The sequence below is a fragment of the Providencia sp. 6390 genome (assembly GCF_058148425.1).
This window is the reverse complement of record NZ_JBYVYL010000011.1, coordinates 1-57,671: the sequence shown is the minus strand read 5'-3', so window position 1 is coordinate 57,671 and position 57,671 is coordinate 1. Positions and strand designations below refer to the sequence as shown.

At 41.2% G+C, this 57,671-nt stretch carries 53 protein-coding genes and 1 tRNA gene; 26 read left to right on the top strand and 28 right to left on the bottom strand.

The genetic code is table 11. The features are described 5' to 3' along the window. Positions 1-95: 95 nt before the first annotated feature. The 6 genes from AC3Z9T_RS19230 to AC3Z9T_RS19205 are packed head-to-tail and all read right to left on the bottom strand — an operon-like array spanning position 96 to position 5,838. The gene (locus AC3Z9T_RS19230; RefSeq protein WP_490127793.1) at positions 96-866 is read right to left on the bottom strand and encodes a 3-hydroxybutyrate dehydrogenase; all 771 of its coding nucleotides are present in this window, start codon (positions 864-866) and stop codon (positions 96-98) included. Positions 867-902: 36 nt separating this feature from the next. Continuing rightward, complete coding sequence (locus tag AC3Z9T_RS19225) at positions 903-2,297, bottom strand: GntP family permease (protein WP_490127792.1); 1,395 nt, start codon at positions 2,295-2,297, stop codon at positions 903-905. Positions 2,298-2,335: 38 nt separating this feature from the next. Continuing rightward, entirely contained in the window at positions 2,336-3,259 is a 924-nt protein-coding gene (locus AC3Z9T_RS19220; protein ID WP_490127700.1) for a 3-hydroxyacyl-CoA dehydrogenase family protein, read from the bottom strand. Then, positions 3,246-4,454, bottom strand: a complete 1,209-nt coding sequence (locus AC3Z9T_RS19215; RefSeq protein ID WP_490127699.1) for an acetyl-CoA C-acetyltransferase — start codon at positions 4,452-4,454, stop codon at positions 3,246-3,248. Before AC3Z9T_RS19215 ends, AC3Z9T_RS19220 begins: the two co-directional genes overlap by 14 nt. An 11-nt stretch (positions 4,455-4,465) precedes the next feature. Then, positions 4,466-5,125: a 3-oxoacid CoA-transferase subunit B gene (locus tag AC3Z9T_RS19210; protein WP_490127698.1), complete on the bottom strand. Its 660-nt coding sequence runs from the start codon at positions 5,123-5,125 to the stop codon at positions 4,466-4,468. Positions 5,126-5,127: 2 nt separating this feature from the next. Then, positions 5,128-5,838 carry a CoA transferase subunit A gene (locus tag AC3Z9T_RS19205; protein ID WP_490127697.1) on the bottom strand — a complete coding sequence of 237 codons (711 nt, stop codon included), beginning with the start codon at positions 5,836-5,838 and terminating at the stop codon, positions 5,128-5,130. Positions 5,839-5,980: 142 nt separating this feature from the next. Between AC3Z9T_RS19205 and AC3Z9T_RS19200 the strand changes: the two genes are divergently transcribed. The 3 genes from AC3Z9T_RS19200 (at position 5,981) to AC3Z9T_RS19190 (ending at position 8,650) form a co-directional block, all read left to right on the top strand. After that, positions 5,981-6,877, top strand: a complete 897-nt coding sequence (locus AC3Z9T_RS19200) for a LysR family transcriptional regulator (RefSeq protein WP_490127696.1) — start codon at positions 5,981-5,983, stop codon at positions 6,875-6,877. A gap of 101 nt (positions 6,878-6,978) precedes the next feature. Continuing rightward, positions 6,979-7,845, top strand: coding sequence for an SDR family oxidoreductase (locus AC3Z9T_RS19195; RefSeq protein WP_490127695.1), 867 nt, complete (start codon positions 6,979-6,981; stop codon positions 7,843-7,845). A 25-nt stretch (positions 7,846-7,870) separates the two neighbouring features. Beyond that, on the top strand, positions 7,871-8,650 hold the full coding sequence (locus tag AC3Z9T_RS19190; RefSeq protein ID WP_490127694.1) for a class I SAM-dependent methyltransferase: 780 nt from the start codon (positions 7,871-7,873) through the stop codon (positions 8,648-8,650). A 61-nt stretch (positions 8,651-8,711) separates the two neighbouring features. On the opposite strand, the gene AC3Z9T_RS19185 is transcribed toward AC3Z9T_RS19190, so the two are convergent. Continuing rightward, positions 8,712-9,032 carry a hypothetical protein gene (locus tag AC3Z9T_RS19185; RefSeq protein WP_490127693.1) on the bottom strand — a complete coding sequence of 107 codons (321 nt, stop codon included), beginning with the start codon at positions 9,030-9,032 and terminating at the stop codon, positions 8,712-8,714. Between the two features lie 76 nt (positions 9,033-9,108). On the opposite strand from AC3Z9T_RS19185, the gene AC3Z9T_RS19180 reads away from it, so the two are divergent. Further along, a complete protein-coding gene (locus tag AC3Z9T_RS19180) occupies positions 9,109-9,471 on the top strand; it encodes a YibL family ribosome-associated protein (protein WP_490127692.1) in 363 nt (120 codons plus the stop codon). 638 nt (positions 9,472-10,109) lie between these two features. Here AC3Z9T_RS19180 and AC3Z9T_RS19175 read toward each other — a convergent pair. The 3 genes from AC3Z9T_RS19175 to AC3Z9T_RS19165 form a co-directional block, all read right to left on the bottom strand. Continuing rightward, complete coding sequence (locus tag AC3Z9T_RS19175) at positions 10,110-10,781, bottom strand: hypothetical protein (RefSeq protein WP_490127691.1); 672 nt, start codon at positions 10,779-10,781, stop codon at positions 10,110-10,112. A 248-nt stretch (positions 10,782-11,029) separates the two neighbouring features. After that, a complete protein-coding gene (locus AC3Z9T_RS19170) occupies positions 11,030-12,064 on the bottom strand; it encodes a virulence RhuM family protein (RefSeq protein ID WP_490127690.1) in 1,035 nt (344 codons plus the stop codon). Between the two features lie 294 nt (positions 12,065-12,358). Beyond that, a tRNA-Sec gene (locus AC3Z9T_RS19165) sits at positions 12,359-12,453 on the bottom strand. A gap of 254 nt (positions 12,454-12,707) precedes the next feature. On the opposite strand from AC3Z9T_RS19165, the gene prlC reads away from it, so the two are divergent. Both prlC and rsmJ read left to right on the top strand, forming a co-directional pair. Then, positions 12,708-14,750, top strand: coding sequence for an oligopeptidase A (gene prlC / locus AC3Z9T_RS19160; RefSeq protein ID WP_490127689.1), 2,043 nt, complete (start codon positions 12,708-12,710; stop codon positions 14,748-14,750). Then, positions 14,743-15,507: a 16S rRNA (guanine(1516)-N(2))-methyltransferase RsmJ gene (gene rsmJ / locus AC3Z9T_RS19155; RefSeq protein ID WP_490127688.1), complete on the top strand. Its 765-nt coding sequence runs from the start codon at positions 14,743-14,745 to the stop codon at positions 15,505-15,507. The genes prlC and rsmJ overlap by 8 nt, the downstream gene beginning before the upstream one ends. A 77-nt stretch (positions 15,508-15,584) precedes the next feature. On the opposite strand, the gene gdhA is transcribed toward rsmJ, so the two are convergent. Further along, a complete protein-coding gene (gene gdhA, locus AC3Z9T_RS19150; protein ID WP_490127687.1) occupies positions 15,585-16,916 on the bottom strand; it encodes an NADP-specific glutamate dehydrogenase in 1,332 nt (443 codons plus the stop codon). 269 nt (positions 16,917-17,185) lie between these two features. Beyond that, entirely contained in the window at positions 17,186-17,620 is a 435-nt protein-coding gene (uspA, locus tag AC3Z9T_RS19145) for a universal stress protein UspA (protein WP_070927539.1), read from the bottom strand. Between the two features lie 538 nt (positions 17,621-18,158). Here uspA and uspB point away from each other — a divergent pair. Then, positions 18,159-18,494, top strand: a complete 336-nt coding sequence (gene uspB / locus AC3Z9T_RS19140) for a universal stress protein UspB (RefSeq protein ID WP_490127686.1) — start codon at positions 18,159-18,161, stop codon at positions 18,492-18,494. Between the two features lie 113 nt (positions 18,495-18,607). On the opposite strand, the gene pitA is transcribed toward uspB, so the two are convergent. Beyond that, complete coding sequence (gene pitA / locus AC3Z9T_RS19135; protein ID WP_490127685.1) at positions 18,608-20,095, bottom strand: inorganic phosphate transporter PitA; 1,488 nt, start codon at positions 20,093-20,095, stop codon at positions 18,608-18,610. 466 nt (positions 20,096-20,561) lie between these two features. Here pitA and AC3Z9T_RS19130 point away from each other — a divergent pair, with 466 nt between their 5' ends. Beyond that, the gene (locus tag AC3Z9T_RS19130; protein WP_490127684.1) at positions 20,562-21,761 is read left to right on the top strand and encodes a BaiN/RdsA family NAD(P)/FAD-dependent oxidoreductase; all 1,200 of its coding nucleotides are present in this window, start codon (positions 20,562-20,564) and stop codon (positions 21,759-21,761) included. 229 nt (positions 21,762-21,990) lie between these two features. Then, on the top strand, positions 21,991-22,470 hold the full coding sequence (locus tag AC3Z9T_RS19125; RefSeq protein ID WP_490127683.1) for an Hcp family type VI secretion system effector: 480 nt from the start codon (positions 21,991-21,993) through the stop codon (positions 22,468-22,470). Positions 22,471-22,491: 21 nt separating this feature from the next. On the opposite strand, the gene AC3Z9T_RS19120 is transcribed toward AC3Z9T_RS19125, so the two are convergent. Both AC3Z9T_RS19120 and AC3Z9T_RS19115 read right to left on the bottom strand, forming a co-directional pair. Further along, the gene (locus AC3Z9T_RS19120; RefSeq protein ID WP_490127682.1) at positions 22,492-22,893 is read right to left on the bottom strand and encodes a DUF1240 domain-containing protein; all 402 of its coding nucleotides are present in this window, start codon (positions 22,891-22,893) and stop codon (positions 22,492-22,494) included. Further along, positions 22,886-23,767: a hypothetical protein gene (locus tag AC3Z9T_RS19115; protein ID WP_490127681.1), complete on the bottom strand. Its 882-nt coding sequence runs from the start codon at positions 23,765-23,767 to the stop codon at positions 22,886-22,888. The genes AC3Z9T_RS19120 and AC3Z9T_RS19115 overlap by 8 nt, the downstream gene beginning before the upstream one ends. A gap of 531 nt (positions 23,768-24,298) precedes the next feature. Here AC3Z9T_RS19115 and AC3Z9T_RS19110 point away from each other — a divergent pair. After that, a complete protein-coding gene (locus tag AC3Z9T_RS19110) occupies positions 24,299-24,997 on the top strand; it encodes a pirin family protein (protein ID WP_490127680.1) in 699 nt (232 codons plus the stop codon). A 62-nt stretch (positions 24,998-25,059) separates the two neighbouring features. Here the strand turns inward: AC3Z9T_RS19110 and pckA are convergent, their stop codons facing one another. The 4 genes from pckA to AC3Z9T_RS19090 all read right to left on the bottom strand — a co-directional run bounded on the left by pckA (position 25,060) and on the right by AC3Z9T_RS19090 (position 30,336). After that, positions 25,060-26,679: a phosphoenolpyruvate carboxykinase (ATP) gene (pckA, locus tag AC3Z9T_RS19105; RefSeq protein WP_490127679.1), complete on the bottom strand. Its 1,620-nt coding sequence runs from the start codon at positions 26,677-26,679 to the stop codon at positions 25,060-25,062. A 204-nt stretch (positions 26,680-26,883) separates the two neighbouring features. After that, positions 26,884-27,756, bottom strand: a complete 873-nt coding sequence (hslO, locus tag AC3Z9T_RS19100; protein ID WP_490127678.1) for an Hsp33 family molecular chaperone HslO — start codon at positions 27,754-27,756, stop codon at positions 26,884-26,886. 25 nt (positions 27,757-27,781) lie between these two features. Continuing rightward, positions 27,782-28,192: a ribosome-associated heat shock protein Hsp15 gene (hslR, locus tag AC3Z9T_RS19095; RefSeq protein WP_490127677.1), complete on the bottom strand. Its 411-nt coding sequence runs from the start codon at positions 28,190-28,192 to the stop codon at positions 27,782-27,784. Positions 28,193-28,242: 50 nt separating this feature from the next. Then, positions 28,243-30,336 (bottom strand): IgaA/UmoB family intracellular growth attenuator, encoded by a 2,094-nt coding sequence (locus tag AC3Z9T_RS19090; RefSeq protein ID WP_490127676.1) that lies wholly within the window; start codon positions 30,334-30,336, stop codon positions 28,243-28,245. Positions 30,337-30,855: 519 nt separating this feature from the next. Here AC3Z9T_RS19090 and nudE point away from each other — a divergent pair. After that, entirely contained in the window at positions 30,856-31,407 is a 552-nt protein-coding gene (gene nudE / locus AC3Z9T_RS19085; RefSeq protein ID WP_490127675.1) for an ADP compounds hydrolase NudE, read from the top strand. Positions 31,408-31,494: 87 nt separating this feature from the next. On the opposite strand, the gene mrcA is transcribed toward nudE, so the two are convergent. After that, positions 31,495-34,023: a peptidoglycan glycosyltransferase/peptidoglycan DD-transpeptidase MrcA gene (gene mrcA, locus AC3Z9T_RS19080; RefSeq protein ID WP_490127674.1), complete on the bottom strand. Its 2,529-nt coding sequence runs from the start codon at positions 34,021-34,023 to the stop codon at positions 31,495-31,497. A gap of 116 nt (positions 34,024-34,139) precedes the next feature. On the opposite strand from mrcA, the gene pilM reads away from it, so the two are divergent. From pilM to trpS, 11 genes are all read left to right on the top strand, one after another. Next, entirely contained in the window at positions 34,140-34,991 is an 852-nt protein-coding gene (gene pilM, locus AC3Z9T_RS19075) for a pilus assembly protein PilM (RefSeq protein ID WP_490127673.1), read from the top strand. Continuing rightward, positions 34,978-35,517, top strand: a complete 540-nt coding sequence (locus AC3Z9T_RS19070) for a PilN domain-containing protein (protein WP_490127672.1) — start codon at positions 34,978-34,980, stop codon at positions 35,515-35,517. The genes pilM and AC3Z9T_RS19070 overlap by 14 nt, the downstream gene beginning before the upstream one ends. Continuing rightward, positions 35,510-36,061, top strand: coding sequence for a hypothetical protein (locus AC3Z9T_RS19065; RefSeq protein WP_490127671.1), 552 nt, complete (start codon positions 35,510-35,512; stop codon positions 36,059-36,061). The genes AC3Z9T_RS19070 and AC3Z9T_RS19065 overlap by 8 nt, the downstream gene beginning before the upstream one ends. Further along, positions 36,051-37,097 carry a secretin N-terminal domain-containing protein gene (locus AC3Z9T_RS19060; protein WP_490127791.1) on the top strand — a complete coding sequence of 349 codons (1,047 nt, stop codon included), beginning with the start codon at positions 36,051-36,053 and terminating at the stop codon, positions 37,095-37,097. The genes AC3Z9T_RS19065 and AC3Z9T_RS19060 overlap by 11 nt, the downstream gene beginning before the upstream one ends. Before the next feature lie 505 nt (positions 37,098-37,602). Further along, complete coding sequence (aroK, locus tag AC3Z9T_RS19055; protein ID WP_070927511.1) at positions 37,603-38,124, top strand: shikimate kinase AroK; 522 nt, start codon at positions 37,603-37,605, stop codon at positions 38,122-38,124. Positions 38,125-38,156: 32 nt separating this feature from the next. Next, positions 38,157-39,245, top strand: a complete 1,089-nt coding sequence (gene aroB, locus AC3Z9T_RS19050; RefSeq protein WP_490127670.1) for a 3-dehydroquinate synthase — start codon at positions 38,157-38,159, stop codon at positions 39,243-39,245. A 319-nt stretch (positions 39,246-39,564) separates the two neighbouring features. After that, a complete protein-coding gene (locus AC3Z9T_RS19045; protein WP_490127669.1) occupies positions 39,565-40,467 on the top strand; it encodes an SPOR domain-containing protein in 903 nt (300 codons plus the stop codon). An 80-nt stretch (positions 40,468-40,547) separates the two neighbouring features. Further along, entirely contained in the window at positions 40,548-41,432 is an 885-nt protein-coding gene (gene dam, locus AC3Z9T_RS19040; RefSeq protein ID WP_490127668.1) for an adenine-specific DNA-methyltransferase, read from the top strand. A gap of 34 nt (positions 41,433-41,466) precedes the next feature. Continuing rightward, positions 41,467-42,141 (top strand): ribulose-phosphate 3-epimerase, encoded by a 675-nt coding sequence (rpe, locus tag AC3Z9T_RS19035; protein ID WP_490127667.1) that lies wholly within the window; start codon positions 41,467-41,469, stop codon positions 42,139-42,141. After that, positions 42,138-42,830: a phosphoglycolate phosphatase gene (locus AC3Z9T_RS19030; protein WP_490127666.1), complete on the top strand. Its 693-nt coding sequence runs from the start codon at positions 42,138-42,140 to the stop codon at positions 42,828-42,830. Before rpe ends, AC3Z9T_RS19030 begins: the two co-directional genes overlap by 4 nt. Before the next feature lie 19 nt (positions 42,831-42,849). Next, positions 42,850-43,887 (top strand): tryptophan--tRNA ligase, encoded by a 1,038-nt coding sequence (trpS, locus tag AC3Z9T_RS19025; protein ID WP_490127665.1) that lies wholly within the window; start codon positions 42,850-42,852, stop codon positions 43,885-43,887. 47 nt (positions 43,888-43,934) lie between these two features. On the opposite strand, the gene AC3Z9T_RS19020 is transcribed toward trpS, so the two are convergent. After that, positions 43,935-45,137 carry a lactate oxidase gene (locus AC3Z9T_RS19020; protein WP_490127664.1) on the bottom strand — a complete coding sequence of 401 codons (1,203 nt, stop codon included), beginning with the start codon at positions 45,135-45,137 and terminating at the stop codon, positions 43,935-43,937. Positions 45,138-45,486: 349 nt separating this feature from the next. Here AC3Z9T_RS19020 and AC3Z9T_RS19015 point away from each other — a divergent pair, with 349 nt between their 5' ends. After that, positions 45,487-46,362: a pirin family protein gene (locus AC3Z9T_RS19015; RefSeq protein WP_490127663.1), complete on the top strand. Its 876-nt coding sequence runs from the start codon at positions 45,487-45,489 to the stop codon at positions 46,360-46,362. Positions 46,363-46,433: 71 nt separating this feature from the next. Here the strand turns inward: AC3Z9T_RS19015 and AC3Z9T_RS19010 are convergent, their stop codons facing one another. From AC3Z9T_RS19010 to sodA, 6 genes are all read right to left on the bottom strand, one after another. Then, on the bottom strand, positions 46,434-46,775 hold the full coding sequence (locus AC3Z9T_RS19010) for a nuclear transport factor 2 family protein (RefSeq protein ID WP_490127662.1): 342 nt from the start codon (positions 46,773-46,775) through the stop codon (positions 46,434-46,436). A 58-nt stretch (positions 46,776-46,833) separates the two neighbouring features. After that, entirely contained in the window at positions 46,834-47,760 is a 927-nt protein-coding gene (locus AC3Z9T_RS19005; protein WP_490127661.1) for a LysR substrate-binding domain-containing protein, read from the bottom strand. 16 nt (positions 47,761-47,776) lie between these two features. After that, positions 47,777-48,457 (bottom strand): 6-hydroxyaminopurine reductase, encoded by a 681-nt coding sequence (gene yiiM, locus AC3Z9T_RS19000; protein WP_490127660.1) that lies wholly within the window; start codon positions 48,455-48,457, stop codon positions 47,777-47,779. A gap of 64 nt (positions 48,458-48,521) precedes the next feature. Next, entirely contained in the window at positions 48,522-49,940 is a 1,419-nt protein-coding gene (locus AC3Z9T_RS18995; protein ID WP_490127659.1) for a J domain-containing protein, read from the bottom strand. Then, positions 49,940-51,637: an Hsp70 family protein gene (locus AC3Z9T_RS18990; RefSeq protein WP_490127658.1), complete on the bottom strand. Its 1,698-nt coding sequence runs from the start codon at positions 51,635-51,637 to the stop codon at positions 49,940-49,942. Before AC3Z9T_RS18990 ends, AC3Z9T_RS18995 begins: the two co-directional genes overlap by 1 nt. 198 nt (positions 51,638-51,835) lie before the next feature. Then, on the bottom strand, positions 51,836-52,462 hold the full coding sequence (gene sodA, locus AC3Z9T_RS18985; RefSeq protein WP_490127657.1) for a superoxide dismutase [Mn]: 627 nt from the start codon (positions 52,460-52,462) through the stop codon (positions 51,836-51,838). A gap of 406 nt (positions 52,463-52,868) precedes the next feature. On the opposite strand from sodA, the gene acs reads away from it, so the two are divergent. From acs to actP, 3 genes are all read left to right on the top strand, one after another. Beyond that, positions 52,869-54,824 (top strand): acetate--CoA ligase, encoded by a 1,956-nt coding sequence (gene acs / locus AC3Z9T_RS18980; RefSeq protein WP_490127656.1) that lies wholly within the window; start codon positions 52,869-52,871, stop codon positions 54,822-54,824. A 68-nt stretch (positions 54,825-54,892) separates the two neighbouring features. Next, the gene (locus tag AC3Z9T_RS18975) at positions 54,893-55,204 is read left to right on the top strand and encodes a DUF485 domain-containing protein (protein WP_490127655.1); all 312 of its coding nucleotides are present in this window, start codon (positions 54,893-54,895) and stop codon (positions 55,202-55,204) included. Next, positions 55,201-56,850 (top strand): cation/acetate symporter ActP, encoded by a 1,650-nt coding sequence (gene actP / locus AC3Z9T_RS18970; RefSeq protein WP_490127654.1) that lies wholly within the window; start codon positions 55,201-55,203, stop codon positions 56,848-56,850. The genes AC3Z9T_RS18975 and actP overlap by 4 nt, the downstream gene beginning before the upstream one ends. A gap of 77 nt (positions 56,851-56,927) precedes the next feature. On the opposite strand, the gene AC3Z9T_RS18965 is transcribed toward actP, so the two are convergent. After that, a complete protein-coding gene (locus AC3Z9T_RS18965; RefSeq protein ID WP_490127653.1) occupies positions 56,928-57,356 on the bottom strand; it encodes a hypothetical protein in 429 nt (142 codons plus the stop codon). Positions 57,357-57,671 lie beyond the last annotated feature (315 nt).

The window sequence follows — 57,671 nt, the reverse complement described above, 5'->3', positions numbered from 1 at the left end:
GACAAGCGAATGAGGCGCTAGGAGCATAGAAAACTATGTGACTAGTGCGAATGAACGTAGTCAACAACGCTGCAACTTGAAGTATGACGGGTATATTATTGAGCAATCCAACCACCATCCATATTCCAAGCCACACCTCGAACTTGAGTGGCACTCTTAGAACATAGAAACAGGGCAAGCTCGCCGATTTGTTGAGGAGTAACAAATTGCGCTGATGGTTGTTTTTCTTCTAGCAGTTCTTTTACCGCCTCTTCTGGATTAGCGCCATCGGCAATGCGCTGATCAATCTGCTGTTGTACTAACGGTGTTAATACCCAGCCAGGGCAAATAGCATTACAAGTAACATTAGTGCGAGCGGTTTCTAATGCAATACTTTTGGTTAAACCAATAACGCCATGTTTAGCAGCAACATATGCTGATTTGTTTTTTGAAGCAACGAGACCATGCACAGAAGCAATATTAATAATTCTTCCCCAATTATTCTTCTGCATATGTGGTAAGGCTAAACGCGAGGTATGAAATACGGACGAAAGGTTAATAGCAATGATTGCATTCCATTTATCAACAGGAAATGACTCCACAGGAGAAACATACTGAATACCTGCATTATTAATAAGAATATCTACACCACCAAATTCTTGGTTAGCATAGTGCATCATATCCTGAATTTGCTCCTCATCACTTAAATCTGCCCCGTGATAACCCGGTATTTTATTACCCTGTGCCACTTCTGCTTTTGCTAATTCAATATCACCAAACCCATTAAGAATGATGTTAGCGCCCGTTTGAGCAAATACTTTCGCTATTCCTAGACCTATCCCACTGGTTGAGCCTGTAATAAGGGCCGTTTTTCCATTTAAGTTCATCATTATTTTCCTCAAATAAAAATACCATTAGCGTTCTTACACAATACCTGTCATATAAAAAACACCGATAATAAAGAATACCGCTAAGCTTTTAATAATTGTTATCGCAAAGATCCCACCATAAGCTTCTCTATGGCTCAAACCTGTGATCGCAAGTAATGTGATCACCGCACCGTTGTGCGGAAGCGTATCCATGCCACCACTCGCCATTGATGCGACACGGTGAAAGACTTCAAGAGGGATATTCGCTGCATGAGCTGCTGCAATAAAATTATCGGCCATCGCGGCTAAGGCAATACTCATCCCACCCGATGCTGAACCAGTTATACCCGCTAATGTTGTAATACTAATCGCTTCATTAAGTAACGGATTAGGAATGGCTGACAGTGCCTTTGAAAGCACTAAAAAACCAGGTAATGCGGCAATCACAGCACCGAAACCATACTCTGAAGCGGTATTCATTGCAGCAAGGATCGCACCGCTAACAGCACTCCGACTCCCTTCGGCCAGCCGCCCGCGAATATTACGATAACCTAAAATAATCACTAATAAGATACCGGCAAGTAAAGCCGCCTCAACCGCCCAAATAGCCGTGATCTTACTTAAATTAGTCATAATGGGCGCAGAGAGCCCTGGTAGCATTAATTCATTTTCAGCTCCGTACCATTTAGGAATAAAGTAAGTAAACACTAAATTTAAAATACCCACTAAGAACAATGGAGCAATCGCAATAATTGGATTAGGCAACGCAATATTTTCGGGGGTTTCTGGTTCATTACGTAATTCAGTACCATAACCTTCATTTTTAATTTTAGCTTTACGTCTTTGACGTTCTAAGTAAGTTAATCCAAGTACAATAATAAATACTGAACCAATCAAACCCAGCCAAGGTGCTGCCCAAGTCGTTGTACCAAAGAAACTGGTCGGTATGATATTTTGAATTTGCGGTGTACCCGGTAAAGCATCCATCGTGAAAGAAAATGCTCCTAGCGCTATTGTTGCAGGGATCAAGCGTTTGGGAATATGACTTTGTCTAAATAACTCAGCGGCAAACGGATAAATGGCAAATACCACCACAAATAAAGAGACACCACCATAGGTTAATAAAGCACACGCAATAACGATGACTGGGATAGTATGCTGTCTGCCTATAATTTTAATAACAGCAGCAACAATTGAATGAGAAAAGCCCGATAATTCCACTAATTTACCAAAAACAGCACCGAGTAAAAACACAGGGAAATAAAGCTTAACGAAACCAACCATTTTTTCCATAAATAGCCCCGTAAAAGCAGGGGCGACAGCACTCGGATCGGTCAGTAATACCGCCCCCATCGCTGCGATAGGAGCAAAGAGAATAACACTGTATCCACGATAAGCTGCCAACATTAGAAGGCACAGCGCCGCTAGTGCAATTAATACACTCATTATGACACCTCAGTTTTCTTATATAGGAAATAAAAGAGAAATTACGGCGCTAAGCCAAAACGTAACTGATGCTCTCTGCGTTTTTGAATATAATCTTTACGTGTTTCATCCCAACAATAGAAACCTTGCCCACTACGTAAACCTGTGTGCCCAGCCTCAATTTTTTCCGCCACTAATGACATCATTTCGTTACCCGATGCCAGCTCAGGCAACAAATGGCTACAAATATCCAATACGGTTGTGAGTCCTGTCATATCAGCGGCTTCCAGAGGGCCGACCATCACGTAGCGCCGCCCTAATGACGCTCTCATCACGCGATCGACGGTTTCTGCACTCGCAATACCACTGTTAACGATGTGTAGCGCTTCTCGAAGTAAAGCAAACTGTAAGCGATTACCAACAAAACCAGGGGCTGCGCGCTCTAACACAACAGCTTCTAACTGCATTTCAACTAGCCATTGCTGAACGGCGCTAAGATACTCAGGCTTGGTGACTGAACTCGGTACAATTTCCACTAAAGGAATAAAATGAGGGGGATTCCAAAAATGCGCGATGAGCAAACGTTCTGGATAATTGAGATGTGCAGCAAGATCATCGGGAAGCAGCCCACTGGTATTGCTAGCAATAATAGCGTCTGGTGCAATATATTGTTCCAGTTGCGCATACAACGTATGTTTTAGCTCTAGCCTTTCAGGGATCGCTTCAATGATTAAACTCGATGACGCAATATCTTTTAAGCAAGTCGTTCCATATAATCGTTGAATCACTTGCTGCTTATTATTTGGTGAAAACTGTTCAGCTGCGATCAGCTCATCAAGGATATGGCTCGCAACGACTTTGGCTTCCGCAATTCTTGAGTCATCAGTGTCATACAACCAAATAGCATGACCATACCTTGCAAAATGAGTTGCAATACCGACCCCCATCAACCCAGCACCAATAATACTGACATTAATATGTTGCATGATTGGCTCCTTGTGGTCGTTCTATCGCTAATGCAATGCCTTGGCCTCCTCCGATACACAGTGTCGCAAGCCCTTTCCCGACATTACGCCGTGCCATTTCATGAATTAACGTGACAAGAATGCGGCAACCTGATGCACCTATAGGGTGGCCCAATGCGATAGCGCCGCCATTCACATTCACCTTTTCACTGTCCCAACCGAGTACTTCACCAACCGCGAGCGCTTGGGCAGCAAAAGCCTCATTGGCTTCAATTAAATCCAACTCATCAATCGACCATTCGGCTTTTTCTAAACAGCATTGGACAGCGTCAACAGGGCCAATCCCCATAATAGCTGGATCGACTCCCACAACCGCATAACTGACGACCCGTGCCAGTATTGGCACACCAAGGCTGTTAGCTTTTGCTTCACTCATCAGCATCACCGCAGCAGCACCATCATTAATGGAAGAAGAATTGCCTGCTGTCACAGAACCATTAACGGAACGAAATACAGGAGAGAGCTGGGCCAATTTTTCCGCTTGAGTATTGGGTCTCGGTTGTTCATCAGTATCAACAACCCGTGAAGGTTTTGCTTTCTGTGGGATAGTGACAGGGGTGATTTCAGCGCTAAAACGCCCCATTTGTATTGCGGCTAGCGCTTTTTTCTGTGAATTCAGCGCAAATTGATCTTGTTGCTCACGAGTAATCGTATATTTTTCAGCAAGATTTTCCGCCGTGACCCCCATATGATAATCGTTAAAGGCATCCCATAGACCATCATGCACTAAGCTATCTTTTATTGTCTGATGGCCCAATCGTAGCCCTGAACGCACTCCATCAAGGTAATAAGGCGCTTGACTCATACTCTCTTGGCCACCAGCAATAATAATATCAGCATCACCACAACGAATAGCTTGTGCCGCTTGTTTCACTGCTTCCAGACCAGAGCCACACACTAAGTTGATAGTGACAGCAGGCGTCGTTACCGAAAGCCCCGCTTTTAATGCTGTTTGCCTCGCTGGATTTTGCCCGCAGCCAGTTGTTAATACTTGACCAAATATAACTTCATCGACATCGTCCTCTGAAATAGTGGTTTTATCTAATAGTGAACGAATAACAATAGCGCCAAGCTCAACGGCCGAAAGGGATGACAATGCACCTTGAAAAACCCCGATAGGCGTACGTGTTGCAGCAACAATAACAACATCTTGCATCTGTGTTCTCCTTACCCAGCGAAACTCATTTCAGGAACATGATTTGGAATAATTAATTTTCCTGCTGTTTTAACGGCTATTTCATCAATGCTGACCCCTGGTGCTCGTTCACGCAAAATGAAGGCTCCATCAGCAATATCCAACAAAGCTAGATCAGTAAGCACACGTTGAATGCAAGCGGCTCCCGTTAATGGCAAAGTACAGGCGGGCAATAATTTAGATTTCCCATCCTTCGCTGTGTGAGTCATCACAACAATGATATTTTCAGCGCCAGCGACCAAATCCATAGCCCCTCCCATACCTTTGATGATTTTTCCCGGAACCATCCATGAAGCAATATTGCCGCTCACATCAACTTCAAATGCACCTAATACGGTTAAATCGACATGGCCGCCGCGGATCATGGCAAAAGAGAGTGCGGAATCGAAAATCGCAGCGCCTTTACGTGCGGTAATGGTTTGCTTACCTGCATTAATCATATCGGGATCCAATTGCTCGATGGTCGGAAACTCACCGATACCCAATAAGCCATTTTCAGATTGCAGCATCACATCAACACCATCAGGGATATAGTTAGCCACCAACGTTGGGATACCAATGCCTAAATTGACGTAATAACCATCTTGCAACTCACGAGCGATACGGATTGCCATCTGTTCACGTGTTAGCATATTTAGATCCCTCCCACACAACGCAACGTTTGCTGTTCAATACGTTTTTCAAATTGCCCTTGTATTAAGCGATCAACAAAAATACCTGGGGTATGGATCATGGCGGGATCTAATTCACCGGGAGCAACAATCTCTTCAACTTCGACAACCGTAATACGCCCTGCCGCCGCAACCAGAGGATTAAAATTCTGTGCTGTATTGCGGTAAATAACATTGCCATACCAGTCAGCTTTCCACCCTTTTACCAGCGCGAAATCACCGGTAATCGCTTTTTCCATAATGTAGTGTTTCCCATCAAACTCACGGGTTTCTTTACCTTCTGCGACAGGCGTACCGTAGCCGGTGGCAGTGAAAAAAGCAGGGATACCAGCACCACCAGCACGTAATTGCTCCGCCAATGTTCCTTGTGGAGTCAGTACTGCTTCAAGCTCTCCCTTGAGAACCTGTTGTTCAAACAGATCGTTTTCACCCACATAAGAAGCAATAATTTTACGTATTTGAGATGCTTCAAGCAGGACACCCAAACCAAATCCATCAACGCCACAATTATTAGATACAACAGTAAGTTCTTTCACCCCTCGACGGCAAACTTCCGCAATCAGATTTTCAGGAATACCGCATAACCCAAAGCCGCCAGCTAGTACGACCATATTGTCAGTTAAACCATCAAGCGCTTCTTGATATGTCATCACACGTTTATCAAGCCCAGCCATAGATCGACTCCTTCAATTGTCTTTACGGACATGATTAATGACCAAAAATGATTTGTTAATTTTAAATTTGTGACGGATTCATTTGTTTTTCTTATTAAATAAATGTTAACTAAATGTATTCATAGAGTTACTGAGGTTGACCATGAAGATGAGTATCAAACAGTTACGCGCATTTTCAGCGGTAGCTCACACTTTGAACTTTGCCCATGCAAGCGAACGATTAAATATGTCGCAGCCAGCACTTAGCTTGACGATTAAATCATTAGAAGAAACATTAGGTGGGCCATTATTACTGAGAACAACGCGTAAAGTGATGTTAACGCCAGAAGGCGAAACCTTACTAAAAGCATCGCGCCAACTGCTTTTAGATTGGGATAACACAGAAGAAATGATGCGCCAGCATTTCACCCTTCAACGAGGTAAAGTATCTATCGCTGCGATGCCATCATTTGCTATCAATGTGCTGCCCCCAATCCTCAAAACATTTCGACAGTGCTATCCAGGCATCAATATTACCGTTCATGATGTGATTAATGAGCAAGTGATAGAAATGGTGCATGAAGGGCGAGTTGAAATAGGCATCGTTTTTGAGCCCCCTGATTCAGAGCAGGTCAACTTCACTCCGCTGGGTGTAGAACGCTTTATTGCGATTGTTCCCCCTGATTGTCATTTGGCAGATCGTGAACATGTTTCATGGCGTGAGCTACTTAACCTAGAATTTATTACCTTACAATCGCCCTCTTCAGTGCGTTTAATGATCGAAGAAGAGCTCAAACAACATGGCCTACCATTGAGGGTCTCGTTTGAAAGCCATCAATTGGTCACAGTTGGAAAGTTGGTGGCTAATGGACTCGGTGTCAGTGCCGTGCCTGCACTATGCCGCACACAAATGACAGAACTCGGAGCAGTTTGTCTTGAACTGAGCCAGCCAGTGGTTGAACGCCGTGTCGGGGTGTTATATTCCGCTCATCATCAATTCTCTACCGCAGCACAAGCCTTGGTGGATACACTGCAAAATAGCTATAACACACAGTGTTAAGTTGGATACACGGCACTCACATCTAACAACACCAGTAACAGAAATGCTAGATTAGCACTTTAAGTCACTGAACTTTCATAGAACGGCATGGTGCTAACATAATGAAAAATAAAATTTTAGTTACTGGCGCTACAGGGCAGGTTGGTCACTATTTAGTGCAATCATTGCTGGAAAAAGGTTATCAAGACGTTGTTCTTGCCGTGAGAAATCCAGCAAAATTTGCCCATTCCCCCTACCCACTTGTTGAAATGGACTACAACAAACCAGAAACCATTCGGTCTGCACTTGAAGGTATCGACTCCGTTTTTATGATGACGGGTTATACCATCGATATGTTGCAACAAAGCAAGATTTTCGTCGATATTGCCAAACAATGTGGCATACGTTATATCGTGCATTTAGGCGCTTGTGGCGATGACAACGCGCAGGTCGCCCATTGGGCATGGCATCAAATGATTGAGCGCTATATTGAATGGTCTGGTATTCACTTCACACATTTACGCCCTGAATCTTACATGCAAAACCTATTAGGTTATCAAGGGGAAAACAGTGCTGATAAAGGCGTACTGCGCTCCTACTTCGGCGATGCCATCTTAAGTTGGGTTGACTGCGCAGATGTTGCTGAACTGGCAGCGTACTGCTTGCTGTCACCAGAACAACATTATGGGCAAACTTATCGCATGGGCTATGAAAATAAAAACTACGCCCAAATTGCAACATTATTAACAGAAGATCTAGGCCTACCATTTCGCTATCAAGCGAGTGATCCGCAAGAGTTTTGGGATTTTGCACAATCAAACGCTCTTGAGCTCGCCTATATGAAAAGCATTTATGACCATTATTTAGCGTTTACCGCGGGTGAGCTGTCACGTGAAGGTATGGTGTTTGATAATTTCCAAAAAATTACAGGCAAAGCACCCACCAGTGTTAAACAGTTTTTAATTAAGCACCAAGATCGTTTTAAATAATCCACTTAATAAGGGGAACTGTTGCATGCCTATCGACTTTCATGATGAAAAAAACAAAGCTACTTATTCCACCCGTAATGCAGCACAAGAGTGGATTGATTTTATTTCCCAACAAATTAATGCCGATAATAAAGTGATTGCTGATATCGGCTGCGGTGGTGGAATTTATAGCCGCGCATGGGCTTCGATGAATGCAAAGCAAGTTATTGGCATTGATTTTTCTGAGCACATGGTTAAAACAGCGACAGAAAAATCGATCCATTATCCAAATCTGTTTTTTCAACAAGGCGATGCTGAAAATACAGGGTTAAACACCGCTAGCATAGATATCGCGTTTGAAAGAGCGTTAATTCACCACCTTAATGACTACAATAATAATTTCAAAGAAATTTATCGGATCCTTGCAGATAACGGATATTTTATTATTCAGGATAGAACTATGGAAAATATCACCTTACCCGGTGGTAAAAATCATTTGCGCGGTTATTTCTTTGAATGTTTTCCAAAATTAATTGAAGTTGAAGCACAACGTAGGCCTACTCAACAACAAGTGGAAAATGCGCTACAACAGAATGGTTTTGAATTAGTTTCTTCCCAAGTTTTTCGTGAAACACGCCGTATATACGATACCTTCGAATCACTCGCTCAAGATATTAGCGCTCGGACTGGGCGTTCGATTTTACATGAATTGAATGACACAGAAATAGAGTTACTCATCGATAAATTGCGGCTTCATTTGTCTGCACAAACGCCGATTGTTGAACAAGACTATTGGCATATTTGGGTAGCACGAAAACTAATCTGAAACTAAGTGGCCATACTAAATTATGAGTAAAATCAATTATCTATGTTGAAATATTTTACTCCTACAAATTAAAAAATTGTTTTTCATAAGCATCTAAATGATGTTGAAAAAATTTCGCATATATTTCTGCTGATTTGACAAGTACAGTGACTTCGATACATTGCTCACCCAATTCATCTGAATGGTCTTCAATGATGATGGATTCGCTGGCGATCTCTTCATCTGTCCCGTAGACATATATTTTATAATCAGTGTCATCAGTGTCTAAGGTATACCATTGAGTGGGCTCTAAAGCACCAAACACAAACCCCATAGGAGGATCACTCCTTTCTAATTCAGTGATACCGATGAGCTGGTCTTTATTTGTAATCGCATATTTCATCTCATGTCCCTTTTCGCTCTCTGACTCAGAATTGTGTATACTTACCAACAATAAATTTATTCACGGTTAATTAATAATGAAAGAAATTGAAAAAACACAAATTAAGCTGCTGAGCGACCGCTTAGATCTTATTCGCCACCAAATGGCAAGTATGCAGCTGACGAACGAAACTGAAAAGCACGCAGAACTTGAGAAAGAAAAAGCGGCACTGGAAATTGAAATCGTTCGTCTGAAGTCAGTGCGTAGCAAGAAACTCAGCAAAGAAGCGCAGAAGCTAGTGGATATGCCATTCAAACGCGCCATTACTAAGAAAGAACAAGCTGATCTTGGCAAGCTGAAAAAATCCGTGCGGGGCCTGATAATTGTTCATCCAATGACGGCATTAGGCCGTGAAATGGAGCTGGATAATATGACCGGTTTTTCTAAGACTGATTTCTAGCTAGGCAATCTACCTGATTAAAAGAATCTTGGCATCATTAGATCCCACTGAGCTGTCAAAAGATTTATAGCAAGATATTCTAAAGATAATCAGTTATAAGCTATCAACGTTTATCTCATCTCACTAATATACAAAAAGCCTCCACTTCTATTCTGAGGCTATCCTTAAAAATCTTACTCCATCTCAGCCAACTGGATAATCAACTGTCCTGCTTGGCGAGTGTGGGTAAAGTGACCGATTACCGCAAACCCAGCTTATTCATCTGTTTAATACTAATAATCAGTTGTGGGCTAGGAGTCTATCACTGTCGATTGGGCGAATACCTCACTGTATAACATCACAATTGGGCGTTAAAATGATCAATTAAGTGGGAGGTAAAGAGCTGAATGGGATCACAAGAGTCGAACATGATGGGTAATAGTATTAACATTAAATGAATTTACTGAATTTTATAAATAGCAGTGCCCCCAAATTGGTTTTTGAGTAGGAAGTGAAGGTTAGAAAATTACGCAAGAAAAGTGCCTTGAATTTTATTGATTATGACACTAACTAATAGCATATTGGTGGGAATACCTCATTTCAAATCAAGCCTTAGATAGTAAATCTCCGCTATAAACGGACATTTACTACTAACATTTTTACTTTATTTCACATTGTAAAACTTTAAATAAATACTCATCATTGTATATTGTTGCGACAAGCACATTATCATCACTGATAAAGGCAACTTTTCCTTCTTTTATATTTACACATGGATTTTTGTCAAACATTTCAAATGTGTAAATTACCCATTGAGACTTACTATTAATGTACGAAATATAATTATCGCCTGTAATTTGTGCAAATTGAAAAATGAACCAAGAGTAAGTAGCAATTGAAAATATTTGTATTATCACCGTAGTTTTATATAAGAATTTTTTGTCATTTGGTTTATATCCAGGTGCCAAAAACTGCTTGAATTTTTCATCATATACAAAAAACCAGATCCATATTGGAGTTGTAATGAATATAATTACAAATAAAAAAATCATTCCAAGAGGGATAATCACTGGAATCATTGCAATTGAAATAAATATCAAGGAATGAGGGAAACTTGCTGGTGAAACTGAAGTAATATTATTAATGACTATCCCCGAAAGGCATAGAGCAAAATTTAAGCAAATTGCACTTCCTAGTATCACAACACCTTTACCTAGCGTTGTCTTATAAACTCTTTGATATACTTTAATTAAGCAATGAAAAACAGAAAAAGTCCAATATATTAAAAGGAGTATGAAAAATCCCTTCCATAGTTTTTCATACTGAGTCATTTTAAAAAAAAATCCTATAACAATTATAATGATAAGATTTCTTAATATCTTCTGCGATGTATCTAATTTGGAATCAAAAGCAACAATTTTATCGAAGCAGTTTTTAAATATCATTTATAACTCACATTAGTATTAATTATTAAGCATCCATATTACAAATAAATTCCTTACAGATAAAAATTATTTTACTTAAAATAAAAATCAACACTTAATAAATATTATAAAAAGTAGTGAATTCACTACTTCTTTTACTTCCCTTTTTTCAGCAAATCTTTCAGTGCCGCAATATTCGCCCTCGCCCCTTCTGCCTCTTTTAACCGACGACGTTTTTGAGCAAAAATATCAAATATCTCTTTGGCTTTTTCATCAGCCGCTTTTTTGCTGATCCCACCAGCACCTTGCAAAACTTCACGGTCGTTGAAACTTAAAAACTGATCCAGCTTAGTATCCCAATCCTGTAAGAAAACTTGCTTACGGCGCAGTGCTTGGTCTTCGGCAAAATCGAGCCACATATTGACGATATGATTTAATTCTTTGAGTTCATTCTCACGTAGATAGTTTTTTGCAGTAGTGACATCAGTTTTACGAACCTCGTCGGACTTATAGCTGGTTAAGCCCATATCCGGCTGGTTGGCATCTGCGCGACTGGCAATAAACTCAGCGGTAGTCATTCCCGTACAAGCAAAATGTAGCTTGTTTTGGATAGTTTGAAAAAAACGAGTGGTTTCTTTATTGGAAGGCTCATAATCCGCTGCCATAGTGAAGATCTCTTTCACCCGTAAATATACCCGCCGCTCACTGGCACGAATATCACGGATACGTTCGAGCATCTCATCAAAGTAATCAGGTACGACTGACTGACCGATAGGCGGATTCTTCAGACGTTCATCGTCCATCACAAACCCTTTGATCAGATACTGTTCTAGCGTTTGCGTTGCCCATTGACGAAACTGTGTTCCGCGAACAGAACGGACGCGGTAGCCAATCGCGAGGATCATTAAGAGGTTGTAATGCAGCGTGTTGCGATTAACCTGCCGATTACCTTCTTGTCGAACTTGTAAGAAAGACTTACAAGTTGAATTTTGTACAAGCTCACCCTCTTCGTAAACAGCTTTAACATGTTGAGTTATTGCCTGAGGTGTTACCTGATAAAGATTGGCAATTTCAGCCTGAGATAACCACAACGTATCCGACTCAAAGCGGCATTCGACATGAGTCTGACCATCTTCACTACGGAACAAAACAAATTCGCCCTGTGGCGCTTCAGGAAGATTGTCGCCCATCAAATTGTCTCCACTCTCTATACGTTATGCATAAACTATGAACAACAATATAGCATGTTTAACAAAAAAATAAGGCCATCAATGAATAGATAGGAAGCACATTATTTTATGTAAAAACAATGCACTGCCATTTTTAAACCCTTTCTCTGCAAGAAAAATATCCTAATTTTATTGCGCAGAACATTTTGGGTTGATGTGGGGTAACCCCAGTTGAACTGAATTGACTATGAATTGCTTTTATATTTTGAATTTAAAGGGTTTAATTGACTTCAGTGGAGGTGTATTGAACTTGAGTGGCGGAAGATCACAGGAGTCGAACCTGCCCGGGACTGCTGGCAGCCCCAACTGGATTTGAAATCCAGCCGCCTCACCGGAGACGACGATCTTCCTTTTCGGTTGAGTCCCGATTATAGCCCGAATCAATTGTTTTCCAAAGCTTACTGAATGAAATAGTCACATTTATTGATAACGATTAAGAACAAAAAGCGTTATCGTGTATTGAGGTTTCCATTTCCGCCCCCATATAATTTTCATGTTCACAGTGGCGTGCTACATTCGTTCACTCGAAGTCAGCCGTTTAACTTATTGTCAATACAGTAAGCCTTGGCCTACCCGTGCAAGCCTGCAATCACAGGATGTTTATATGACAAACCCATTATTAACCGATTCTGTACTACCCCAATTTGCTAAGATTGAGCCTGAGCATGTGTTTCCTGCGGTTCAACAAGTCCTGACAGAATACCGTCAAACTGTCGAAAATATCCTATCAGCAACTAATCAATATACTTGGGATAACCTATGCCAACCGCTTGAAGAAGCAAGTGATAAGCTGTCCCGTGTATGGTCACCTGTTGGCCACCTTCACTCAGTCAAAAATAGCCCAGAGCTGCGTGAAGCCTATGAAAAATGCCTACCATTGCTCTCTGAATTCAGCACATGGATGGGTCAACACGAACCACTATATCAAGCTTATAAATCACTCAAAGACAGCGCACAGTTTGCATCACTAAGCCAATCACAGAAAAAATCGATCGAAAATACCTTACGCGACTTTGAATTGTCAGGCATTGGTCTGCCAGCTGAAAAACAGCAACGTTATGGTGAAATTGTTGCTCGCCTGTCTGAAATTGCCTCTAAATTCAGCAATAACGTTCTCGATGCCACCATGGGTTGGACTAAGCTAATTAAAGATGAAAAAGAATTAGCTGGCATGCCAGAAAGCGCCATCGCTGCTGCCAAGGCAATGGCGGAGGCAAAAGGTGAAGAAGGCTACCTATTAACCCTAGATATGCCAAGCTACTTACCTGTAATGACCTACGCAGACAACGCAGAACTGCGCCGTGAAATGAGCCACGCGTACAGCACTCGCGCTTCTGATCAAGGGCCTAACGCAGGTAAATGGGATAACAGTGAGCTGATTGAAGAGTTGATGGCATTGCGCCACGAACTTGCTCAATTACTTGGCTTCAAAAATTTTGCCGAAAAATCTCTGGCAACGAAAATGGCAGAGTCCCCTGAGCAAGTATTAGATTTCCTGACTAATTTAGCTGATCGTGCACACCAACAAGGTAAAGGTGAACTAGCCGAGTTGACTGCTTTCGCTAAACAGCACTATGGTGTTGATAAACTTGAATCATGGGATCTGGCTTATTACAGTGAAAAACAAAAGCAGCACAAATTCTCACTCAGTGATGAGCAACTGCGCCCTTACTTCCCTGAGCAACGTGTTGTCGAAGGTTTGTTTGAAGTGGTTCATCGTATCTATGGCCTCACCGCTAAAGAGCGCAAAGACATCGAAACATGGCACCCAGATGTGCGTTTCTTTGAACTCTATGATGACACCAATACCCTACGTGGTAGCTTCTATCTTGACCTGTACGCGCGTGAGCACAAGCGTGGCGGTGCATGGATGGATGATTGTGCAGGAAGAATGGTACACAAAGATGGCTCTTTACAGAACCCTGTCGCCTATTTGACTTGTAACTTTAATAAGCCATTAGGTGATAAGCCAGCTCTGTTTACCCATGATGAAGTAATCACTTTATTCCACGAATTTGGTCATGGTCTGCATCATATGATGACCAAGATCGATGTCGCAGATGTTGCGGGTATCAATGGTGTACCGTGGGATGCCGTCGAATTGCCAAGTCAGTTTATGGAGAACTGGTGCTGGGAGCCTGAAGCACTTGAATTCATTTCCGGTCATTATGAAACTGGCGAGCCATTACCGAGTGAAATGCTTGATAGCATGTTAGCTGCCAAAAACTATCAATCCGCCATGTTTGTTTTACGTCAGCTAGAGTTTGGTCTATTTGATTTCCGCTTACATGCTGAATATGACCCAACCAAAGGCGCTCAAGTCATGCCTACCTTATATGCAGTGAAAGAAAAAGTCGCTGTTGTACCCTCTCCTGAGTGGGGTCGTTTCCCGCACGCATTTAGCCATATCTTTGCCGGTGGTTATGCAGCGGGCTATTACAGCTACTTATGGGCTGATGTATTAGCAGCTGATGCTTACTCACGCTTTGCGGAAGAAGGTATTTTTAATCGCGAAACAGGCCAATCATTCCTCGATAACATTCTCAGCCGCGGGGGTTCAGAGGAACCAATGGTGCTGTTCGAGCGTTTCCGTGGACGTAAACCTGAGTTAGATGCGATGTTGAAGAGCTATGGTATCGATGGCTGATCACATCAAGATCCAACTGATCTGTGAAGAGGGTGCCGATCACGGCACTCTTTCTCAACTTGCTGAAAAATGGCAACTCATCCATAGTCCTGATGCAGTTATGGCTCTGGTGCTCACCCCTGAAAACCTGCAATTACGTAAACTGGATGAACCCAAATTGGGCGGTATTTTTGTTGATTTCGTTTCAGGCACAATGGCACATCGCCGCAAGTTTGGTGGCGGTCGAGGGGAAGCCGTTGCAAAAGCAGTGGGTATCAAAAAGGATTATTTACCTGATGTCATCGATGCAACAGCTGGCCTTGGCCGAGATGCATTTGTGCTAGCCTCTCTGGGTTGTCGAGTACGGATGTTGGAGCGTCATCCCGTAGTAGCAGCCTTGCTTGATGATGGTCTACAACGTGGTTATCAAGATAGTGAAATCGGTGAATGGCTAAAACAACGAATGTCCTTAATTCATGCATCAAGTATTACAGCCTTAGCGGATATCACGACGCCGCCTGACGTTATTTATCTTGATCCTATGTATCCACATCGTCAAAAAAGTGCGTTAGTCAAAAAAGAAATGCGAGTCTTTCAATCGCTAGTTGGTGCTGATGATGACGCAGATGCTTTATTAGCGCCTGCTTTAGCATTAGCAAAACGCCGTGTGGTAGTGAAACGTCCTGACTATGCAGAACCCCTTGCGGGGCAAAAAGCACCTTCCGCAGTCACGACCAAAAGCCATCGTTTTGATATTTATCCATGCATTAAAACATAACAACGAAGGGCGTATGTACAGGTGAATTATCGCTATAATACAGCCGCCCTTTCGCGTATGTTCATTTAATCAGAGCATTACAAAATACCCTGTGCGAGCATTGCATCCGCGACTTTAACAAAGCCGGCAATGTTTGCGCCTTGCACATAGTTAGTTTGTTTAGCTTCACCACCAAACTCGACACAGTGGTTATGAATATCTAACATAATATGATGTAAGCGTGCGTCAACCTTCTCCGCTTTCCAACCCATACGTGCCGCATTTTGCGCCATTTCTAAGCCTGATGTTGCAACACCACCTGCGTTCGCTGCTTTACCGGGTGCAAACAAAACACCTGCTTCAAGGAAACGTTCAGTTGCAGGGATCGTCGTTGGCATATTTGCGCCTTCAGCAACAGCTTTAACACCATTTTTGATAAGCAACTCTGCTGCTTCCAGATCCAACTCATTTTGCGTTGCACATGGCAGTGCGATATCAACAGGAACACACCATGGTTGTTTGCCAGCCAGATAAGTTAAGCCGAACTCTTTCGCATAAGCTTCAACGCGACCATAGTTATTTTTAATCGCTTCAAGGCGAGCAAGTTTTTCTGAGGTAAAGCCATCTTCATCGACAACAGTTCCGTTAGAGTCTGATGCAGTAATCACTTTAGCACCCAGCTCCATACATTTTTCGATTGTATATTGAGCTACGTTACCTGAGCCTGATACTGCCACACGCATACCTTCGAAGCCTAAACCATGACGTTTTAGCATCGCATTAGTGAAATAGACTAAGCCGTAACCGGTTGCTTCTGGGCGAATTAAACTACCGCCAAACGAAAGACCTTTACCTGTAAACACACAAGAAGTGTCGTTAGATAATTTCTTCATCATACCCGCCATAAAACCAACTTCACGGCCGCCAACGCCAATATCACCAGCAGGGACATCAGTGTCTGCGCCTAAATGACGATACAGCTCAGTCATCAGTGATTGGCAGAAACGCATCACTTCACCGTAGCTTTTTCCTTTTGGATCAAAGTCAGAACCGCCTTTACCACCACCCATCGGTAATGTTGTCAGTGCATTTTTCAGAGTTTGTTCGAAGCCAAGGAATTTTAAAATAGAAAGGTTAACAGATGGATGGAAGCGCATACCGCCTTTGAATGGCCCGATGGCTGAACTATATTGAACGCGCCAAGCACGGTTCACTTGTACTTGGCCGTGATCATCGACCCAACAAACACGGAACTGAATCACTCTTTCAGGCTCAACAAAGCGCTCAAGCAGTGCTTGTTCACGATATTTCGGGTTATTTTCTAAGAATGGCCAAAGTGAGGTAAATACTTCGCGAACGGCCTGAAGGAATTCAGGCTGCTGAGGATCTCTTTTTTGTACAGACTCCAAGAATGAAGATAGTGAATTCATGTGTTGTGTCTTCCTTTTTTAAATTTTATGTTGTGATATTTCTCACTTTTTCTTGTGATTATTTTTTAGGAAATGTGAGGTTGATTTGCATTTGCTTATTGAATATATCACTAGTTTGTATTCAAGTTTCAAGGTTTTTTTTTATTCTAGAGTAAAAAAAATTTCTTGACCTACCAATAGCTCACTTAATTTAAATTTTTTTACCCAAAAAAAACGCCTGCATAAGCAAGCGTTTTTAGTGAATAATGTTTCAATTCTAATTGAATCGATTATTCTTCATCGTCATTCAGTGGAACAATCAACATATCAACGTGAACAGTATTAATCAACTGACGTGCTGATGACATCAATTTGCTCCAAAAGTCTTGGTGGTGACCACAAACCACTAAGTCCATGTCGTACTTTTTAATCGCATCGACTAACACTTGGCCTAAGTCACCGCTACCACTCAATGTTTCTTGGATCTCATAGCCTGCACCAGCAGAGAGATCTTTCAGCGAATTACGCGTTTCATCCGTGATACGTTGTTGCATGTCGCCCAAATTTACATCGATAAGACCGGTGTAAAGATCTGAGTAGTTCACATCAACATGGATCATGGATACTTTAGCCCCGTAAGGTTTCGCCATAGAAACCGCTTTATCCAGTAACACCTTGCTTTCAGGTGATAAATCTACCGCTACGAGAATATGTTTGTACGCCATAAAGTAAACTCCTTCCGAATGCTGATTTTATGATAAGTTAAGAGCCTATTCAGTTAGCCTCTTAACTCACCAATTATCTTATTTATTAATATACCTGCATCTTTAGGTGCCAATTGTCACCTCGATCACAACTGTACAGATTAGCTACATAACATTTTAGAAAACAATAACATCATCTACTTAATATTAATATATAAATGAGAATGATGTGTAATATTTCGCAATCGATGCTTTAAATAACTTGAGATACCGATAAACTGTACATCAACACAGCGACCATGCCTTACGCGAAGGCGCTGCGACTTGAAGTATAACGAGTATGCCATGATCACTAGCAAATCGTCCTTTCATTACATACTTTCGCCCAACATCACTTCCCAATCTACACAAATACAAACAAAAATCGTTTAAAAATGCTCCCCTTTGCACTTTTTTTAGGCAACGTATTATCCTACAATAAACAATAAGCTTGATTGTCACTGTGTTTGCTTTATTTCCTTTGTTGCAACAGCGTAGGCTGATATCTGAGGAGGTGAGTATGTTCAGTATGATTGCCTTGTTCTGGGCCTTATGCATCCTATGTATCATTAATATGATGCGCTATTTTTCTTCGATCCGCGTTTTACTCTACATCCTACGGGATACCGACCCACTGCTTTACCAATCTGTTGATGGTAATGGCTTTTTTACAACTCATGGCCAATTAAATAAACAACTAAAACTTGTTCGCTATATTAACAATAAGCAGTATTTAGACCATTTTGACCCAGAGGTCATTGCACGTTGTGAAAGGATCCGTAAACAATTTTTGCAAATTAGCCAGCTAAGTTTACTGGTTGCTGTTAGCTTAATTTACTTACTTGTTGCGGCTTAATGAGATGACAAAAACAACTTTTTTGTCGACCTTTTTCTCAAGGCAAAAAAATAGTGATGAACTTATTCAGCTCATCACTATTATTGATTTCATTCATCTTTTAGTAATAACGACTAGATCACCATCAACGCAATCCAGTACAAACCACCTGAAAGGATAATCGAGACTGGCAGAGTCAATAACCATGCTAGAGCAATGCTCTTAATGGTTTTACTCTGTACGCCACCACCATCGACAACCATCGTACCTGCAACCGCAGATGACAACACCTGAGTCGTCGAAACAGGCATACCGGTATAACTTGCTACACCGATTGATACCGCAGCGGTAACCTGAGCAGAAACGCCCTGCGCATAGGTCATACCCTTCTTACCAATCTTCTCACCAATAGTGACTGCAACACGTTTCCAGCCAAACATGGTTCCGATAGACAGTGCTAAAGCAACCGCAATAATGATCCACAGCGGCGCATACTCAACGGTATACAGCAGGTCATTACTCAGTTTTTTCAACAAGCTGGCATCTTGTGAACTGGTTTCAGGCAATTTTGCTACCGCACTAGCCGTATCAGAGATACACATTAATAAGCGGCGCATATGGTTGCGCTGGTCAGGCGTGAGCTCATCATAGCTTTGGATGCCATTTAGCATCTTTTGTGCTTGGCTCAGAACAATTGGTGTACGTGAACTATCGCAATGGAATTCTTTGCTGATCTCATCTTCATCGACGATAGCTGGCGTATTTTCAATCGCATGGTTTAGAGCTGGTTTATGTGTCTCATAGTATTGTTGCAAATGAACAACAGCATCATGTGTTCTTGCAATATCGTAGCCGCTAGAGTTCATATTAACGACGAAGCCTGCAGGAGCGACACCAATTAACACAAGCATGATAAGACCAATGCCTTTCTGGCCATCATTCGCACCATGGGAGAAACTTACGCCAACGGCAGAAAGGATCAACGCAGTACGAGTCCAGAATGGTGGCTTGCGCTTACCATCTTTTTTCTCACGCTCAGCTGGCGTCAAGTGGATGCGGCGACGTTTTTTAGTACCACTCCAATAACGGCGTAGAATAAAAATCATCAACCCAGCAATCACAAAACCGATAGCGGGAGAAAGGATAAGAGACATGAAAATACTAATCATTTTCGGTATGTTCAACGCATCAACGATGGATGAATCTGTGACTATCGCGTTAGTTAAACCAACACCGATAATCGCCCCGATCAAGGTATGAGAACTTGATGCAGGGATACCAAAATACCAAGTACCCAAGTTCCAGATGATTGCAGCCAACAATAGTGAGAACACCATTGCAAGGCCGTGAGCTGAGCTCACATTAAGCAACAGATCCGTTGGAAGTAAATGAACAATTGCATATGCAACGCTCAGCCCTCCCAGCAGGACACCAAAGAAGTTAAACACACCCGCCATCACGACCGCAAATTGCGCTCGCATCGCACGAGTATAGATAACCGTAGCTACCGCATTCGCGGTATCATGGAAGCCATTTATAGCCTCATAGAACAGCACAAATAACAGTGCCAGAACTAATAATAGGCCTGTATAAAATTCTAAACCTGTAAAAAGATGTAGCATAGACGTTAAGCCATTTTATGTTGGTCATGAACGCGGCGCATTATCAGTGACAAACGCTAGCGGTGGAAGCAAAATCTAACCTTTTTTTGATTTAACTACCGATCAAAAAAGTACAACATGATTATTATCCTATATTTATCATAGTATTACACGATTTGTTTTTATTCTGATTTTTCGAAACTTTTTTATCAGAATTTCATGCAAATCAGAGTTAATTCATCTTTTTTGGCGAATTTCTCGGAACCTACTAACCTTTTTCGATAATCATCCAAGCCGATTAACAGCACAGCGAACATTTGCCTACACTGCACAAAATCAGCTCAAAAGTTCAGCAGAACCTAATTATAATATTGTATTCAAGACTTTTCATTGTCCATGACATTACAACGGTTGAAATATAACGTAAAATAACCACTCCTATCGTGATTAGTATTTTAGAATCAAACATATATAGAGAATTTTTATTGTGAAAAATTATGACGTTATTATTCTTGGCGCAGGTGCTGCGGGACTGTTTTGTGCCTCATTAGCAGGAAAACGCGGACTCAATACACTTGTTTTGGATAACGGCAAAAAACTCGGTAGAAAAATTCTTATGTCAGGCGGTGGACGCTGCAATTTTACCAATATCTATGCTGATCACAGCAATTACCTATCTGGCAATCCACACTTTTGTAAGTCAGCACTTGCTCGCTATACACAGTGGGATTTCATCGCTTTGGTGAATAAATACAATATTCCTTATCATGAAAAAACCCTAGGCCAACTGTTTTGTGATAACAGCGCTCAAGACATTGTTGATATGTTAGAAGCAGAGTGCAATTTACCCAATATCACGATTAAATTACGTAGTGAAGTGACCTGTGTTGAGAAAATAGATAACACTTTTGTGATCACAGCAAATGGAAGTGAAGTAAGTACACACTCACTTATTGTGGCAACCGGAGGGTTATCAATGCCCGGCCTTGGAGCAACACCTTTTGGCTATCGGCTTGCAGAGCAGTTTGGTCATCACATTTTACCCACTCGTGCCGCTTTAGTGCCATTTACATTGCATAAGCCCCTGTTAGAAGCTCTACAAGTGCTTTCGGGTGTCTCTGTCGCTGCAACGGTCAGCGCAGCAGATGGCACTTTGTTTAAAGAAAACATATTATTTACCCATCGTGGCCTATCTGGTCCCGCCATTTTGCAGATTTCTAATTACTGGAACCCTGGCGAGTTTGTGAGTATTAACTTACTTCCCGAAACCTCTTTGGCGGAATATTTAGCCGAAGAAAGACAGGCACACCCCAACCAATCACTCAAAACTACACTCACTAAACTATTACCTAAGCGCTTAATTGAGGTATTACAAGAACTAGGACAGATCCCCGAGTGCACACTTAAACAACTCAATCACCCACAGATTGAAGCACTACATAACACACTCCATCAATGGCAAGTGCAACCAAACGGCACTGAAGGTTATCGTACCGCAGAGGTGACCTTAGGTGGCGTTGATACACGTGAGATCTCATCGAAAACGATGGAGTCGTTAAAAAGCAAAGGGTTATATTTTATTGGCGAAGTGGTCGATGTCACCGGCTGGCTGGGAGGTTATAACTTCCAATGGGCATGGAGCTCCGCATCCGCTTGCGCAGAAAACCTACCTTTAAAAACAAATTAAAAGAAAATTGTCGACTCCCTGCTACCAATAAACTATAGGGAGTTTTTCCTTCAAAGCGCAATCATCTCCACTTATAACTCTTCTAAAGGTTATTCAATATCAGTTTGATATTTTTATTGAACATGATTAAACCTTCCCATATTCTTACCATAAGTTAAATTAATATTTAACATTGGTTAGCATTGTTATTATTTATCGATATCAAATTTTTTTATTACATGGAGTTTTTATGGCAAATCCGATTTATTTGGTTTTAAAAGGCAAAAACCAAGGGCTCATCTCTGCAGGTTGTTCATCCCTTGACTCAATAGGAAATCGTTATCAAATTGGCCATGAAGATGAAATTCAAGTTATTGGGTTAAATAGTGGTTCTTTTAGAGAGCAGAATGCATCTTATAGGCCAGTTGTATTTACTAAGCCTATTGATAAATCATCCCCATTACTGTCTGTCGCACTGGACGGCAATGAAGTTTTAGAAGCTATCTTCGCATTTTACAGAACAAGCCAAAGTGGGCAGCTTGAAAAATATTATGAGATCAAACTAACAGGGGTTTCATTAATTGAAATTTCTGATATTTTTCCAGACTCTATAAAAGATAATGACTCTATGCCATATCAACGTATTCAAATGAAATATGAGTCAATATCAAGAAATCACTTAATGGCGAACACATCCAGCTACAGTATCAATAGTGAGATGATTAAGTAAAAACCAGTCAGGGTATGTGTATTATTTACACATATCCTTTGATATAACATATTCATTTGGTGCAAAAATAGATGATTTATAGCACGTATAGTAGCCTTTAGATGTTAAATCAATACTGACATAAATTGAAAAAAAGAAACTAAAAACTATACCGATTATACAAATAATCCCTAAGTAACCAGCCAGCTTATTATTCATCTTTTGTAGTTTTTTATTGTATCCCAAAATAAAACTATAATATGAAAAATACAGAACTAAAGGAGCTGCAAAACAAGGAAATCCAGTTTGAAATGAGAATAAAATTCTAGGTTTCATTTTGAAATAATCAATATAATATGTAGTTGATAGATAGATGCCGAAAATAGCTAAAAGTAAAAGAGCTATAGACGATAATATTAATTTTGTAGGATCTATTTTAACCACGACTGAACCTCCCCCATTGAGAGAAAAATTGGTCTGGATGATAAGGCGTTTCAGGCTTTCTTCTTCGATGATTTTTTAAACCTTTAATAATGGTAGTACTAATTTGGAACTCTTCATCTAACCAGTATAATGCTAGCCCAATTAATAACCCCACAGCAAATACACCTAAAGCAACAAGCATAACACTTGTTCCTGTCGCCAAGGCGGCTGTAGTTATGCCTCCTGTAATAGCCGCAGTTATCTGAATACTAATAGCAAGCTTTGCCATATCCATTGTGACATTCACAAAAAAATCAACTAATGAGTACTCATCTTTAAATATCAACTCAACCACTCTGTAAGCTGCCGAGAAAACAATAGCAAAGCGTGCGGCACCTACTGATACATTATTCATACCTTGAGTACCAACACCCATGTATAAAATACGAGGGTTATTGATTAAATATCGAGTTCCATTTAAATAAGCTCTAATTCCAGCATGTCCAGATAGTCGAATATAAGTATTACCATTTGCTCCTACATATTCGGTTGCAGTAATATTAATATTTCTAAACTCATTGAGAATTCTCAGTACTCTATGTGCTTCATAGACATTACCTGAAAAATTAGATATGAAATCACTAATGCCAAATAACGTTTCTTTAGGGTCTTTGAAAGGCGTAGGTGTCTCAGAATTTTTTAAAATATAATCAGCTTCTTCAACCGTAATCACAGCTGCTACATTGTCATCATCTTCTTCGTCATTAAGAACAGACTTTATCTTGAGTAAACTAGCCTGATAAGATAACTCATCGTAATTAGGTGCTTCTTGAAAACTGAATTTATCATCTGCATCGATAACCGTTTTTAATACAGGGTCATACTTATAGGCCATGTAAACCATCCTTGTTATTTAACTTAAGGTAAGCTTATGAGAATGATAGCGATTGTTCAATAAAAATATAAACTATTTTAAATTACTCTTAACATGCTAGTAATACCCTTACTATTAACAGACTTCATTCAAAAATCTCGTTTTAGCGAAAAAAATTAATCCATTGAAAAATAATGGATATTTTTAATTTTTATAGAAATCATATAATTACAATTTTTAGCATAAATTATACCTTTTTGATTAAAAAAAACGCTTTACAAACGATAGTGATAACCATTATCATCAAATCACTCCCACGACATAGCTTACTCAGCCACTGTCTTGGCAGTACGACATTGCTCACATTGCTTCCAGTGTTTAGTTTAGCCAGCCTTGTGCTGGCTATTTTTTTATCTACTTTTTTATTCAAATTTTTTGGATCCTACGGTCAATCCTATCTACTTCTCTCTTTAGGCAAATTCGCTAAACTATTATCAACAAGTTTAGAGCTGACCCACACTGATTCGGGCATGCTTTTAAGGAGATGACACAATGATCTATTTACGCAAAGCAAATGACCGTGGCCACGCTAATCATGGTTGGCTAGACAGCTGGCATACTTTTTCATTTGCCAATTACTATGATGAACAATTTATGGGGTTCTCAGCGCTGCGTGTCATCAATGAAGACTTTATCGATGCAGGGCAAGGTTTTGGTACTCACCCCCATAAAGATATGGAAATTTTAACTTATGTTCTTGAAGGCACAGTGGAACATAAAGATAGCATGGGTAACATGGAGCAGATCCCTGCGGGTGAATTTCAAATCATGAGCGCGGGTACAGGTATACGTCACTCAGAGTACAACCCTGATGACAAAAACCGTTTGCACCTGTATCAAATTTGGATTTTACCTGAAAAAACAGGTATCGAGCCTCGCTATGCGCAGAAACGTTTTGATTCAGCGGGTGGCAAGCAATTAGTCCTCTCTCCTGATGCAAGAGAAGGCTCACTGAAAGTCTATCAGGATATGACATTATGGCGTTGGGCATTACCACAAGGCGACACACAAACTTATACCATTGCCGATAAGCGGGTTGTTTGGATCCAAGTCGTCAAAGGCACTGTTGAAGTGAATGATCAAACTGCAACTACTAGCGATGGGTTAGCGATTTGGCAAGAAAATCAACTAACAATCAAAGCAAGTGAAGGTAGCGAAATCTTACTGTTCGATTTACCTGCCGCTGAATAACGCTTCAATACCAAAAAGGCCCTCAATTGAGGGCCTCATCTATTTAATAACTTACAAACTAATTACAGTTTAGGGCCTGCTTTAACCAGAGCCTCACCCGCAGGAGTATCTGTATACTTATCAAAGTTTTTCACGAAACGATCAGCCAAATCTTTTGCTTTCTCATCCCATTGTGATTTATCTGCATAAGTATTGCGTGGATCAAGAATGTTAGTATCAACACCTGGTAGTGCTGTCGGTACTTCCAGATCGAAAATTGGCAGCTCAATGGTATCTGCTTTCTCAATATCGCCACTTAGGATTGCATCGATGATTGCACGCGTATCTTTGATTGAAATACGTTTACCTGTTCCGTTCCAGCCAGTATTGACTAAATAAGCCTTCGCACCAGCTGCTTCCATACGCTTCACTAAAACTTCTGCGTATTGTGTTGGGTGCAATGAAAGGAATGCAGCACCAAAGCAAGCAGAGAACGTTGGCGTTGGTTCAGTCACACCACGTTCTGTACCCGCCAATTTCGCGGTAAAACCAGATAGGAAGTGATATTGCGTTTGTTCTGGCGTTAAGCGAGAAACTGGAGGCAGCACTCCAAATGCATCAGCCGTTAAGAAAATAACTTTTGTTGCATGACCCGCTTTAGAAATAGGCTTAACAATATTGTCGATATGATAGATAGGGTAAGAAACACGCGTATTTTCTGTTTTTGAGCCATCATCAAAATCAACACTGCCATCTGCCAATACCATGACGTTTTCTAACAATGCATCACGTTTGATAGCACCATAGATATCTGGCTCAGCTTCTTTAGAGAGGTGGATGGTTTTTGCATAGCAGCCACCTTCAAAGTTAAACACACCATCATCATCCCAGCCGTGCTCATCATCACCGATCAGCTTACGTTTTGGATCAGTCGACAGTGTTGTTTTACCCGTACCCGATAGGCCGAAGAAAATAGCAACATCGCCTTTTTCACCCACGTTAGCAGAACAGTGCATAGAAGCAATGCCTTTCAGTGGCAGCAGGTAGTTCATCATTGAGAACATACCTTTCTTCATTTCACCGCCGTACCATGAGCCACCAATTAACTGCATACGTTCAGTCAGGTTGAAGGCCACAAAGTTTTCTGAATTCAGACCTTGCTCTTTCCAATTTGGGTTAGTACATTTTGCACCGTTCATCACAATGAAGTCTGGCTCAAAACCAACCAGTTCCGCATCTGTTGGACGAATAAACATGTTTTTAACGAAATGAGCCTGCCACGCCACTTCCGTGATAAAGCGTACTTTCAGGCGAGTGTCTGCGTTTGCGCCGCAGAATGCGTCAATAATAAATAGGCGTTTGCCTGACAGCTGTTCTGTCACTAAATGCTTTAACTCACTCCAGACTTTTTGAGTCATCGGTTTGTTATCATTTTTACCTTTGCCCTGATCAGCCCACCAGACAGTATCGCGTGTTACATCATCACGGACGATATATTTATCTTTCGGAGAACGGCCGGTAAAAATGCCAGTATCAACGGCAACAGCACCTAATGTTGTCACAGTGCCACGCTCATAGCCTTCTAATCCAGGTTTGGTTTCTTCCTTGAATAGCAGCTCATAACTTGGGTTATAAACAACTTCTGCCACATCATGAATGCCATACTGCTCGAGATCCTTCGTGGTAATACTTTTAGCGCTCATTATTATTGCTCCTGATAATCATAATTAATCTACAGATGATCATAATTCTTTACGACTAATTAACAGCGATAGCTATCAAAGAATTGAAAATGTATAATTTTTTTTAATTCATTATGAGACTTAGAGCACGTAATAAGCCTTTAAAAATATAAAAAAAGGGTGCAAAATTGCACCCTGATCACATAATTAGGTTGCTAAATCGTATCAGTGAAGTTGCTGATTTAGTTCCTTTTTTAACCCCTGAATATCAGATTCAATAAATATGTAGTGCGAGCCACAATATTCACACTCCATATCAATTTTTCCATCTTTTTGCAATATATCGGCAACATCTTCTTCTGATAAAGTGAGTAAAGTACTTTCACAACGTTCACGTGAACAAGTACAACGAAACTCAACAGATTGAGGGTCATATAAGGTCACATCTTCTTCATGATATAAACGACGTAAAACCTCTTTAACATCAAGCTCACTAAGCTCTTGGCCTTTGATCGTTGCCGTCAATTGCACTAAATGATCGAAAAATTCATGGCTAGTTTCATCAGCGGCGGGGAGCACTTGCAATAACATCCCACCTGCAACCGCTTTGCCATTCTCCTCACCAACACGAATGAATAAACGCGTTGGTAGCTGCTCTGATTGCATAAAGTAAGCATCAATACATTCTTCGACTGTATCGCCTTCAATTGCAACAATCCCTTGATAACGCTCACCCTGAGTTGGTGTGATAGTAATAACCATATAGCCGTTACCGATCATTTGTTTCAATGAACTGCCTGCCACAACAGGGCCATTGATACGGGCAACACCGCGCATTTGCTGTTGATTATTACCATTGATAACCGCCAAATTCACAGGGCCATCACCTTGAATTTGCACAGTAATATCACCATCAAATTTTAGTGTTGCCGTCAGCAAACTTGTTGCCACCAGCAATTCCCCCAATAACCCTTTAACGGCTGCAGGGTAATCGTGGTTATCTAAAATCTGTTGAAAGGTGTCATCGACAGTGATCATTTCTCCACGTACCGCGTGCTGTTCAAACAGGAAGCGATGGAGTAAGTCTTGTTTAGCCATAATGTCTCTCTATTACGTTGGATCCTCAGGAGGAGCCATGGGAATTCGTTTGTTTAAATTTTAGCAGGGTTCGGCGCTCTTTTTTATCAGGCCGCCGTTCTGGATGAGGCATGGTCAATGCATTCATCTTCCGTGCTTGTGCAACTTTGTCGCGCTGCTCTTGGCTTTCTTGAGTTTCACGATACAGTAGCTGAGCATCGGGTGCGCCTCGGCGCTGGCTACTTATCTCTAATACCTCGACAGTACGTTCATCATTTCCTTGTCTCAGCCTAATCAGCGCATTCAGCTCAACTATCTTACCTGGTTTGGTTCTCTGCCCATTGTAATGAACTTTTCCGCCATCAATCATATCGCGAGCTATCGAGCGTGTTTTGTAAAAACGCGCTGCCCACAGCCATTTATCAAGGCGAACCGGTTCTATTGAGGGTTGTTTCATGATGTGACCTCACTGTAAATCATCAAAATGAGGCTGCCACCATTCGAAAATCAATTTTGATTGGAGGGATTACCTGCCTCAAAACACTTATCATAATACTGTTGGATATTACGCAAGCGCCTTTTATTGTTTATGACACGAGATGCCACTAAAGTACCATTCAGTATCACAACGATAGCAAGAAAAAGTGCAAATAAGGAACTACTGACATATTGGGACAATACCGCATCACTCGGCTTACTGTGAAGCGTGATCTGCAATGTCCCATTTGCATCAGTGGATAAATTAGTAATAATACCTTCAACATCGAATGGTGTATTCACCAACAAACCGGCTATTCGCTTCAGTTCCAACCAACGTTGTAAGGGAGTCAAATCGTTAAATATGCTCCCTACGATAGAATCAACTAATGCTTTATTTTCATCACTAATAAATAGCACACCTCCTGGAGGAGGACTATTCAACTTAGCGGCCTCTTTTTCAACTTCACCTTTGATAAAATCATATGTGGTGGCTTCAACAAGCTTTTCCAAGGCCTCAGCACTTCCTGCACGTAATAAAACATGCGCACCACTCAATTTACCAGTAGAAGCTTTCGCAACCAACGAGCCCCAATCATCAGTACTACCTAAGTTAATTAACGCGTTTTTTAATTTAGGGCATGTCGTTTCTTCGTAGCACAATTCATTGGTTTTTAAGATAATTTCAGAGAAATCAAAAATGATATTCATACCTGATTTCATAATATCGCGTTGTAATCGAGGGTTAACACCAACACTACTTTTCTCTGGATGCAATTGGCTTTGTACTGCATTTAATAAACTTATCGCACGTTCAACAATCACCGATTCAGGATCAGGTGATAAATTCATATTATTCCAATAAATACCTGAGCAATCAAAAGGAGCGAACTGTGCTTGATTTGAGTCAGAGAAGTTAGGTGGCCGATAACACATCCCAACACCTTTTGCCGTTAGGCTATCGCCGACTTTTAATTGGCGAGTTTCCAATTCAGCGACACTGGTGACTTTAACCGTTTCAGAGCCCTCTAACCATGCAAACCCTAATTTAACGGGTAAACTCATTGATTGATAAGAAAACATTAAAATCAAAACCAATAACCCTGCTGCGAGTATCAAAAGGTTTTTTTTATATCGTCGGTATGGGTAATAACGTTCCTCTTCATGGAGTGAAAGAAATTGCCCATAACGCAAAACATGCCCTGATGGGTACATATCTATATTCGTCGCTTTATTCAATTCACGTTGAATATATGGCTCCCAATGAGGGGGATAGTTAAGGTCTATTCCTCCAATAGAAACTGTTGATGATTGCCTTTTATCCAATTCACCATACAGCTCCCAGCGCTTAGGCTGCCCAAATACACATTGCACATCTTGCAAAGATTGAGGGAATACACGAACGCGAAATAAAGCTAACAAGCCAATAATTAAACAAATGAAGGCACCGGCAAACCCCCATGACTGTAAGAAAGGGATGGCAATTAGTGCGAGATAACCCAGTAGAAAACTCAAACAAATCAAAAGAGTGCCAATCCAACTTGATGAGTGATTTAAGCGATGCTCTTCGATAGTTTCTTGACGAACACGCAACAACTGCACATGAGGTTCACCACGTTCATGAATTGCCGCTTCAGGAACGGCTCTCTCGCTGATTTCGTCAGATGACCATTCATCATTAAAATCTTTCAACGAAAAACCATTCAACGAAATAATCAATGGCAAATGATTAGTATCAACCAACTCCATGACATTTTGTTGTTGTAAATAAGGCTCAAGCTGAGAAGGGAGATTAACTTCAATAGTATCAATAAAATAACGCCAGCTATTGGCTTTCTCTTGGCGCAGGTTAAAACGTGTGACGGAATTACAAACCGTTGCGATGACAGGGTTCTTTTTCAGTTGCCATCGTGGCTGTTCAAGGCTTTGAGAAGAAGATAGACTAGAACGCAGATACTGTGAAATGGTTTGGTAGTCAGCGTCAATCATCTTGCGATAAGAAGGCTCAGCCTGAGAAGGGATCTGATAGACACCAGAATTCCGCCCCCGCCTGAAATACAGAAAGGAAGCCATTATAGTTAGGCTAATAATTAATATAGCCGTTATAATGACGTAATTAAGCATCTTTGCCCCAATGAAATAATATAAAGAAAAGCATAGCAATCACTACGCTGCCTCTAAATAAGCCAATTCCTATTCTATTTCTAATTTTTATGTTAATTTACAACACGTTGTAATTGAAAAATTTTATTTATTAATCTGTGCTATTTTTGTACATTTTAATCGCATCAAAATATTTCAAATTTTTTGCCTATTTGCTTACAAAAATCACGACTTAGCAGCAAAAATCAGGCCATATGGCCCTCTCAATACAAAAACGCTTCATGAACCAATCACATCAGTAAACCTTGTGGCTATTCAGGCATTAATCGTTTGGCGAGTATCGTACTCTCTATTTACCATACTCAACACATAACTTGAAGCACCGCGAGTATACTGTCTGTATTTTATTCCCCCTATAATCTCTATCAATTTTTTTTGAGATGGGTCATAGTGATGTGAACCATCACGAATTGCAGTATAAAAAGTGACATTTTTTTGTCTCTATTATTTTTTATTTATCCACCCTTTCCGGGGATCATTATGACAGAGCTTAAAAAGCCAAAAATCCTGAGTATTCAAGATGTTGCTCACTCAAAATTATTCAGTATTCAATCTGTTGACCTCGAGTTTAGCAACGGTGAAAAACGTATCTATGAAAGAATGCGTCCAGGGAAACGTGAGGCCGTTCTTATCGTTCCCATCATCAATGATAGTCTGATCCTAATCCGTGAATACGCGGTGGGTATTGAAGACTATGAGCTTGGGTTCCCTAAAGGTGCCATCGACCCAGGTGAAACAGCAATAGAAGCGGCACAACGCGAGCTAAAAGAGGAAATTGGTTTTGGTGCTAATCAAATCGAACAAGTGGCAAAACTCACCATGTCACCCTCTTACTTTTCTAGCAAGATGAACATTCTTATTGCCGATGATCTCTATAGTGAAAAACTGGAAGGTGATGAACCTGAACCTTTGCAACAAGTCAGATGGCCTATTGCACGTATGATGGAATTGCTTGAACACCCTGATTTTAATGAAGCACGTAATGTCAGTGCGCTATTTTATCTTGAGCGTTTTTTAAAAGATCACTGTTAACCACCTACCCTTAAAAAATAAATAGGAAAACCAATCATGGTTTTCCTATTTAACTCATCCTAACGATGTTCTCTTACCAAAAGAGCATTAAAACAGTTCTTGGCTCCCACCACCTTCTTCAAAGATGGTTGTACCCACTTCTTGAACAGCATGCTCTTTAGGCTCAGTTCCCTCAATAAAGTACTCTTTACGAGAACTGCCTAACTTACCAGTACGGCTATCGATAGAAACTGCAATCACCCCTTTAGGTGGCTTCATCATCGTTACAGGCACGCCTTCAAGGATAGATTTCATGAAATCATCCCACATTGGCTGAGCACTTTTCGCACCCGCCTCACCACCGCTAGCAGCGGTACGGCCTAACGAGCGCCTATTATCATCAAAACCAATCCAAGCTGATGCAACAACATCAGGGCCATACCCTGAGAACCATGCATCTTTTGAGCTGTTTGTCGTTCCCGTTTTACCACCGATATCGCGACGTCCACCCAAATCTCTTGCTGCACGCCACCCCGTTCCTGACCAGCCCGGCTCACCGTAAATATTGGTCATCATGGCATCTCGAATCAAGAAGGCTAGTGGCGTACCGATCACATGAGGCGCATATTTATCCTGTGATGTTACTTCTTCAGTTGCTGAGGCCATTTCCATCGTTGGTTCTTGTTGTGCCGTTTTATCGTCAGATTGGGTGACCTCTTCTGTCGACTCGTCATCAACACCTTTCAACTCAATGGTACGCTCAGTATCACCGAAAATAACAGGGATATCAGTACAATCAGGGCAAGCAACTCTAGGCTGAGCTTCAAACAGTACCTTACCATCTACATCCTCTATTTTCTGAATATAGTATGGATCAACAAGGTAACCGCCATTTACCATCACCGCGTATCCTCGCACCATCTGCATTGGTGTGAAAGATGGTGCACCTAGGGCCAACGCTTCTGTGCGATTGATGTTTTCAGCAGGGAAGCCAAAACGTGTTAAATAATCGGCAGCATAATCAACACCCATAGCGCGCATTGCACGTACCATCACGACGTTCTTCGATTGACCTAACCCTTGTCTTAAGCGGATGGGTCCATCATAACGAGGTGGAGAGTTTTTAGGGCGCCAATCTGAACCTGCCCCCGCATCCCAACGGCTAATTGGCACATCATTCAGTAATGAAGAGAGTGTCAGTCCTTTATCCATAGCGGCAGTGTATAAGAATGGTTTGATGTTTGAACCAACCTGACGTAATGACTGAGTCACTCGGTTAAACTCGCTCATATTGAAATCAAAGCCACCCACCAGAGCAATAATTGCACCATTGTTTGGGTTCAATGCCACAAAAGCACCATTTACATCAGGTACCTGCCCTAACCACCAGCTATCTTTTACCTGACGGATCCAAATTTGCTCTCCGGCTTTGATAACCCCATTCACCTTGCTTGGCGTTGCACCTTGCTGATTATCAGAGATAAATTTACGTGCCCAGCGGACACCCGCTAAAGTAATTTTTTCCGTTGAGCCATCCGCTAATTGAACGGTGGCTTCACTGTCAGTGGATGACAGCACAACAGCAGGTAATAACGGACCATAAACAGGTGATTTTTTCAGCTTTTCAATGATTTTTTCGCGAGTCCACGCCGCTTCAGGTGCACTCCATAGCACTTCTGTCGGGCCGCGATAGCCATGACGAACATCATAGTCGATCAAATTATTACGCACAGCATCAGTTGCAGCGAGCTGATCCTTACGGATCACCGTGGTGTAAACCTTATAACCATCGGTATAAGCATCTTCACCATGTTGTTCATAGAGCGTTTGACGTGCCATTTCTGCCAAATAAGGCGCAGAGAAGTCAACTTTTGGCGCGTGGTATGACGCCTCAATTTTCTCACTTTTCGCTTGCTCATATTGATCTTGAGTAATGTATTTTTCTTCTAACATTCGTCCAAGTACTACATTACGACGGCTAATTGCACGATCATAGGAATACAGTGGGTTAAATGTTGAAGGCGCTTTTGGTAAACCAGCAATCATCGCAATTTCACTGAGAGTTAACTCATTGACGGTTTTGCCAAAATAGACATAAGCGGCAGCACCCACCCCATAAGCACGGTTACCTAAGTAAATCTTATTGAGATACAACTCCATGATCTCGTCTTTGGTGAACAGTTGCTCAATTCTTACCGCTAGGAATGCCTCTTTTGCCTTACGCATCAGCGTTTTTTCTGGGCTCAAATAGAAGTTTCTTGCGAGCTGCTGGGTAATAGTACTAGCACCTTGAGATGCATGCCCTGATGACGCCATCACAGTGACCGCACGAAAAATACCAATCGGATCAATACCATGGTGCTCATAAAAGCGGCTATCTTCAGTGGCAATAAATGCCTTGATCATAATGGGTGGAATATCGGCCAAAGGCAATGGAATACGGCGCTTTTCGCCATATTGTGCAATCAGCTCCCCATCGGCACTGAAAACTTGCATTGGCGTTTGTAAGCGGATGTCTTTCATTGTCGCAACATCAGGCAACTCACCTTCGACATACTTATACATGCCAAAAATCGAAGCGGTTCCCAAAAAAATGCAACAAATAACAATAATAAAAAAATATTTTACGAACTTCACCGGATAATTCCCATGCTCAACAGACAGGAGGGTTTAGATATAGCTGGCGCGTAGTATAAAGCTTATACAGCTCAATAGAAATCGTAATTTAATTGTTAATGATAAGGATATTATCTATGTATTCACAACCATGGCACATTGGAATTGACCTTTGCCAAACAACAATACAGCTTGTAGCTGCACGGCAGAACCGCAAACAATGGCATCTGTGTGAATGTTGGCAACACCCTATTCCAAACGAAATCTCCAACCAATCTGAAAATGAAAAACGCGCTATCCTACTGGATATATTAGTACAATGGCGTCGGAAATTACCGAAAAATTGTCAGGTTTCGATCGCCTTTCCTTCGTTAAGGACAATAAAACAACAAATTGCACTACCTGAGCAGCTCACATTACAACAGCCTGAGCTGGGTTGGTATTTACAAGCTCAGGCTAAAAAACTGTTTCCATTAAATGCCGAAGAACTTATTGTCGATTATCGAGTGATTAACCATAGTGCCTATTTAAATGGCGTTCGCCGATCTGAAATCCTGTTTTGGCGGGAACTATTTAAAAATAGCGGTTTTGTACTCATAGCTATTGATGTTGCTCCATGCGTTTTACGTTATCTCGCACGTATTGCAGGGCTTCCCGATGAAAGCTGGTTGGTTCATTATCGCCAAGGTGAATGGCTGTGGTCAGGTCCTGTGAGCCAACCTGCAACCTACAACCAAATCCAAGATAGTGATATTGCTACCCTCACCCAACTACTCCCTCTACTCACTGAAAACAATACACCTCACCAATATCCTGTGTATTACATTGGTGATCACCATCAACCACAAGCCGAACATTCATGGAACCTATTGCAAGCGTTTCAACGACATCCTATGAAAATCCCACATCAGCTTGGTGATTATGTGATTGCGGCAGGCTTAGCGCTTCGCCCAAAAGACAGTGATGATAATAAATATGTATCAAGTTAACTTTTTGTCTTGGCGGCAACAACGAATTGCCCATCGAAAATGGCAATGCATGATGATGTTCATCATACAGAGTGGTTGTGTCTTGCTAGCAATAACCTATTGCTTCTTACAACAACAATCACAGCGGCAATATCTACAGACTACCAAAACACAACTTGAACAGCAGCTCATACTCAATCAACAGTACATAAAATCTATTCATGAGAAAAAAATACAGTTGGATCAATGGCTCGCTCACCAAAAAAGGATTGATGAATACTTACAAAAAAATTTGCAACAACTGAGTATTTTAAAACAATTACCAATATTAACCCCAGCAAAGAGCTGGTTAACTCATGTGGATCTCACCAATAAACATCTGAGTATCTCTGCATATAGCCATGATTTTCAAGATATTAGCTTATTAATCGGTCAGATAGAAAACAACCCTCTGCTACATCAAACACAACTCATCAAAATGGGTAAAACCCACCAAGTACATTACTTACAGGTTAGTGCAAACACCTTGGAGAAAGAGCATGAATAGCAGCACTTCTGCATTTTGGTATCGTCCTTTTTGGCTGCAAATCTTACCGATTTTGGTGGCTATCGTGCTTATTTTATTGGCCTATTTTTATTTCTATTGGCAACCAACAGCACTTAAATTAGTCAAGTTAGAAAATGAAATACTCACTATCGAAACTCAATTACGGCAAATACAAATCACCCAACAACAGCTCCCCTCTCTTGAACGACTTGACGCACAGCTCTCAGAGCTAAACAACCCAATTAATTTTCCGAAGCAAGACCCTAGTGAGTTTATAACTCATTTACAGCAAGCCATTACTCAAACAAATGTTGTTCTCAATAGATTGCAACCATCAACGGGTACTGAAACTAACGAACAGAGTTATATAATTGAAATTCAGGGTGATTATCCAAAGATTTATCGTTTTATTGATGCACTAGTATCACCACAAACCGATCAAATACGATTATTTTCAGGGGTCAGTTTCACACCACACAATGGTCAACTAGCAGCCACCCTGACGATTTCATTTATCAAGGATGATAAAAATGATGTGCAATAAATTATTTTTTCTAGTTATTAGTGTGTTAATAATTTCATTTAATACCCGTTCACAGGCGCTACGTGATCCCTTTGTTCCTTTGATCATAGAGCCACAACTTGAGGCAGTATCGCCACAGGCGCTATCTGCAACACCTATATCTGAAAATCCTTTCACTGAAAAAATTTTCACATTAGTTTCGATTCATGCTGAAGACGCCCTTAAACAATTAAACCAGATGGGTGATGCTTTATTATCTCCAGAAGGCAATGCCACCAGCCACTTAGCAACTAACAGTTTGGTGATCAAAGAAACCAAAAGCCGATTACAGCTTATTGATGAATGGCTGAAACAATTAGATATCCCCAAACAACAGGTTCAAATCACTGCACACATTATCAGTAGCAGCCGAACAGCACTGCAAGAACTGGGTTTAGAATGGAGTATGTTATCTGGGAGCCCAAATAACAGCCGCTATCAACGTTATAATCGTTATGATGCAGTATCTGTCGCAGGCCAGTTCAACTTTAACCTACTCAGGCTTGGAGAAGGCTTATTAGAGCTAAAACTGAACGCATTAGAAAAGGAAAACCTATTATCGATTATTGCAAGCCCACGACTCGTGGCATCACATAAACACCCCGCCAGTATTCAACAAGGAACTGAAATTCCCTATGTCACCAGTACAGAAAAGAAAACTCATGTTCAATTTAAAGACGCTGTACTCGGGATGGAGGTAACCCCGACCATTTCGCGAGGTGATCATATTGAATTATTACTGAAAATTAGCCATAACTCCCCCGATAAAGCACTCACAGAAAGCAATAACCACTATTTAGCAATTAACAAGCAAGAAATAGTCACTTCAGTAACTATTCGTAATAATGAAACCTTAATATTAGGTGGTATTTTCCAACAAAAGCAAGAAAGCACCGAGTCAGGTTTGCCTGTTATTTCTGAGATCCCTTTTCTAGGCCGATTATTTACACACACAGGTAAACATATTGACCGCAGGGTTCTTATGGTTTTTATCACACCTAAGCTGATTAATATTTAGCACTAGAAAATAATACATATATTTCAATTAATTATGAAAATACAAAAGAAATATGAGCCTCAAAAATTATTTTTTATGTCATAAACCTACCGGATAAATTTGACGCTGGCGTCGTTTTAGCATACAAGGTTATCCATTGAGTGTTCTAACTATCGGTAGATTAAAGAACAAGCTATCAGCCGCTTATTAAATAGCCGCAATAAATTTGCTCTATAAATTAGCAGGTATCCTGCATCTTTGATGTTAGGGTAATTCTGTTAAAACTCATGTTGAACAAAACGTTAGGCAACATAGACGGCATAATTATAGAAACCAGTAACACCAAATGAGGCACTTTGTTCGCTCAGTGCCTCATTTATATAGTTGCAATTCAGGTTGATGTATTGAGATAATTTTCTTATCTGATCTCACTTATCACTCATGAGGTTTCAGTTTAGGTCCCGTCGCTAATTCGATTGGCGGGGCGGGTTATCATTAACGAATAATCGTAGTAATACCAAAAAACATGGCAGAGAAACGCAATATCTTTCTGGTTGGACCGATGGGTGCCGGCAAAAGCACTATTGGTCGTCAATTGGCTCAACAGCTTAATATGGAGTTTTTCGACTCTGATCACGAGATTGAAAAACGTACAGGCGCAGATGTAGGCTGGGTCTTTGACCTAGAAGGCGAGGAAGGCTTCCGCGATCGCGAAGAAAAAATCATCAATGAGCTTACCGAAAAACAAGGCATCGTACTGGCAACGGGTGGCGGTTCTGTAAAATCGAAAGAAACCCGTAATCGCCTATCCGCTCGTGGTGTTGTTGTGTATCTTGAGACCACTATCGAGAAACAATTGTCTCGCACGCAACGTGATAAAAAACGTCCATTATTACAAGTGGATGAGCCCGCTCGCGAGGTTCTTGAGAAATTGGCATCTGAACGCAACCCAATGTATGAAGAGATTGCAGATATTACAATCCATACAGATGAGCAAAGTGCCAAAGTTGTCGCTAGCCAAATCATTGAGCTGTTAGAAAAAAACTAACTCAACCCAGTAATGGCACAAGGTAAAGCAAGATGGAAAAAATCACTGTTACTTTGGAAGAACGCAGTTATCCAATCACTATTGCTCCAGGTCTTTATAACCAACCAGATGCATTTTCGCCACTTAAGGCGGGTCAGCGTGCAATGGTGGTCACTAATGAAACACTCGCACCTATCTATCTAGAGAAAGTTACCCGAGTACTTGAAGCATTAGGTGTATCAGTCGACTCCATCATATTACCGGATGGTGAACAATATAAATCATTATTTATTATGAACGATGTGTTCACAGCCTTACTGGAAAAGCACCATAGTCGAGATACAACCCTTATTGCTCTAGGCGGTGGGGTTATTGGCGATCTCACTGGGTTTGCTGCAGCGAGCTATCAGCGTGGAGTACGCTTTATCCAAGTCCCTACCACGCTGCTCTCGCAAGTTGACTCATCTGTGGGTGGTAAAACTGCAGTTAACCACCCACTCGGCAAAAATATGATCGGAGCATTTTATCAACCAGCTTCAGTTGTTATTGATCTTGATTGCCTAAAAACACTCCCTCACCGTGAGTTATCATCAGGTCTTGCTGAAGTAATTAAATACGGCATTATTCTTGATGGTGAGTTTTTTAGCTGGTTAGAAAATAATATTGATGCACTCATGGCGCTGGATAACCAAGCGATGGCTTATTGTATCCGTCGCTGCTGTGAGCTAAAAGCACAGGTCGTGGCTGCCGATGAAAAAGAAACCAGTGGCTTAAGGGCATTACTGAACCTTGGGCATACTTTTGGCCACGCTATTGAAGCTCATATGGGTTACGGTGTTTGGCTACATGGTGAAGCTGTTGCTGCAGGTATGGTAATGGCGGCTAAAACTGCTGAGTACATTGGCTCTTTTACTGCAGAACAGACACAACGAATCATCACACTGCTAAAACGAGCTAACTTGCCTGTTACGGGGCCAAAACAAATGACTGCCGATGACTATTTACCTCACATGATGAGGGATAAAAAAGTGATGGGTGGCAAGTTACATTTGATTTTACCTACCACTATCGGCCATGCAGAAATGCGCTCAGACGTAGAGTCGCAAACTGTACGGGATGCGATATCTTCCTGCTTACCATGAAAACTGAATCATAATTGTATAATTTCCCGCCAGAAATGGCTAAAACCTCCTCTAAAACCGAGGGTTTTAAAATGTTTCTGGCAGATATGTCTTAAAGTCGTTAAATTATGCACTATGTCTAAAGTTTCAGGTTACAACACGCACTCAAACACTTAGACTTTTAGCTATGTGTCGTTTATCTCGGCTATCATATAAAAACGAGATGACGAAAACTATCCTTTGTAGGATTGCGGGTATACACTACTGACTCGTGAAGAAGCCTTAATGAAGAGACAAATTTTACCTCGATTACAAGGCAATAAATATTTGGGAGGGCAAAATGGACGAATTTAAACCAGATAATCAGCCTCAAGCACAGAATGATCTACGGCCAGATACATCCGACCGACCAACGGGTCGTAGCCGTCCACAATCATCATCGACCAAGCCTAGACTGACGTTATCGCGCCAGCACATTATGATTGGCGTCGGTGTATTGGTATTGTTGTTGTTGATTATTGCCATTAGCTCAGCCTTAAAAGCACCAACCGAACATGAGAAACAGCAAATCGATAGCTCTGGTTCAAATGGGCGTAATATCGATCTGTCTGGCTCTTCATCCTTGAGCAACACCACTGAGCAACCAGGTCAAACTCAAGAAATCAACATGCCACCTGTCAGCTCCACCCCAACTCAAAGCGAGCCACAACCGCAGCAAAATAATTATGGTGAACGGATTGAAATCCCTGGTGATGTAGCAGATGCATTGAACCAAGGTCAATCACTTAACCAAAATTCGGCGACTAATACGCAAACACAAAATATTACACCGCCGCCAATCACTCAGACGCAACCGGTGCAAAAACCACAGACAACGGAAAAAACACCAACAAAGCCTATTGAAACTAAGCAACCGGCACAACCAAAACAGCCGGCGAAAACTACCACTGCAAATAATAGCCAAAGTGGTAACTTAATGTCCGCTCCAGCAGGTAGCTATACATTACAATTAAGCAGTGCAAGCCGCTCTGACACATTAGAAGCTTTCGCTAAACAACATAAACTGACTAACTATAAAGTTTATAAAACAATCCGTAATGGGCAAACTTGGTATGTCTTGATCCACGGTAACTATCGTTCAGTGAATGAAGCAAAAAGTGCAATTGCAACTTTACCTGCTGATATCCAAGCGAAAAAACCATGGGTTAGAAATATGAAGCAAGTTCAACAGGATCAAAAATAATAACGTTTTATAGCGGGCGCACTATGCTGTCCTGACAGAGTACTCAATTCTACTCTAAACGTTTGTAACAATAAGACGGCATGAAAAAAACACGCGCTTTTTTGAAATGGGCCGGCGGTAAATACCCCCTAGTGGAAGATATCAAAAAACATCTTCCTCAAGGGGACTGTTTGATCGAGCCCTTTGTAGGAGCTGGTTCTGTTTTCCTAAACACCAGCTATGACGCTTACGTCCTAGCTGATATCAACAGTGACCTAATCAACCTCTACAATACTGTAAAATACCGCACTGACTCATTTATTGGGGAAGTGCGCGAGATCTTTACGCCTGAATTTAATACTGCTGAGCAGTATTACCTCAAACGTGAAGAATTTAACCGCTCTATAGACCCAATTAAACGTAGCGTATTATTTTTATATTTGAATCGCCACTGCTACAATGGGCTATGCCGCTACAACTCTCGCGGCGAATTTAATGTGCCATTTGGTCGTTATAAAAAACCTTACTTCCCAGAAGAAGAGCTATTATGGTTTGCCGACAAAGCACAAAGGGCAACTTTTATCACTCAACACTATGAAAGCACACTTTTGTCTGCGGAATCAGGGTCAGTGATTTATTGCGACCCACCCTATGCACCACTTTCAGAAACAGCAAACTTTACGGCTTATCACACCAATGCTTTTAGTGCACAAGAACAAAAAAACTTGGCGCAGTTAGCCCACTATTTGTCTTCAGATCGCAAAATTCCGGTTCTGATTTCAAATCATGACACGCCTGCAACCCGAGAATGGTATCATCAGGCTAAATTACACATAGTCAAAGTGCGTCGAACCATCAGCCGGAATATACTTAACCGAAATAAAGTGAATGAACTGCTGGCGTTGTACAATGGTGAGCTAACTATCAAGCAGCCAAAAAAAATTGATAAAACAACTGCTAAGCGCCTCTCGTCCGGCGTGGAATGACTCTCAGGTAACATCTAAATAATCGGAGACAATAATGAAAGATTTTCTCATTGCCCCATCTATTTTATCTGCAGATTTTGCCCGTTTAGGCGAAGACACCGCAAAAGTACTCGCAGCTGGTGCTGATATCGTGCACTTTGATGTTATGGATAACCATTATGTGCCTAACCTCACATTCGGTGCACCAATTTGTAAGGCACTACGTGACTATGGCATCACGGCACCGATTGATGTCCATCTAATGGTCAAACCTGTTGATCGAATTATTCCTGATTTTGCTAAAGCAGGTGCTAGCCACATTAGCTTTCATGTTGAAGCAAGTGAACATGTCGATAGAACATTACAACTGATCAAAGAACATGGCTGTACCGCGGGGCTGGTATTTAACCCTGCCACTCCACTGAATCATTTAGAGTATGTCATGGACAAAGTGGACATGATCTTGCTGATGTCAGTGAACCCAGGTTTTGGTGGGCAATCTTTTATTCCTCAAACCCTCACTAAATTGCGCCAAGTCCGTAAAATGATCGATGAAAGTGGCTATGATATTCGCTTAGAAATCGATGGCGGCGTTAAAATCGACAACATCGCAGAAATTGCTGCTGCGGGTGCAGACACCTTTGTCGCAGGATCTGCAATCTTTGGTCAGCCTGATTATCAAACCGTCATTGATCAAATGCGTAAGGAATTACAGAAGGTATCTCAATGACACAGCCGAGTTTAGAAAACATTAAAGCAATTGCGTTTGATTTAGATGGCACACTGGTTGACAGTGCAGGTGGGTTAGCGGAAGCATTGGATAATGCCTTAATAGAGCAAGGCTTCTCACCCGCAGGTAAAGAACGCGTTTCTATCTGGGTCGGAAATGGTGCTGATATCATGATTGAACGTGCGTTAACATGGGCAGGAGCGACTATCACTCCTAAACTCCATCAAGCCACCCGCCACAGTTTTGATAAATTCTATGCGACGTCAGTCACAACGGGTAGTGAACTATTTCCTGAAGTCAAAGAAACGCTCGAAAAACTGTCACAACATGGCTTACCAATGGCAATTGTGACCAACAAACCCACGCCTTTTATCGCTCCGCTACTCAAAAAATTGGCTATTGATAGCTATTTTTCACTGGTACTGGGCGGTGATGATGTAAAAGAGAAAAAACCACACCCAGCCCCACTGTATCTCACCATGGGTAAGTTTGGTTTACGAAAAGAGGAATTGCTTTTTGTCGGTGATTCCCGTAATGATATTATCGCCGCGCAAAGTGCACAGTGCCCTTGTGTTGGCCTAACCTACGGTTATAACTATGGCGAATCAATCGCACTAAGTGAGCCTGACTGTGTATTAACACACTTTTCAGATATCCTGCCTAGCATCGGCTTATCTGACACCAAATAATGAAAGGATATAAAAAGAAATGAGTGAACCCACTGCAACACAAAAGCCATCCCAAAAACCTATCGTATTCAGCGGCGCGCAGCCTTCCGGTGAATTGACCATCGGTAACTACATGGGTGCGCTGCGTCAGTGGGTACAGATGCAAGATGATTACGACTGCATCTATTGTATCGTTGACCAACATGCCATTACAGTGCGTCAAGATCCTGACGAACTACGCAAAAGAACTCTCGATACACTCGCGCTCTATCTTGCTTGCGGCATCGATCACCAAAAAAGTACTATTTTTGTCCAATCCCATGTTCCGCAACATGCACAACTGAGCTGGGCACTGAACTGCTATACCTATTTCGGCGAATTAAGCCGTATGACCCAGTTCAAAGACAAATCAGCACGCCACTCAGAGAACATCAACGCAGGTCTGTTTGATTACCCTGTTTTGATGGTTGCCGACATCCTTCTATACCAAACCAACAAGGTTCCTGTTGGCATTGATCAAAAACAGCACCTTGAATTGAGCCGCGATGTTGCTCAGCGCTTTAACGCTATTTATGGTGATATCTTCACGGTTCCAGATCCGTTTATACCGACAGGTGGCGGCGCTCGAGTGATGGCTTTACAAGATCCAACCAAGAAAATGTCTAAGTCGGATGAGAACCGCAACAACCTGATTGCTCTACTTGAAGATCCAAAAGGCGCAGCGAAGAAAATCAAACGTGCAATGACAGATTCAGAGGAGCCACCTCGTGTCATTTATGATATTGAAAATAAACCAGGGGTATCAAACCTATTAGATATTCTGTCAGGTATTACAGGTAAAAGTATTCCTGAGCTTGAAACCGAATTTGCAGGCCAGATGTACGGTCATCTAAAAGGTGCGGTTGCTGAAGCGGTGGCGGGTATGTTGACAACGCTGCAAGAACGTTACCACCACTTCCGTAATGATGAAGCTTTACTGAATAAAATCATGGATGAAGGTGCAACCAAAGCAGCAGCACGCGCACAAAAAACACTGGATAAAGTGTACCAAGCGATTGGCTTTGTTAAACGCCCTTAATCGATAATTAAACGGACGGTTGCTAACAAAACAGTGTTGGCAACCTTTTACTGAATAAAACGACTTTGTAGTTCTGATTGAGTATAAAGAATTGTTTGTTGTACTTGCTCAATATTCTTTACACCACCTAGCTGCATATTAATTCTAAGCTCTTTATTCAGATGTTCTATCACTGAATTGACACCTTCTGCACCACCTAAATTCAAACCATACAAAATTGGTCTTCCTACCGCAACGATATCAGCCCCACTCGCAAGCGCTTTAAATACATGTGAACCACGACGTACTCCACTATCAAATATGATAGGCACTCGTTTATTAACCATTTTTGCAATTGCAGGTAACATATCAAATGAAGCGGGCCCACTATCTAACTGACGACCGCCATGGTTTGACACCCATATCGCATCAGCGCCAGCCTTGATGGCATAATGAGCATCAACAGGTGACTGGATCCCTTTCACAATCACTGGCAGTCCTGAAAGCTGCTTAACATATTGGATATCGGAAAAAACTAACCCTTGCTTGGTTTGAGCTAACACTTCACCCGGACTAAAACCAAGTCTAGCTTGATGCTTATCTCGCATGTATTTTTCAAACACTTCCAAATTGGCAAATTTCCAAGGGAACTTAAAGTTATTGCGTACGTCATCTTCACGATAACCTACAATTGTCGAATCTACAGTGAAAATAATCGCTTTGGCGCCATTTTGTTTTGCATAATTCAATATAAAGTCATTAAATTCAGCATTTTTACTGAGATAAAACTGGAAAAAAAACGGACTTTCACCTGAGATCTTTGCCACTTCCTCTATCGTTTTGTTGCTATAAGTACTTAATGAAAAAATAGAGCCTGCTTTCACCATACCTTTGGCTGTAGCGAGTTCGCCGTCATGATGAGCTAGCCCTTGAGCAGCCATAGGAGATTGAATGATAGGTGTTGCGAGTGGGATCCCAAACAGCTGAGTTGATAGATCAATATCTGATTTTTCAATGCCTTGCATAACCCTAGACAGGATAAATTTTTGATTAAAACTACGTGAATTGCTCTCTAATACCAATTCATCTTCAGCACCACCACTGATATATCCAAAAGTTCCTTTATCTATACTTTTTGATACTTCACTTGCCAACTCATACAAATTAATAATATTTAATGGTTTTTCTTTTGAGCTCATTTGAAGCTCTTTTGCATATACATTTCCAACTAAAAACAGTGAAGCTAATAAATAAACAACGAATTTTTTCATTCAATTCTCCCGTAATTTATAGAAGTCATATAAATAGGCCGCTTATCAAAAACCTAAGCAGCCTCGCGACACATTCTATAAACTAACGTTGAGAACTTGATTGCTCATTATCTGTTAATAATCTTCTGCACCTTAGCAACAACATTAAACGTCATCTTATGACTAACAATAACTGATCAATTTTCTTCTGAGTAGTCACAGTTTCGATAAACACAGTTCTAAAAATAGAATAATCAGCAGCCAATTTATTGTTCTGAAAATGAAACAATGAAGCCTATTTTTGCCACTACTGCTCTTTCGAGCACTACTCTATGATCTGCTCATCGAAACAGATTTTAGGAGTACAACCATGAAAAAAATCATTGGTATCTATAACGCACCGCGAGGCCACTGGGTTGGAGATGGTTTTCCTGTCCGCTCATTGTTTAGTTATAGCAATCACGGAAAATATCTGAACCCATTTTTATTACTCGATCGCGCTGGCCCCACTAATTTTCCACCGTCAAATGCGGAGAATAGAGGGGTAGGTGAGCACCCACACCGTGGTTTTGAAACGGTCACTATTGTTTATAGTGGGGAGGTTGCTCACCATGATTCAACAGGTGAAGGTGGAGTGATCGGGCCCGGTGATGTCCAGTGGATGACTGCCGCATCAGGTATCTTGCATCAGGAATACCATTCTGATGCTTTTATGAAAACAGGCGGTATGTTAGATATGGTGCAATTGTGGGTGAACCTACCTGCAAAAGACAAATCAGCAGCTCCAGGGTATCAATTGCTAGAAAGCCGTCACATACCGAATGTTGATCTGCCAAATGAAGCAGGAACATTACGTGTTATCGCAGGTGACTATCTCGGCAATAAAGGCCCTGCACGTACATTTACACCTGTTGATGTGTGGGATCTGCAACTTAATAAAGGTAAAACTGTTGGGATCCAAACCAAAACTGGCCGTCATATTGGCTTAGTGATCTTACGTGGATCAGTGATTGTAGATGGTCGAGCAAATATGAATGAAGGTGAGTTGATCATTCTAGATGATAGTGACACTAATATCATTCTAGAGGCCACTGAAGATGCATTAGTGCTGTTTCTTAGTGGTGATCCAATCAATGAGCCTGTCGTTGGTTATGGCCCTTTTGTGATGAATAGCGAACAAGATATCAAAGACGCTGTTGATGACTTTAATAACGGTAAATTTGGACGTATACCAGAAACCCATTGATGTCATTAAATTAAAGACACTGACCGTGACTCTAGCATGGTCAGTGTTTTTTCTTCTTCAAGGCACGAATGTTATTCAGAGGCAAAATAAAACCAAGCGGTTTTGATCAAATCATTTTCAACTTCAAAAACAGCAATACTCTCTATCGGTTCAGGTGATAAACCATAAATTTTTTCATGGTCAAACACTTTGTCCCCCAATACTGTTCTTGATATCAGCTCTGCTTTTAAGTTTGGATTATTAAAACGATGTTGAGTATAAAACTGATGAAGAGCAGCCGTGCCCACCATTGACGGCGTCTCTGTAGGCATTCTATATGCTTTAAATTGCTCAGAGAAACAGGCTATAAAAGCATCAATATCATGTGCATTGTAAGCTTCAAATTGTTTTATTACTGGTGTAATTATGGCCATATCGCCCCACAAGATTGAATTAAAATTCACTTATATCGATTTTTAATTCACTTGTCGATTATTTAATTGGCAGAAAAGGTTTCTTAGACTGAGACGGCATCTTTTCAGCTAAATGCGTCAACAGTAGTTTCACGGCAGGCAACATACCCTTCCTTGATGGATATACCACATGAATGATACCTTCAGGAAAATGCCACTCAGGTAGCACTTCAATTAATTCACCCGTTTTTAATTCCTTTTCAACCACCTCAAGTGGCAACCGCGCAATACCAAGACCACTCAATGCCGCTTTATATAAAGTCAGTATATCTGTAGTGATCAGCCTAGGGGTAAAATGCTGCGTGAAACTTAATTCATCACTATTTTTCAGAGTTAAAGTATAACGCTGTGAATGTTCAGAATTTGCCAACATGGGATAATCCACCAGCTGCTCTGGTGTGTGTAATAGAGGACGATCTTTGAACAACAATGGGCTAGCGACCAACAAACGCTGTGAATAGCCTAATACCTTCATCATTAGCCCTGAATCATCTAATGGTAATGGACGAACTCTAAGTGCTAAATCTAACCCCTCACTGATCACATCAACAGGGCGATTAACCGCTAAAATTTGTATATCGATTTCAGGGTACTTAAGCATAAAATCGACTAAAAAATCTTGCATATATACCTGTAATAATGCGACAGGGCATGAAAGCTTTATAGTGCCTTTCGGCTGAGTTTGTACTGAACAAATCAGCTCTTCGGCTAATTCAGCTTCATCGACAACATTTTTACATTGCTGATAAAACATTTGACCAATTTCAGTGACATGAAATTGGCGAGTAGAACGGTGTATTAAAGAAACATTGAGTTTTTGTTCAAGGTCGGCAATGCGGCGGCTAAGCTTAGATTTTGGGATCCCTAAAGCAAGGCCTGCTTGTGAAAACCCGCCATGCTCTACAACCTTGACATAATAGTAGAGGTCGTTTAAATCATATCGCATTACTCACCTCTTTTAATCAACCCCGTTTACCAAACAACCGATGGCTAAACTCTTCAATACGGCGATGTTCTAACCTATTTTGCATGGTTAAGCTCCAGCTGGCAGACAACCCTGCAGTGGCTAATAAACGTTGATACAACTCTTCATCAAATGGTGCATGAAACGCGATCATAATCGCTTCTTGAACTGAAATATCACTATTGCGACTCAACAGTTTTATGGGGGTCGCAGCACTGACAGAACCCGTTTTTACGACACGATATAACCAGCCGCAGCGTCCATTTTCTTGCATCATTTGTGCAAAATTTTCAATACCTGTTAGACCATTAAGTTTATAACAAGGAGAGCGAGGCTGAGTAACTTGAATACGTGCATCGCCCCATGCATAAATATCGCCAATAAAGACGTTTTCTTCGGTCATACCCTGAGTTGAAATGTTCTCACCAAAAGCAGGTGGAATAAACAATGCCTCAAGTTCAGGGTAAGCATTTACCCAAAATTGATAATGTTCTGCAGGATAATGGCACAATGCACGATCAGGACCGCCATGAAAACGTTTTTCAGCTTGCTCATCACCCTCAAGCCCTAATTGCCCCAATGACAGCAAGCCATCTACTTGGCGTTTATGAATGGCACTATCTCCACACACAACTGTGGATTGAACTTGGCCGATATAGACTTGTGGATGAACTTTCATTGATATCACACCTTAATAATGGCTTTAAATTCAGTGAATTAATACTTATTGCTTAAGCTTATTATCATAACCCTAATTGGTGCTCTAACGTAAAAAATTTCAGCAATTCATAGGTTACGCGATAATACACCAAATAGAAAACCACCAGCCAAATCAATGAAAACCATGAAAATTTAAGCCATTCTAGCATCACCCAAGGACCCGAAAATATTCGATACAATGCCATTCCAGGAACACGCAAGAAAGGTTTGTTTCTCGGCCACGCATACCATGCTAAACCAATAAAAATAAAAAAGACCATTGCCCGAGCGCCTTGTGCTGGCCCCACATCGAGCGCAACAAAAAAAGTCGATAGCGATAAAAATAGGCCAATAATTAAATTCAATACCACTAACAAAGTCACAAAGAACTCAATGATCAAAAACCACTTAAACAATTTCGGCTTCGAGTGCAGCCAGAACATCATCATATCGCTAATAAACAAATAAAAAACAATGATAACAGCTGCAATCACGGCAATTGTGGTGCTCACTTCTGGTCGGGCTGCCACCATATTCAGCAACAGTCCCCAAAATACACACAGAAAGATACCACGCCAATTAAATGCAACTCGAGGTTGCTGCACAAAATCCAATGCTGCGGCGTTGAATTTGTCCCTTAGCTCTGGATACTCATAGGTCCATTTCTCAACTTGCTGTGATATTTGTGGAATTAGCCCTGGGATCAGGCGCACTTTGAAAGAAACCTTTTCTTGATCGCTTACCAGTAAACGCATTGATGCTGCAACAATATAGTCACCCTGTGCCGCTTCGATTTGGCATTGCTTCCAAGCACGAGCGACTTCCGTTTGGCGTAGTTGGTCATTAATCGCATTCTGTACATAGAAAGGGATAGTATGAGTTGAGCTGTATTCATTCAGCCGCCAACCTAAAAATGCAGAAACATGCTCAACAACCGCTTCCGTTAACCCTTCTTGCTGTGACAACACCCACGAAAATTCTTCATGAAACTGTTGATGAATGAGTAAACTCCCCTGTTCAGCCACCTCAGCCCATAGCAAAGAGAGTTCATTCATACCAAACTTTTCATCTTTCACCAGTAGGCTAGCAATACGCTCAAGCTGTTCTGAATTATAAGGGATCTCAACAATGGGTAATGCATCCACTTCAACAGGAACATCAAGTACATTGACGCTGGAAAGTGGATAAGTCACCGTAAGTTCAGGTTGATAAGTAAAATCTGAAGCTTCTTCTTCAGCCGTTGATGAGTCATCAGTGGCTAAAACGAGCTCATCATCGTCCTCGCTTTCATCAAAACTGGCATACATCGCATATTGCTTTGCTTCTTCAAAAGCTTCACGCAGTTGCTGATATTCCTCTGGATGACTATCTGGTCGATATTTTTTTACTTGTCGTGCATAGGCACGACGAATTTCCTTTTCATCCACCGTTGGTGTGATATCTAATATTTCCCACATACTCATTAATGTGAGTCTCCCTCATAACGACCCAAAAACTGTTCGACTTGGTCACGAATTACTGCAATACGGCGTTGATCTTGACTATCTAAAGCCCTTTCAAATTCCGTCGTTACTTGGTCTATCCAATAACGATCTTCACCCAATAAGAACTCATACAAACGGGCACAACGCGCTAATAACATTCTATTTTCTTGTCGATCTCTGGGGTGCTGTTTTAAATCAGCGATTTTAAGCAAGCTTTGTGCAATTTGCTCTTCACTCATCTGTCCCGGTACTTTTTCTATTACGAGGCGAAATATTTCGGGGTTTCCTTGGTATCGACATTCAATTTCTAATAAACCATCAACGGTGTAGGTGAATCGGACATCAATATCGACTTCTCCCGCAGGTTTTGCAGGAATATCAATACTCATTTCACCGAGAAACACGTTGTCTTGCACACGTCGTGCTTCCCCTTGATAAACCTTCAATAGAATAATTGTTTGGTTATCATCGACCGTACTAACGGTTTGCATCTTACTGACAGGTAGAAAAGTATTACGCTCAATCAACGGTAAAAAATAGCCTGACTCATAATGCATCGCATTTCTTTTGGATGTTTCAATCCCCAATGAAAAAGGCATCACATCCGTTAAAATCACATCATCAAGTGCTGTATCCGCCATCACCATCCCTGCTTGCACACCTGCGCCTAAAGCAACGGCTTCATCAGGGTTCAAATCATGGCGAGGGAAGCGACCAAAAAGACGAGCAACGGTTTGGCGAATTAATGGCATCCGTGTCGCACCACCTACCAATAAGATGTCATCAAGATCATTAAGGGTGAATCGTGAATCATGCAAGGCTTGCACAATTGGCTGCTGCAATCGAGTCAATAAAGGTTGGCAACAGGCGCTGAACTCTTGCTCATTCATTGTCCATTGCCAATCGTGATCATGCCAAGACCAAGTCACCGTTGCTTCATTGCTTTGGCTCAAAGCAATTTTCAATGATTCTGCCTTTTCCAACAACTGTGCCCTAACCTCAGCTTGTGCTGCTTTTAATTGGGGTTGTTGATTCAACATCCATTGATAGATGGCTTCACTGAAATCATCACCGCCTAAGCGCACATCACCACTACTGGCACAAACTTCAATAACTCCTTCAAACATATCAATAATGGAAACATCAAAGGTTCCACCACCGAGGTCAAATGTCAGGTATTTATGTTCTTTATTTTCCAGTAAACCAAAAGCCAGTGACGCCGCTGTCGGTTCATTGAGCAACCGTAAGACATTTAACCCAGCAAGTTGCCCTGCGGTTTTTACTGCTCGACGTTGCACATCATTAAAATAAGCAGGAACAGTGATCACCGCATCTTTTACTGGATAACCCAGCCAAGCTTCTACATCTTCTTTTAATTGCCTCAGCAATATGGCTGAAAGCTCCTCAGCACGAAACGTGCGATGGCCTAAAGGTAAGGTTGCATTGGTTCCCATAAAGCGTTTAAAACTGGCTTGGGTCAACTGTGGGTGACTTTGCAGACGCGCGCGCGCTAAATTGCCCACTAAAATTTGCTCGTCATCATCAAGGCCAATCACTGAAGGTGTGAGTACATCTCCTTGTTTATTTGGAATCAATACTGAACGCCCTTCAATCCACAAACTCACTGCACTATTACTAGTACCAAGATCGATTCCCATTACCATGCTAGATGCCATTTTATCTTCCTTATTTCCCTTATTGCCTATAGTTCACTCTTCCGTACAAATAGATTAACTATACTAATGAACTAGATTATAAATAAAACAAAAAGATTGGAACGAGACAAAACTGAGATTGACTAGAAAAAAGAGGGCTACAAATAAAAAAGGCGCAGCCAATAATGACCACGCCCACGAGTTTATTAACTAAATTAATTAGTTAGTTTTATCTGCAAAACGTTTTGCAGCTTCGTCCCAGTTAACGACTGACCAGAACGCTTTGATGTAATCAGGGCGACGGTTTTGATATTTCAAATAATAAGCGTGTTCCCACACATCGAGACCAATAATTGGGTAGCCAGATGCGCCAGAGATAGCTTCACCCATTAGAGGGCTGTCTTGGTTAGCGGTAGAAACAACAGCTAATTTACCGTCATCTTTCAGTACCAACCAAGCCCAGCCAGAACCAAAACGGGATGCAGCTGCTTTTTCGAACAGGTCTTTAAACGCATCAACGCTACCGAAATCACGCTCAATCGCTGCTTTCAGAGATCCGCTCAGCTCTGTACCTAGCTTCAAACCTTTCCAGAAGAAGCTGTGGTTTGAATGGCCACCTGCATTGTTACGCACAAAGGTACGTTGGTCCGCTGGGATTTTATCTAACTGCTGAATAAGCACATCGATATCGAGATCCGCTAATTCAGGTAATTTTTCTAATGCGGTATTGGTATTGTTTACATAGGTTTGATGATGCTTGGTGTGATGGATTTCCATGGTTTGCTTATCAAAATGAGGTTCCAGCGCATCATAAGCATAAGGTAAAGCAGGTAATGTATAGCTCATTGTATTGTCTCCAGTGACTTATTAATTTACACCGTTTACTCAAAAGGTACGGCACATCGGGTATATACTCACACCTTGTGAAAATAGCTTTCATTATAGTGATTTTACTGTTAATGAAAATCATTATCAAACCCATGGGTTTTATGGGGTCTTTCTCATTAACTAGCATTGACTATTTATTTAGCAACTAATACCAATGTTACCCCCCTTTGATTTTCTTTAGTATCGACATTATCCATATAATTAGATAATTATTTCATTTAAGCATTTCGCATCAAATGATAATCCTGTTAAATCCATTACAATTAATACGTGATCTTCCGCGCAAAAGAAAAACAAATTTATATTTCCTGCTTTAGTTAACCATTTTTTGACATAGTATTAACATCTGCAAGGAGATAAAAATATGACTCAAATAACTAAGCATCCCGTTCCTGCTGAAATTGCAGAAAATGCCCTGATAAACGAGCAACAGTACAACACAGAGTATCAACTCTCTATTCAAAACCCTGATCAGTTCTGGGGTGAGAAAGGGAAAATTGTCGATTGGATCAAGCCATATACTCGAGTAAAAAATACCTCCTTCGACCCAGGTCATGTCAGTATTCGCTGGTTTGAAGACGGAACCCTTAACTTAAGCGCTAACTGTTTAGATCGCCATCTGGCTGAAAAAGGTGATCAAACCGCTATCATTTGGGAAGGCGATGATCCTTCTCAATCTAAACATGTTACTTACCGCGAACTACATCATGATGTCAGTCAATTCGCCAATGTGCTAAAGCAGCAAGGTATTCGCAAAGGTGACGTCGTTGCCATTTACATGCCAATGGTGGTTGAATCCGCAGTGGCCATGTTAGCTTGTGCTCGCATTGGTGCTATTCACACTGTGATCTTTGCTGGCTTTTCGCCTGAAGCTGTATCTGGCCGTGTTATCGATTGTAAAGCCAAGTTGATTATCACTTCTGATGAAGGTTTACGCGCTGGTCGTGCTATTCCACTGAAAAAAAATGTTGATGATGCATTAACCAATCCAAATGTCACTACCATCAAAAACGTCATTGTTTACCGTCGTACTGGGAATGTACCGAGTTGGGTAGAAGGCCGTGATCTATGGTGGCATGATTTGGTTAAAGGTGTCAGTGCTGATTGCCCAGCAGAAGAAATGAATGCAGAAGACCCTTTATTCATTCTCTATACTTCGGGCTCAACAGGTAAGCCAAAAGGTGTTTTGCACACCACTGGTGGTTACTTGGTTTACGCAACCCTGACCTTTAAATATACCTTTGATTATCACCCAGACGAAGTCTACTGGTGCACTGCTGATGTGGGTTGGGTAACAGGCCATAGCTATCTGCTATATGGCCCTTTATCCAATGGTGCTAAAACATTAATGTTTGAAGGTGTGCCTAATTACCCAGCGGTTAACCGTATGAGCCAAGTGGTTGATAAGCATCAAGTTAATATCCTTTACACCGCACCTACAGCGATCCGTGCATTAATGGCTGAAGGCGATAAAGCCATTGAAGGTACCGATCGTAGTTCACTGAGGATCCTCGGTTCTGTCGGTGAACCCATTAACCCTGAAGCTTGGGAGTGGTTCTATAAGAAAATCGGTAACAGCCGTTGCCCAGTCGTTGATACATGGTGGCAGACAGAAACCGGTGGTTTTATGATCACACCGCTTCCTGGTGCAACTATGTTGAAACCAGGTTCTGCAACACTGCCGTTCTTTGGTGTTCGTCCTGCACTGGTTGATAACCTCGGTGAGCCTCTGGAAGGGGCAACTGAAGGTAACCTTGTGATTGTTGACTCGTGGCCGGGTCAGGCCCGTACTTTGTATGGCGATCATGAACGTTTTGAGCAAACCTACTTTTCAACCTTCAAAGGTATGTATTTCAGTGGTGATGGTGCTCGTCGAGACGAAGACGGCTATTATTGGATCACAGGCCGTGTTGATGACGTATTAAATATTTCAGGTCACCGCCTAGGGACCGCCGAAATAGAATCAGCTTTAGTTGCACATCCAAAAATCGCAGAAGCAGCTGTTGTTGGTATTCCACACAGTATTAAAGGGCAAGCGATCTACGCTTATGTCACTTTGATTTCAGGGGAAGAACCATCACCTGAGTTGTATACCGATGTCCGCAATTGGGTACGTAAAGAAATTGGCCCAATCGCAACCCCAGATGTTCTACATTGGACGGATTCTCTTCCTAAGACCCGCTCTGGTAAGATCATGCGCCGTATCCTACGAAAAATTGCATCAGGAGATACTAGTAATTTAGGAGATACCTCCACACTAGCAGATCCAGGTGTTGTCGAAAAATTACTCGAAGAAAAACAATCAATGAGTATGTCATAACGCTCAAAGGCCGCCGATAAAGGCGGCCTTATATACACTCTAATAAGACAATACAGAGGAGAACTCTGATGGATGCTACTGCTTATCAAAAGGTAGAGAATAACCCTCGTTTTAAAGAATTGGTTAGGAAACGTGGTCGATTTTCATGGTTGTTGTCAGCTATCACATTAATACTGTATGTCAGTTTTATCTTTCTTATTGCATTTGACCCTAGCTGGCTTGGAACACCAATCTCTGAAGGTTCTTATATCACCCGCGGTATTCCTGTCGGTGTTGGCCTGATTGTCATCTCTTTTGTGTTAACGGGTATCTATGTTATTCGTGCAAATGGTGAATATGACCGCTTAACCGCTGAAATTCTAAAAGAGGTGCAAAAATGATAAAAATCTTACCCCTCATCCTACTTTTTGCCTCTTCAGCTGCATTCTCTGATGCACTGACGGGCAGTGTCGAGCGACAACCAGTGAACATTCAAGCCATTGTCATGTTCTTATTGTTTGTCGGATTTACCCTCTATATCACTTACTGGGCTTCAAAAAGAACTCGCTCTCGTTCTGATTACTATACCGCAGGCGGCAAGATCACCGGTTTTCAAAACGGAATGGCAATTGCAGGTGACTTTATGTCAGCAGCATCATTCTTAGGTATTTCAGCTCTCGTTTATACATCTGGTTATGATGGGCTAATCTACTCGATTGGATTTCTAATTGGCTGGCCAATTATTCTGTTTTTGATTGCTGAACGCCTACGTAACCTCGGTCGCTATACGTTCGCCGACGTTGCCTCATATCGATTAAAGCAAAGACCAATAAGGATCTTATCAGCGGTAGGTTCACTGGTTGTTGTCGCTCTCTACCTGATTGCCCAAATGGTAGGTGCTGGTAAACTGATCGAGTTGCTTTTTGGTTTGAATTACCACATTGCCGTCGTCATCGTTGGCATTCTCATGGTGCTATACGTCCTATTTGGTGGGATGTTGGCTACAACATGGGTACAGATAATCAAAGCGATCCTCTTATTAGCAGGTGCAACATTTATGGCTGTGATGGTCATGAAACATGTTGGCTTTAATTTCAATACACTGTTTAAAGAAGCAGTAGAAGTTCACAAAAATGGTATTGCCATTATGAGCCCTGGAGGACTCGTATCTGATCCAATATCAGCCCTCTCACTTGGATTAGCATTGATGTTTGGTACTGCGGGGCTACCTCATATCATCATGCGCTTTTTTACGGTCAGTGATGCGAAGGAAGCACGTAAAAGCGTATTTTATGCGACAGGTTTCATCGGCTACTTCTATATCCTGACTTTTATCATTGGCTTCGGTGCGATAGTCCTCGTTAGTGCAAATCCAGACTTTAAAGATGCAGCAGGTAAGCTTATTGGCGGAACTAATATGGCAGCAGTACACCTCGCTGATGCAGTCGGTGGGAATTTCTTCCTTGGCTTTATTTCTGCGGTTGCATTTGCCACCATACTTGCGGTTGTGGCAGGTCTAACATTGGCGGGTGCTTCAGCGGTATCTCATGACCTTTATGCCATGGCAATTAAAGATGGCAAAGCTAATGAAAGGGATGAGCTTCGCGTCTCTAAAATCACTGTTGTTATCTTGGGGTTCGTTGCTATCGGGTTAGGGATTTTATTCGAAAACCAAAACATCGCCTTCATGGTTGGCTTGGCCTTCTCTATCGCAGCAAGCTGTAACTTCCCTATCATACTGTTATCTATGTATTGGAAAAAGTTAACCACACGTGGGGCTTTAGCAGGCGGATGGTTCGGTTTAATTACTGCTGTCGTACTGATGATTTTAGGTCCAACCATTTGGGTCAGCATCTTACATCATGAAAAACCCATTTATCCTTATGAGTATCCTGCATTCTTTTCAATGATTGTCGCATTTGTTGCTTCATGGTTATTCTCTGTAACTGATAACTCTGAACGTGGGAAAATGGAAAGAGAGCGCTTTAGAGAACAGTTTGTTCGCTCTCAAATTGGCTTAGGAATTGAACAAGGTAAAGCACATTAAACCTTATTACCTCTAGAAAAACACATAAGCAAAACGGCTCTTAATTGAGCCGTTTTTTTAATCCATATTAAACTGAGTTATCTAGCATAAGTCAGTTTTTCGGTGTTTACCCATTCATCAACTAATTCAAAAAAACGTGCTGGCTCACTTCTGGATCCTGCTTTGAAACCCTCAAACTCGGCTTTATTATTAGGTACATACATTGATAATAATGTATTTAGTGAAGCTTCTTTATTCGCAAATTTTTCGCTAATATGAAAAGCCTTATAAAGAATAACCGTCAAAACAAAACTAACCAGCGCAATTCCAGCCATAACAGCAAAACTATAATCTATTTGTAAAAACTGACGAGCCTCATTCAATAATAAGAAAGGCGTAAAAAACATCACCAGAAGAGATAAAATTATTGCCCCATCTTGACCATTATTAAATTCATGTTCCTTTTGCTTGCTAACGGCAACAATATCCCTAAATACTTGGCTATTAACAGATTTTATATTTTTCATTTTAATCACCTTGATAAACAAGTGCATTATCGTGTGCAAAAATCATTCATAACATCTAATTAAGTTACTTATTGATAGTATATATTTAACTTTTCACAACATCAATTTAACATTTGTTATCTATTTTGGTGAGAAAGTATCTTAAGAAGAGTAGATAAATAGAAAAAATAGGGTGGCAAACACAATAAGTATGAAGCCATTTTTATGGCTTATATATTGATATTAATAGTAAAGTAAAAAACAATCTCGCTCAAAAACGGTTTATTTAACCATTTAAACAAATTAATTTATAAAATATTCATTGTTAAAGCTATA

Coding starts and splice junctions, on each gene's coding strand:
- AC3Z9T_RS19230 (WP_490127793.1), bottom strand. CDS start 866: ATGAACTTAAATGGAAAAACGGCCCTTATTACAGGCTCAACCAGTGGG.
- AC3Z9T_RS19220 (WP_490127700.1), bottom strand. CDS start 3,259: ATGCAACATATTAATGTCAGTATTATTGGTGCTGGGTTGATGGGGGTC.
- AC3Z9T_RS19215 (WP_490127699.1), bottom strand. CDS start 4,454: ATGCAAGATGTTGTTATTGTTGCTGCAACACGTACGCCTATCGGGGTT.
- AC3Z9T_RS19210 (WP_490127698.1), bottom strand. CDS start 5,125: ATGCTAACACGTGAACAGATGGCAATCCGTATCGCTCGTGAGTTGCAA.
- AC3Z9T_RS19205 (WP_490127697.1), bottom strand. CDS start 5,838: ATGGCTGGGCTTGATAAACGTGTGATGACATATCAAGAAGCGCTTGAT.
- AC3Z9T_RS19200 (WP_490127696.1), top strand. CDS start 5,981: ATGAAGATGAGTATCAAACAGTTACGCGCATTTTCAGCGGTAGCTCAC.
- AC3Z9T_RS19195 (WP_490127695.1), top strand. CDS start 6,979: ATGAAAAATAAAATTTTAGTTACTGGCGCTACAGGGCAGGTTGGTCAC.
- AC3Z9T_RS19190 (WP_490127694.1), top strand. CDS start 7,871: ATGCCTATCGACTTTCATGATGAAAAAAACAAAGCTACTTATTCCACC.
- AC3Z9T_RS19185 (WP_490127693.1), bottom strand. CDS start 9,032: ATGAAATATGCGATTACAAATAAAGACCAGCTCATCGGTATCACTGAA.
- AC3Z9T_RS19180 (WP_490127692.1), top strand. CDS start 9,109: ATGAAAGAAATTGAAAAAACACAAATTAAGCTGCTGAGCGACCGCTTA.
- AC3Z9T_RS19175 (WP_490127691.1), bottom strand. CDS start 10,781: ATGACTCAGTATGAAAAACTATGGAAGGGATTTTTCATACTCCTTTTA.
- AC3Z9T_RS19170 (WP_490127690.1), bottom strand. CDS start 12,064: ATGGGCGACAATCTTCCTGAAGCGCCACAGGGCGAATTTGTTTTGTTC.
- prlC (WP_490127689.1), top strand. CDS start 12,708: ATGACAAACCCATTATTAACCGATTCTGTACTACCCCAATTTGCTAAG.
- rsmJ (WP_490127688.1), top strand. CDS start 14,743: ATGGCTGATCACATCAAGATCCAACTGATCTGTGAAGAGGGTGCCGAT.
- gdhA (WP_490127687.1), bottom strand. CDS start 16,916: ATGAATTCACTATCTTCATTCTTGGAGTCTGTACAAAAAAGAGATCCT.
- uspA (WP_070927539.1), bottom strand. CDS start 17,620: ATGGCGTACAAACATATTCTCGTAGCGGTAGATTTATCACCTGAAAGC.
- uspB (WP_490127686.1), top strand. CDS start 18,159: ATGTTCAGTATGATTGCCTTGTTCTGGGCCTTATGCATCCTATGTATC.
- pitA (WP_490127685.1), bottom strand. CDS start 20,095: ATGCTACATCTTTTTACAGGTTTAGAATTTTATACAGGCCTATTATTA.
- AC3Z9T_RS19125 (WP_490127683.1), top strand. CDS start 21,991: ATGGCAAATCCGATTTATTTGGTTTTAAAAGGCAAAAACCAAGGGCTC.
- AC3Z9T_RS19115 (WP_490127681.1), bottom strand. CDS start 23,767: ATGGCCTATAAGTATGACCCTGTATTAAAAACGGTTATCGATGCAGAT.
- AC3Z9T_RS19110 (WP_490127680.1), top strand. CDS start 24,299: ATGATCTATTTACGCAAAGCAAATGACCGTGGCCACGCTAATCATGGT.
- pckA (WP_490127679.1), bottom strand. CDS start 26,679: ATGAGCGCTAAAAGTATTACCACGAAGGATCTCGAGCAGTATGGCATT.
- hslO (WP_490127678.1), bottom strand. CDS start 27,756: ATGGCTAAACAAGACTTACTCCATCGCTTCCTGTTTGAACAGCACGCG.
- hslR (WP_490127677.1), bottom strand. CDS start 28,192: ATGAAACAACCCTCAATAGAACCGGTTCGCCTTGATAAATGGCTGTGG.
- AC3Z9T_RS19090 (WP_490127676.1), bottom strand. CDS start 30,336: ATGCTTAATTACGTCATTATAACGGCTATATTAATTATTAGCCTAACT.
- nudE (WP_490127675.1), top strand. CDS start 30,856: ATGACAGAGCTTAAAAAGCCAAAAATCCTGAGTATTCAAGATGTTGCT.
- pilM (WP_490127673.1), top strand. CDS start 34,140: ATGTATTCACAACCATGGCACATTGGAATTGACCTTTGCCAAACAACA.
- AC3Z9T_RS19070 (WP_490127672.1), top strand. CDS start 34,978: ATGTATCAAGTTAACTTTTTGTCTTGGCGGCAACAACGAATTGCCCAT.
- AC3Z9T_RS19065 (WP_490127671.1), top strand. CDS start 35,510: ATGAATAGCAGCACTTCTGCATTTTGGTATCGTCCTTTTTGGCTGCAA.
- AC3Z9T_RS19060 (WP_490127791.1), top strand. CDS start 36,051: ATGTGCAATAAATTATTTTTTCTAGTTATTAGTGTGTTAATAATTTCA.
- aroK (WP_070927511.1), top strand. CDS start 37,603: ATGGCAGAGAAACGCAATATCTTTCTGGTTGGACCGATGGGTGCCGGC.
- aroB (WP_490127670.1), top strand. CDS start 38,157: ATGGAAAAAATCACTGTTACTTTGGAAGAACGCAGTTATCCAATCACT.
- AC3Z9T_RS19045 (WP_490127669.1), top strand. CDS start 39,565: ATGGACGAATTTAAACCAGATAATCAGCCTCAAGCACAGAATGATCTA.
- dam (WP_490127668.1), top strand. CDS start 40,548: ATGAAAAAAACACGCGCTTTTTTGAAATGGGCCGGCGGTAAATACCCC.
- rpe (WP_490127667.1), top strand. CDS start 41,467: ATGAAAGATTTTCTCATTGCCCCATCTATTTTATCTGCAGATTTTGCC.
- AC3Z9T_RS19030 (WP_490127666.1), top strand. CDS start 42,138: ATGACACAGCCGAGTTTAGAAAACATTAAAGCAATTGCGTTTGATTTA.
- trpS (WP_490127665.1), top strand. CDS start 42,850: ATGAGTGAACCCACTGCAACACAAAAGCCATCCCAAAAACCTATCGTA.
- AC3Z9T_RS19020 (WP_490127664.1), bottom strand. CDS start 45,137: ATGAAAAAATTCGTTGTTTATTTATTAGCTTCACTGTTTTTAGTTGGA.
- AC3Z9T_RS19015 (WP_490127663.1), top strand. CDS start 45,487: ATGAAAAAAATCATTGGTATCTATAACGCACCGCGAGGCCACTGGGTT.
- AC3Z9T_RS19010 (WP_490127662.1), bottom strand. CDS start 46,775: ATGGCCATAATTACACCAGTAATAAAACAATTTGAAGCTTACAATGCA.
- AC3Z9T_RS19005 (WP_490127661.1), bottom strand. CDS start 47,760: ATGCGATATGATTTAAACGACCTCTACTATTATGTCAAGGTTGTAGAG.
- yiiM (WP_490127660.1), bottom strand. CDS start 48,457: ATGAAAGTTCATCCACAAGTCTATATCGGCCAAGTTCAATCCACAGTT.
- AC3Z9T_RS18995 (WP_490127659.1), bottom strand. CDS start 49,940: ATGAGTATGTGGGAAATATTAGATATCACACCAACGGTGGATGAAAAG.
- AC3Z9T_RS18990 (WP_490127658.1), bottom strand. CDS start 51,637: ATGGCATCTAGCATGGTAATGGGAATCGATCTTGGTACTAGTAATAGT.
- sodA (WP_490127657.1), bottom strand. CDS start 52,462: ATGAGCTATACATTACCTGCTTTACCTTATGCTTATGATGCGCTGGAA.
- acs (WP_490127656.1), top strand. CDS start 52,869: ATGACTCAAATAACTAAGCATCCCGTTCCTGCTGAAATTGCAGAAAAT.
- AC3Z9T_RS18975 (WP_490127655.1), top strand. CDS start 54,893: ATGGATGCTACTGCTTATCAAAAGGTAGAGAATAACCCTCGTTTTAAA.
- actP (WP_490127654.1), top strand. CDS start 55,201: ATGATAAAAATCTTACCCCTCATCCTACTTTTTGCCTCTTCAGCTGCA.
- AC3Z9T_RS18965 (WP_490127653.1), bottom strand. CDS start 57,356: ATGAAAAATATAAAATCTGTTAATAGCCAAGTATTTAGGGATATTGTT.